Source organism: Brachybacterium squillarum M-6-3, assembly GCF_000225825.1.
Classification (GTDB): Bacteria; Actinomycetota; Actinomycetes; order Actinomycetales; family Dermabacteraceae; genus Brachybacterium; species Brachybacterium squillarum.
Genome location: NZ_AGBX01000002.1, coordinates 1 through 42,315 on the forward strand (window position 1 = coordinate 1; position 42,315 = coordinate 42,315).

Below are 42,315 nucleotides of genomic sequence, written 5' to 3' on the forward strand. Positions count from 1 at the left end.
CGAGCCCGAGCCCGAGCCCGCCTTGCCGACGCCCGCCCCGGCGGAACGAGCTGCCGTTGCGGCGACGCCGGCGCAGCCCTCCGCCGAGGCCGGTGCGAGCGAGCGGCCCCTGGCCGAGCGCCTCGCGGCGCTGCCCGTGGACGGCGAGTTCTACGAGGAGGACCTGGCCGCCCTCCGCGACCAGGACATCGAGGCGCTGGACGCCGCCCTGCGGCGCCTGCCCGTCGCCGGTGAGTACGCGCCCGACGAGATCGCCTACCTGGCCACGCTCCCCGCGGGCTCCCTGGCCGCGCTGGACCAGCGGCTGCGCGCCGCGCCGGTGGAGGAGGACTTCACCCCCGGTCAGGCCGTCATCATCGCCTCCCACCTGGACGTGGCGGGCGCAGAGCTGCCGCCCTCGATCCGCGGCCCCCTCACAGGCGACGAGTACACCTCGCTGGTGATCCACGCGGCCGTCGACGCCGGCAACGCATGAGAAGCACCCGTCAGCGGCCGTCGGATGGCTCGGCGGACGACGGTTCGTCCTCGTCGTCCGGTGCCGTGTAGGACATGAGGTCTCCGGGCTGGCAGTCCAGGACCCGACAGATGGCGTCGAGGGTGGAGAAGCGCACCGCCTTCGCGCGTCCGTTCTTGAGCACGGCGACGTTCGCGGGCGTGATGCCGATGGCGTCCGCGAAATCGCCGACGCTCATCCCGCGCTCAGCCAGCATGCGATCGATCGTCACGCGGATCGTCATCACACGACCTCGTCCAGCTCGGTGCGCAGGCGGATTGCGCTGCGCAGCAGGGAGCGCAGGACGAGCGTGACGCAGGCGATCGCGATGAGGGTCAGGCAGGTCATCGCCTGGAGGAGGGCCACGAAGGGACTTCCCGCCTGACCGTTGCTGATCACGACGAACGATGCGATGACCAGGGCTCCGGCACCGCCGAGGGCGGCGATGAGCACATCGACGCGGCGCAGGGACGGGCGTGTCAGCACCGCGCCGATGTAGACCCGCTGCACGAGCAGCGCGACCATGCCGAGGGCGGCGAGCCCGAGGACCGTGATGGCGATGGCGATGGTGAGCAGAGGGTCACGAAGGCCGGCGTACTCGGGAAGATCCCGGGCGACCTCTGCGGAGAGGCCTGGCAACAGGACGATCACCAGGAGGCCGACGAGCGCGAGCGCTGCCAGCAGGGTTTGCGTCGCGAGGACGAGGGCGAAGGGAGGGCGCGGAAGGTCGGGGATCATGCATCGAGTATCGATAGATATCTATCGACTGCCAATAGGTCATGCCTGCGTATCGAGGCTGTCCCCGATGTGTGGTGTCGCCGCCGGACTCGGCAGGGCCACCGGCAGCATCGCCAGCCAGATGCCCATCGCGGCGGCGACCAGCACCGGCCCGGTGTCGTTGACGGACCAGCCGATCCACACGCCCACCACGAGCGCCACCCGCACGGCGTAGGAGGCGGGGTGGGCGGCATCCAGCGCCGCCAGTCGGCGCAGGCCCAGGCGTCGCGGCATCAGGATCGCCACCGAGGCGAGGATCGCGAGGATCAGCACCACGCCCAGCCCGGGGTAGTCGATCCCCATCGACAGGTTCAGCGTGACCTTGTGGGTGATGACCCGCAGCAGCTCCCCGGAGAGCAGGTCGTCGATGAAGCGTCCCAGGTGGGTGCGGTCCTCGACGGGGCGCAGCCAGTCCAGGAACGACACCCCGAGCACCGCCAGGCCGCCGGCGACGGCCAGGGCGATCACGTGCCAGGGCCGCACCCGGATGCCGGAGACCAGCAGGGCCAGCAGTCCGAAGGCGGGCACCGTCGCCAGCATCGAGCCGAAGTCCGCACCCATCGAGGGGGTCACGCAGATCCCCGCCACCACGGCGCCGACCACGAGCGTCCAGATCACCCGGGCGCGCGGCGTGCGCACCACGGTGAACAGGCACAGCATCGTCATCAGCGCCGCGCCGAGCACCAGGCCGAACAGGTGGTTGGAGATGCCGTAGAAGCGGCCGCCGGAGATGGGCAGCGCCCCCATCGGGGAGGACAGCTGGAAGCGGGAGCCGGTCGCGGACTCCAGCAGCACCAGCCCCGTCACCAGCGCCGCCGAGACGCCGAGGGGCCCGTGCCGCCAGCGCCGCCACGGCCCCAGCAGCACGATCGCGCTCAGCACGGCGGCCCCCGCCCAGACCACGGCGGTCAGCGCCAGCACGGGATGCTCGGCGCGCCACCACGGCACTGCCGAGGCGTATAGCCCGGCGGGCGCGGCGAGCGGGGCGATGGTCGCGAGCGCCCGCGCCACCGAGGCCAGCCGCGGACGGCGCGCCAGGCGTGGCACCAGCAGCACCACCACGCCTGCCAGGCCCGGCAGCACCCAGCTGACCAGCGCCACGATCGTGCCCTCGTCCACCAGGGACGCGGCGAGGCTGCGGTCCAGGGCCAGCTGCTGCGGGTCCTCCTCGGCCACGCCCTGGAAGGGCTGCCCGGTGATCAGCCCCTCGGCCTCGGCGCCGTAGGAGGCGAGGATCGTCGGCAGGACGTCGGTGAGGGTCACGACCCCCGTCTGCTTGGTGGCGCCGCTGGTCAGGGCCGTCCCGGCGAATCCGGTGTCCATCACGACCTGCAGGCCGACGCTGCGGGAGGCGACGGCGCCGCTGCGCTCCATCTCGACCGGGTCCTCCGGGTCGGTGGCGGCGACGGAGGCGAGCAGGGTGCGAGGCAGCTCGGCGGCATGGCAGCCGCCGGCGGCGTCGAGGATCGTGCCGACGCGGGTGTCGAGGTCCTGCACGGCGGCGGCGCGGTCCGGGTCGTCGTGGGTGGGCAGGCCTCCGGCGTCGACGAGGACGATGTCGTCCCCGGTCAGGGCCTCCTCGAGGGCGGCGGTGTCCGGCGCGGTGGTGGCGTCGATCTCGGTGGTGGCGACGTCGAGCTGCTGCCACTGGTCGATCGCGGGGTTGGGGATGCCGGAGGAGGCGGGGGCCGTCTCGGCGAGGCCGCGGTAGCCGCTGCGCAGCGTCTCCATGCCCTGGCGCTTCGTGGACACCATCGTGGTGGAGGTGGTGTTCATGGCCGCCACGCCCGCGTGCTCGGCCAGGCACTGCAGCGCCGGGGTGTCCTCGGCGGAGATGTCCTCCCAGCTCAGGCCGGCGGTGGCGATGACCAGCCGCACCGGATCGGTGTGGGCGGTGTCCTCGGCGCGGGCCGGTGCGGCGGGGACCAGGAGGAGGGCGCCCAGGGTGCCGAGGGCCAGCAGCATGGCCGTGACGACGGCGGGGAGTCGGCGCAGGGAGGGCATGGATCGATCGTAAAGGCGGGGCCCGCTGGGCCGCGGCGGGGGCGGTGACCGCACGGTGAGGATCGTGCGGAGATCACGCCCGGGCGGCGGCTCGGGGGACGACGGGAGCGGCCGCATTGACCACCCGGGGCGGGGGCCATACGGTGCCCAGGACCCGCCCCGACCAGCCCGCCCCGGAGGCACCTTGACCCGCATCTACCGCCCCGTGCCCGCCCGGCGCCCCGAGAGGGCCGTGCGATGAGCGGGCTGCGCCTCGACGCCGCCGACCCGGCCCCGCCCTACGAGCAGATCCGCCGCGGCATCCGCCGCCAGATCAGCGAGGGCGTGCTGGAGGCGGGGGACCGGCTGCCCGCGATCCGGGCGCTCGCCGAGGAGCTGGGCCTCGCCCCCGGCACCGTCGCCCGCACTTACAAGGAGCTCGAGGAGGAGGGCTGGGTGACCACGCGCCGGGGCGCCGGCACCCGCGTCTCCCCGGAGGGCGTGCGTGCCGCGCGGACGGTGGAAGGCCCGCCGGGGTCGGCGACGCCGGTGGCGACCGAGCTGCGGGAGCTGCTCGCCGGACCGGTGCGGGAGGCCCGCTCGCAGGGGTACCGGGACGACGAGATCGCCGCCGCCCTGCGCCAGGTGCTGCGCGGCACTGATCCCGCGTGAGTCCGGGTGCCCTTGTGAGCCCGGGTGCCTTCGTGATCCTGTGCGCTGCGCGGAGGGCCTGGACATGACCGTCCCGGACCGCGGTGACGGGCCCTCACGGCCGGGTGCGGACGCTGGAACGGGACAGGTCGGTCTGTGGCTCCTCCCGCTCGGACCCGAGCACGACGCGGCGATCCTCGCTGGTCAGGATCCCGCACTGGCCCGAGAGATCAGCGGTGCACCGTGGACTCCCGCCACCCTCTCCGCCTTCCTCGGGCGCTGCGCCGGGTGGAGCACGGACGGCCCCCTGCGGGAGCTCGCCGCCCTGGACACCCGCACGGGTGTGCTGCTCGGCGGGGGAGGGATCGCCCGGCTCGGCCCGGGGATCGACCGCGGCGAGGCGACGCTCAGCTACTGGCTGCTGGCCGCCCATCGTGGCCGCGGGCTCGGGCACGTGGTGGCCGCAGCGCTCGTGGCCCTGGCCGCGCAGGACCCGCGAATCGACCGACTCGTGCTGCGCATCGCCCCGGACAACCCCGCCTCCCAGGCCGTGGCCCGCCAACTCGGAGCCGCGGCCACCGGCAGGGAGGAGCCCCACCCGGCAGGCGGTGGACGCCGCGCCCGCCGTTGGGAGCTGGCACTGCGGCGCTGACGCGGCCTCCGCCCCAGCCCCGACCTCAGCCGCAACCGGTCTCGGCGACTGAAGGTCCCGTTTTTCGTCGCAGCCCCGGTCGGCCTCGGCGCCCGGCGTCCCGACCCTTCGCGCCATCCGTACTCCTGCTCGGGGTGCCCTGTCCAGCAGACACACTCAGGCGACACGTCGCGTGCATAATGCAGGTCGCCTGCTCCTGGGCTGTTTCGGATGGACACGGCACGCGTTGCGCGGCCGGGGCGGCCCGGGAGGGTGCGGGCCGTGGCACGCTGAGCCCATGACCGCCGTGCCCGCTTTGTCCGATGCCCCCGCGATCCGCCTGATCCGCCCCACGACTGCGCTGATCCCCGCCTACCTCGACATCCTGGCCGAGATGCACGGCGGCCCGCTCGACGGCTCGGGCATCCACGGGGAGGCGACCGCGCCCCGGACCGAGGAGGAGGCCTGCGCCCTCATCGCGGAGCAGCGCGCCGCCGAGGAGCCCGGCACCGTGTTGCCCGAGGGCCTTGTGCCCTGCAGCTTCCGCTGGATCGTGCCCGCCGGGACAGGGCCGGAGGATGACCAGGTCACCGAGGGACGGCACGCGGACCCTGCCGCTGACGAACCCGGGGCCACGGTGACGGCCCCGCCGAACAGCCCCGTGCTGGGATTCCTCGCCATCCGGCACGTGCTGAACCGGTACCTCTTCGACCTCGGCGGGCACATCGGCTACTCGGTGCGTCCCTCCCAGCGCCGTCGCGGCGTCGCCCGCGCCGCGCTGCTGCAGGGCCTCGCCGAGAGCGCGGCCCTGGGCATCGACCCGGTGCTGGTGACCTGCGCGGAGGACAACGTGGGCTCCCGCGGCGTGCTCGAATCGGCCGGCGGGGCCTACGAGGAGGCCCGGGGCGGGGTCCGCCGCTACTGGTTCGGCGCCGGCCCCCGCCCCACCGGCCCCACCGCCTGAGCTGGACCGCGGCGGCCGGAGGGCCGCGCGCGCACTAGGCTCGGCTGTCATGCGGTACGGATTCCTCGGCCCCGAGACCACCTTCACCCACCAGGCGTTGCTGCAGGCGCTCGCGGAGGGTCCCGCCGGCGCGACCGACGCCGAGGTCGAGATCGTGCCCTTCGCCTCCGTGGCCACGGCCACCGCCGACCTCATCGCCGGGGACATCGACGCCCTGATGGCCCCCATCGAGAACTCGGTGGAGGGAGGCGTCTCCGGCACACTCGACGTGCTCGCCGCGACCGACGCGATCACCATCGTCGCCGAGCAGATCGTGCAGATCGGCTTCGTGCTGGCCGCGAAGGAGCCCACCGCGCTGGAGGACCTGACCGTGGTCTCCTCCCACCCGCACGCCCAGGCGCAGGTGCAGGGCTGGCTGCGCGCGCACGTCCCCGAGGCGGATGTCGCCGCCGCCTCCTCGACCGCGGCCGCCGCGCGGGACCTCGCCGCCATGGATGCGGACGAGGCGTACGGACGCGCCGCCGTCTGCTCGGCGCTCGCCGCCCGGCACTTCGGCCTGGAGGTGCTCGCCGAGGGCATCGAGGACGTGTCCGGCGCCCGCACCCGCTTCGTGCTGGTCGCCCGGGAGGGTCGCATCCCGGCCCGCACCGGCGCCGACAAGACCACCGTCGTGATCCACCTGCCGCACAACCGCTCCGGTGCGCTGCTGGAGGCCCTGGAGATGCTCCGTTCCAACGGGGTGAACATGTCGCGCATCGAGTCGCGGCCGATCGGGGACTTCCTGGGCCGGTACTCCTTCTCCATCGACATGGAGGGGCACCTGGAGGACCGTCGCGTCGCCGCGGCCCTGCGCTCCCTGCACCGCATGTGCCCGGTGGTGCACTACCTGGGCTCCTACCCGCGGGTCGACGGCACCCGTCCCGAGGTGCGGGAGGACTTCGAGGACGTCACCTACGACGAGGCGCACCGCTGGATCGAGGACCTCGGCGGGATGATCACACCGTCGTCGAGCGCGGGCTGACCGGCACCCGCAGCCGCAGCGCGCCCGCATCGACGCGGGCGATCATGTGGGTGGCCTCGATGTCCGTGTCGCCGTCGAGCTGCACGGGCTGCTCCTTGGTGGTGGCGACCTTCACCGAGGTGGTCTGGTAGCGCTCCATCGTGGAGAGCTGGGTGGCGAAGCGCGGCCGCTTCTGCGGCACCAGGCGCGGGTTCAGGATCTGCGTGACCACCTGGCTGAACCCGGCGGCGCCGCGCCAGCCGGCCACCATGATCTCGAGCTGGCCGTTGTCGACGGTCGCGTCCGGCATCAGCACCAGCCCGCCGGGCAGCTTGCCGACGTTGCCCAGCAGCACGGTGCGGGCGCGGTGGGCGTGCCGCACCCCGTCGCCCACGTCGACCACCACGTCCACCGAGCGGCCCAGGATGGTGCGGGCCCCGCCGAGCACGTAGGCCAGCCAGCCGATGCGCTTCTTCATCGTCGGGTCGGTGTGGCCGATCATCTCGGCGTCGGCCCCGAAACCGGCGATGACCAGGAAGATCTGCGGGGCGGCGGCCGAGGCGGAGGCGATGGTGTTGCCGGCCTGCAGCCAGCCGACGTCGACCATCCGGTCGCGGCCGGTGAGCGCCGCGGTCATCGCGGAGCCGGGGTCGTCCAGGGGGATGTCGACGTTGCGGGCCAGCAGGTTGCCGGTGCCCGAGGGGATGATGCCCATGCGGGTGTCGGTGCCCGCGAGGACCGAGGCGACCATGCGCACGGTGCCGTCGCCCCCGGCGGCCACCACCAGGTCGGCGCCCTCGGTGACGGCCTGGCGGGCCTGGCCCTGCCCGGCGTCCTCCACCGTGGTCTCGTAGAAGACCACCTCGGCCTCCTCGATCGCATCGACCACCTCGGTGATCTGCCTGCGGAACCGCTCGGCGTCGGCGAACTTCACGGGGTTCATCACCACCGCGACCTTGCCGAGGCGGGTGCCGTGCTCGCCGTCCTCCCGCGGGTTCTCCTCGTCCTCCGGCTCCTGCTCGGGTCGGCGCGACCCCTGGGTGAGGCTGCGCAGCGCCACCAGCTCGCTGCCGTGACGGCCGAGACGGACCAGCACGACCACCAGCAGGATCAGCACCAGCGCGCTGAGGACGACGGTGGCGATCGCGAGGGCCAGTCTCGGTTCCATGCGCGCCAGACTACCGAGGGGACCCGACGAACCGGATCCGCGTTGGGACGGGCGCCGTGGGGAATCGTCGTAGGTGGGGAGGAGCATCACGTCCCCGGCCCGGATATCGCCACGACAGCGACCGGGGCACCCCCGGTAGGCTGGGGCGATGATCGATCTGCGGCAACTGCGCGAGAACCCCGACCTGGTCCGTGACGCCCAGGAGGCCCGTCGCCGGGACACCTCCGTGGTGGATCAGGTCCTCGAGGCCGACCGCACCTGGCGCGAGTCCACCTCCGCCGCCGAGGCCGCCCGCGCCGAGCAGAAGACCCTCGGCAAGAGCGTCGCCCAGGCCCAGGGCGATGAGAAGCAGACCCTGCTGGCCGAGGCCAAGGAGCTCTCCGCCGCCGTGAAGCGCATGCAGGCCGAGGCCGAGGAGGCCCTGGCCCGCCGCGACGGCCTCCTGCGGGAGATCCCGAACATCGCCGAGGGCGCCCCCGCGGGTCTCGAGGAGGACTTCGAGGTGCGCGAGGTCGTGGGGGAGACCCCCTCCTTCGACCACCCGGTGAAGGACCACCTGGAGATCGCCGAGGGGCTGAAGGCGATCGACATGGCCCGCGGCGCGAAGGTCTCCGGCGCCCGCTTCTACTTCCTCACCGGCGTCGGCGCGCAGCTGGAGCTGGCGATCCTCAACGCCGCGATCGACCAGGCCACCGCGGCCGGCTTCACCCCGATGATCACCCCGACGCTGGTGCTGCCCGAGTCGATGGACGGCACCGGCTACCTCGGCGAGCACGCCAGCGAGGTCTACCACCTGGACAAGGGCGACGACCTCTACCTGGTCGGCACCAGCGAGGTGGCCCTGGCCAGCTACCACCGCGACGAGGTGCTCGACCTCTCCGATGGTCCGCTGCGCTACGCCGGCTGGAGCGCCTGCTACCGCCGCGAGGCCGGCAGCTACGGCAAGGACACCCGCGGCATCATCCGCGTCCACCAGTTCCACAAGGTCGAGATGTTCTCCTTCTGCAGCGTCGAGGACTCCTTCGCGGAGCACGAGCGGCTGCTGGGCTGGGAGCGGGAGATGATGGCCCGCATCGACGTGCCCTACCGCATCATCGACACCGCCGCCGGCGACCTCGGCACCAGCGCCGCCCGCAAGTTCGACTGCGAGGCGTGGATGCCCAGCCAGGAGACCTACCGCGAGCTCACCTCCACCTCGAACACCACCCAGTTCCAGGCCCGGCGGCTGAACATCCGCGAGCGCACCGAGGACGGCCTGCGCCCCGTCGCGACCCTCAACGGCACCCTCGGCACCACCCGCTTCATCGCCGCGATCCTCGAGAACCACCAGCAGCCCGACGGCTCCGTGGTCGTGCCCGAGGGCCTGCGCCCCTACCTCGGCGGCCGCGAGGTCTTCGAGGTCGTCGCCTGAGATGCCCTCCACCCCCGATCCCTCCGACCCGATCGACCCCGCCGGCCCGACCGACTCCGCCGGCGCGGCGCCCGCGCGCGGCGGCCGCTGGCGCCGCTGGCGCGAGGCCGCCCGCCATCGCCGGTTCACCCGGATGTCAGAGCGTCGCGGCAGACTGCGGTCCATGAGCACCACCCCGACCGCGCCCGCCCCCGTCATCGACCCCACCGCGGAGCGCCGCGCCGCCGTCGCCCGCCTCGCCGGACCGCTCGGCGCCCTGACCGGGCAGGAACTGCTGATCGGCCTGGACGTGGACGGCACCCTGGTGGACCACGACGGCACCATGTCCGCCCCGATGCGGGCCGCCCTGCAGCACGCCGCCGAGCAGCACACGGTCGTCATCGCGACGGGCCGCTCCATCGGCGCGACCCTGCCGATCGTGCGCGCCGCCGGCATCGAGCACGGCTACGCGGTGTGCTCCAACGGCGCCGTGACCCTGCAGATCGACGCGGACACCGAGCCCGGCCACCGGGTGATCGACACCCGCACCTTCCTGCCCGGGCACGCCCTGGCCACCCTGCGCGAGGTCGCCCCGGACGCCCACTACGCGGTGGAGACCGCGGGCGGCGAGTTCTACGCGACCACCGGCTTCCAGGACGCCAGCTTCGGTGTCGAGGCCATCGAGTCCGACCTCGAGGACCTGATGGCGCTCGAGGCGGTGCGCGTGGTGGTGCACGTCCCCGACCTCTCCCCGCAGGAGTTCTCGAAGATCGTCGCCGAGTCCGGCGTGCACGGCGTGGAGTACGCGATCGGCTGGACGGCCTGGCTGGACATGGCCGCCCCCGGCGTCTCCAAGGCCAGCGCCCTGGAGGTGGTGCGCGAGCGCCTCGGCATCGCCGCCGCGCACACGGTCACCGTGGGCGACGGCTTCAACGACGTGGAGATGCTGGGCTGGGCCGGCGTGGGCGTGGCGATGGGCCAGGCCCCGCAGGGCGTGAAGGACGTGGCCGACGAGGTCACGCTCTCCGTCTACGAGGACGGCACCGTCCTGGTGCTGGACGCGCTCGGCGCCTGACCTCCCCGGGCCCCGGTCCGATCCGCCCGACCCCTCCCGACCTGCGATGACGCATGTCGCGCAGGCCACGTCGGGAGGGGGTGGCGCCGCCCGGCGGCGGGAGTAGTGTTTCCGCTCGTGCTGCTCCGGATCCGGCGTCGAGGATCGGGTTCGCCGATCCGCGATCGACGCCCGAAGCCCGCTCGTACCCTGCTGGCCCTGCTCACCGGCGCCATCGTGCTGGGCACCGGCGCGCTGATGCTGCCGGCGGCCACCACCGGCCCCGGCGGCGCGGGGCTGATGGAGTCGCTGTTCACCGCGGTCTCGGCGCTGTGCGTGACCGGGCTGGTCGTGGTGGACACCCCCGTCTTCTGGTCGGGCTTCGGCCAGGTGGTGATCCTGCTGCTGATCCAGCTGGGCGGCTTCGGTGTGATGACCTTCGCCTCCGTCGTCGGCCTGACCGTGATCCGCCGCTTCTCCCTGACCACGAAGCTCACCGCCGCCGCCGAGGTGCGTTCCCTGGACCTCGAGGACGTCGGCTCGCTGGTGCGCGGCATCGTGAAGATCTCGCTGACCATCGAGGCGGTGGCCGCGGCGATCCTCACCCTGTGCTTCGCCCTGAACCACGGGGAGTCCTGGCCGCGGGCCGCCTGGCTCGGCGTGTTCCACGCCGTCTCCTCCTTCAACAACGCGGGCTTCGCGCTGTTCAGCGACAGCTTCATGTCGTACACCGACGACCCGGTGCTGCTGCTCACCGCGAGCGCCGCCACCATCCTGGGCGGCCTGGGCTTCCCGGTGCTGGTGCAGCTCGGCCGCCACCTCGGCACCCCGCGACTATGGACCATGAACACCCGCATCGTGGTGGCCGCGACCCCGGTGCTGCTGGTGCTCGGCACCGTGTACATCACGGCGCTGGAGTGGTCAAACCCGGCGACGCTCGGCGCGATGCCCCCGGCCGAGCGGATCCTCAACGGTTTCGTGCTGTCCGCGCAGACCCGCACCGCCGGCTTCAACAACGTCGACATCGGCGCGATGGACCCGGCGACCTGGCTGGGCATGGACATGCTGATGTTCATCGGCGGCGGCCCCGCCGGCACCGCGGGCGGGATCAAGGTGACCACCTTCGCGGTGCTCGCCTTCCTGATGCTCGCCGAGCTGCGCGGTGCCGGGGCCGTGACCGTCTTCGGCAAGCGCCTCTCGCGGGCCGTGCACCGCCAGGCGCTCACCGTGATCCTGCTGGCCGTGGGCCTGGTGGCCCTGTCCACCGTCACCCTGATGATCATGACCCCGATCGCCCTGGACGCCCTGCTGTTCGAGGTGGTCTCGGCGCTGGCCACGGTGGGCCTGTCCACCGGGATCACCGCGGAGCTGCCGGTGGCGGGGCAGCTGATCCTGGTGGTGCTGATGATCGTGGGCCGGCTCGGCCCGATCACGGTCGCCACCGCGCTGGCGCTGCAGTCGCGGCGCCCCCTCTACGACCTCCCCAAGGAAAGGCCGATCATTGGCTAAGCCATGGACGCAGAGCCCTCAGGGCCCGCAGAGCCCGCAGACCCGCACCCCCGGCCGGACCGGCCCGCGCGTCCGGCTGTTCGGCCGTGACGACCCCGCCCGCACCCCCTCCGCGCACTCGGTGGCGGTGATCGGCCTGGGCCGCTTCGGCCAGTCCCTCGCCCTGGAGCTGATGGCCGAGGACGTGCAGGTGCTCGGCATCGACGAGCGCGAGGAGGTGGTGCAGTCCCTGGACGGGCAGCTCACCCACGTGGTGCGCGCCGACGCCACCGACGAGGCGGTGCTGCGGCAGCTCTCGGTGCCGGACTGCGACCGGGTGGTGATCGCGATCGGCAGCGACATCGAGGCCAGCATCCTGGTGGCCTCCCTGCTGCTGCGCTTCGAGGTGGAGGGCATCTGGGCGAAGGCCGTCAGCGACGCCCACGGCCTCGTGCTGCAGCAGCTCGGGATCCCGCACGTGGTGTTCCCGGAGAAGGACATGGGCCGCAAGGTCGCCCACATGGTCTCCGGCAGCGTGCAGGACTACGTGGAGGTCGACAAGGGCTTCGCCGTGGTGCGCACCGCGGTGCCGCACCGCTTCGTGGGCCGGGCTCTGGGGGACAGCGGCATCCGCCGCGAGCACGGCGTCACCGTCAGCTCCGTGAAGCACGAGGGGCAGGAGTGGGAGCCCGCCACCGCGGACACGGTGCTCGCCGCGGGGGACACCCTGCTGGTCACGGGCCCCACCCGGCAGGCGGAGCGCTTCGGCCGGCTGGCCTGAGCGGCCCCGCGGCTCAGGCGCCGACCTCCAGCACGACGGTGCCCCAGTGCCCTCCCTCGCGCAGCATCCGGTGCGCCTGGGCGGCGTCGGCCAACGGCAGCCGGGCGTGGATCGGCACCCGCAGCTCCCCGCTCTCCAGCCAGGGCCACACCAGCTCCCGGGTACGGGCGAGGATTGCGCCCTTGGCCTCCGGGTCGCGGGAGCGCAGCGTCGTCCCGATCACCCGGGCCCGCTTGCCCATCAGCATCCCGACGGGCAGCTCGCCGCTGGCCCCGCCGAGGGTGCCGATGATCACCAGGCGGCCGTGCTCGCGCAGCATCCCCACGTTGTCTGCCAGTGCGGAGCCGCCGATCACGTCGAGGATGACGTCGGCCCCGCCCTCGGCGCGCACCGCCTCCGGCACGTCGGTGGTGTGCCGGTCCCAGGCGACGTCGGCGCCGAGGCCCCGCACTCGTTCCGCCGCCTCCGGGGAGCCGACGGTGGTCAGCACCCGGGCGCCGAGCAGGCGCGCGAGCTGCACCGCGGTGGTGCCGATGCCGCCGCTGCCGCCGTGGATCAGCACCTGCTCCCCGGCGCGCAGCCCCGCCTCGATGACCAGGTTCGAGACGACGGTGGCGGTGACCTCGAGGACGCCCGCGGCCTCCACCGGGTCCAGACCCGCGGGGATCGGCAGCTGCTGCTGCTCGGGCACGGCCACCACCTCGGCGTAGCCGCCACCGGCCAGCAGCGCCACCACCGGTTCGCCGGTGTCGCGGCGGCGCCCGGAGACCTCCAGGCCGGGCAGCTCGGAGGCGCCCGGCGGCGGGGGATAGTGCCCGGCGGTCTGCGCCACGTCGGCCCGGTTCACGCCCGCGGCCAGCACGTCCACCAGCACCTCGCCGCGGCCGGCAACCGGCTCGGGCAGCTCTGCGAGCTCCAGGGTGTTGTCCCGGGTGATTCTCATGGCACGCATGGCGCCACCGTATCGACCCGACCGGCGGGTAGGCTCCCGGGCGTGGGAACAGTGTCCAGAGGTGAAGGGGTCCCTCGCTCGTGCTGAGAGAGACGCAGCTGGATCCGGAGCGGTCCGCGACCTGGTCGACGGCACCCGCTGAGGACCGGTCGACCGCCCCGCGCACCGTGCGGGTGCCCTCCCCTGCTACCCCGATCGCGGCCCCGCTGCTCACCGTGGTGGTGCCCTGCTACAACTCCGAGGCCTACCTCTCCCGCGCCGTGGACCCGCTGCTGAGCACCGCCGAGCACGTCGAGGTGGTGCTCGTGGACGACGGCTCCACCGACGCCACCGCGGTGATGATCGACCGGTACGCCGCCGAGCACCCCGAGCGGGTGCGGGCCGTGCACCAGGCCAACGGCGGCCACGGCGCCGCCATGACCACCGGCATCGCCCACGCCCGCGGTGAGTACCTGAAGGTGCTGGACAGCGACGACTGGTTCGACCCCGAGGCCTTCGCCGCCTACCTGCACCGGCTGCGGGAGTGGGTGGACGCCGGCACCGCGCCGGACGCGCTGATCACGAACTACGTCTACGAGAACGTCTCCCGCGGCACCCGCAAGGTGGTGCGCTACGCCTCCTCGATGCCCGAGGGCGTGGTCTGCGGCTGGGGCCAGCTGCGCCGCCCTCGCGCCGGCAGCTACTTCCTCATGCACGCCCTGACGTACCGCACCGCGGTGCTGCGCGACAGCGGCGTCGAGTTCCCTCGGCACACCTTCTACGTCGACAACCTGATGGCCTCCATCCCGTTGCGCGCGGTGAGGACGCTGGCCTACCTCGACGTGGACCTGTACCGCTACTTCATCGGCCGCGACGACCAGTCGGTGGCGGAGGCCGTGATGATCTCCCGGCTGGACCAGCAGCTGCGGGTGAACCGCCTGCTGGTGGACGGCCTGCGCAGCGAGGAGCTGGAGGATGCCGCGCAGCTCGGCTACCTGCTGCACTACGCCTCGATCGTCACCAGCGTCTCCCTCACCCTGAGCCTGCTGGCCGGCACCGAGGAGGCCGAGCGCGGCGCCGCGGAGCTGCGCGCCCACCTGCGCGAGCGGGACCCCGCCGCCCACCGCGCCTTCCGCCGCTCCGCGACCGGGCGCCTGCTGTGCCTGCCCGGCCGCACCGGCGACGCCGTGGTGCGCGTCAGCTACCGCCTGGCGCGCCGCCGCTTCGGCTTCAACTGAGCCCGGGGCGCCGACGACGGCATCGACCGACGTCCTGCTCCGCTCCGGGGAACGCCGGGATACTGGGGGGATGGACGCTTCCCCCTCGCCCACCGCGCAGCCCGTCGCTCTGGACGAGGACACCGGGCTCCCCGCCGCCCCGCACGCCGCAGGCGCCCCCGCCGTGCAGGACGCCCTCGGCAGCGGCCCCGACGGCCTGAGCGCCGCCGAGGCCACGCGGCGCCTGGAGCGCCACGGCCCCAACGCCCTCCCGGCCGCCGAGCAGGAGTCGGCCCTGCGCCGCCTGCTGCGCCAGATCAACGACCCGATGATCTTCGTGCTGCTCGGCGCCGCGGTGCTCACCACCGCGATGGGCCACCTGGTCGACACGATCGTCATCCTCGCCGTCGTCGTCATCAACGCCACCATCGGCTATATCCAGGAGGGCCGCGCCGCCGACGCCCTCGAGGGCATCCGCTCGATGCTCTCCCTGGACGCGCAGGTGCGTCGCGACGGCGCCTGGGTGACCCGTCCCGCCGAGGAGCTGGTGCCCGGGGACCTGGTGCGGCTCTCCGCCGGTGACAAGGTCCCCGCCGACGTGCGCATCCTGCAGGCCTCGAACCTCACCTGCGAGGAGTCCGCGCTGACCGGCGAATCCGTGCCCGTCGGCAAGGACCCGGCCCCCGTCGCCGCCGACGCCCCGCTGGGCGACCGCACCGCGATGGCCTTCTCCGGCACCACCGTCGCCTCCGGCTCCGGGCAGGGCGTCGTGGTCGGCACCGGCACCGCTACCGAGATCGGCCACATCACCACCATGCTCGACGAGGTCGAGTCGCTGGAGACGCCGCTGGTGCGGCAGATGACGGCCTTCTCCAAGACCCTCTCGATCATCGTGGTGATCGCCGCGGTCGCCATGTTCGCCCTGGGCTGGTTCCTGTACGACTACACCCTCGGCGACCTCACCCTCTCCGCGATCGGCTTCGCCGTGGCGGCGATCCCCGAGGGCCTGCCCGCCGTCCTCACCATCACCCTCGCCCTCGGCGTGCAGCAGATGGCCCGGCGCAACTCCATCACCCGCCGCATGACCTCGGTGGAGACCCTCGGCTCGGTCACCGTGATCTGCTCGGACAAGACCGGCACCCTCACCCGCAATGAGATGACCGTGACCACCGTCGTCACCCCCGCCGGCCGCTACCGCGTCACCGGCACCGGCTACGCGCCCGAGGGCGAGATCCGCGACGAGACCGGCGTGGTGGAGCTGCTGGAGCACGAGGACCTGCGGATGCTCGCCGAGATCGCCGCCCGCACCAACGACTCCACCGTCACCCGGGAGGGGGAGGGCTGGCAGCTCACCGGCGAGCCCACCGACGGCGGCCTGCGTACCTTCGCGATGAAGGCGGGCGTGGCCGGCGACGACGAGGCGCGCCTCGCCGAGGTGCCCTTCGACTCCGCCTACAAGTACATGGCGACCCTCGATGAGGTGGAGGGCGTCGGCACCGTGATCGACCTCAAGGGCGCCCCCGACCGGCTGTTGGACCGCTGCAGCCACCAGGGCTCCACCCCCGATCAGCGCCGGCCGCTGGACCGCGCCCACTGGGAGGCGCAGATCGACGAGCTCAGCGCCCAGGGCCTGCGCGTGCTGGCCGCCGCCGTGCGCCCCGCCGAGGGCGCCACCACCGTCGGCACCGAGGACGTCGACGCCGGCGGCTTCACCTTCCTCGGGCTCTACGGCATCATCGACCCTCCCCGTGAGGAGGCCACCGCCGCCATCCGCGCCTGCCACGAGGCCGGGATCCGGGTCGTCATGATCACCGGCGACCACGCCGGCACCGCCGGGGCCATCGGCCGCGAGATGGGCATCGAGGACACCGGCGGCGCCGTCACCGGCGCCCAGCTCGAGGCCGCCGACGACGCGCAGCTCGCTGAGTACGCCAGGGACCACTCGGTGTTCGCCCGCACCAGCCCCGAGCACAAGCTGCGCCTGGTCCAGGCCCTGCAGGCCGACGGCCAGGTGGTCTCCATGACCGGCGACGGCGTCAACGACGCCCCCTCCCTGAAGCGTGCCGACGTGGGCGTGGCGATGGGCATCAAGGGCACCGAGGCCACCAAGGAGGCGGCCGACGTGGTGCTCGCCGACGACAACTTCGCGACCATCGCCGATGCCGTCGCGATGGGCCGCACCATCTACGACAACCTGCAGAAGGCCATCATCTTCATCCTGCCCACCAACGGCGCGCAGGGCCTGGTGGTGCTGGTCTCCGTGCTGCTGGGGATGACGCTGCCGCTGACGCCGGTGCAGGTGCTGTGGGTCAACACCATCACCGCGGTCACCCTCGCCCTCGCGCTGGCCTTCGAGCCCGCCGAGTCCGACATCATGCGCCGCGCCCCGCGGGCCCCGGGCTGCTCGATCCTGCCGCGTTCCGGCGTGATCCGCATCGTCTACGTCTCGCTGCTGCTGGGCGCCGTCACCATCGGGGTGTTCCTCTGGGGCCAGGCCGCCGGGGTGCCGGTGGAGGTCTCCCGCACGATGGCCGTGAACACGATCGTGGTGGGCCAGATCTTCTACCTGCTGGCCTCGCGCTTCTCCCGCACCACCAGCCTGCGTCCGGAGCTGCTGACGACCAACCCGATCTCCTGGATCTGCATCGGCGCGATGCTGCTGCTGCAGCTGGCCTTCGTCTACCTGCCGCCGCTGCAGGCCGCCTTCGACTCCACCGGCGTGGGGCTGCTCGGCTGGGCGATCCCGGTCGGCGCCGGCCTGCTGGTGTTCGCCGTGGTGGAGCTCGACAAGGCCCTGCGCCGGTAGGATCCACGGGTGCCTCCGGGCACCGGGAGGGTTGACAGAGCGGCCGAATGTGGTGGTCTTGAAAACCACTGTGCAGTGATCCTGTACCGCGGGTTCGAATCCCGCACCCTCCGCCTCGCGCCCCGACGGCTCCGCGCGCCTCGTCCGTCAGCCGTGCACCGGGTGACGGAGCGGTACCGCCGGGGCCCGTGCTCGGTACCTTGGGTTCATGGCCATGAACCTCCGGCTCCCCGACGATCTCGCCGAGGCCCTGCGCGCCGAGGCGGCGCGACGAGGTGAGTCACAGCAGGCCGTGGTCCGGCAGGCGCTCGCCGAGAAACTGGGCGTGGCCTCCGCGGAGACGCCGCTCCTCGCCGCCGTGCGCCGGGGCCTCGTCGGGCCGCCGAGCCCGTTCCGGGACCAGGCGCCCCCGCTGCGACACCCGGGCGAGCGGTCCACGCTCGACCTGCTGGACCGTGACGACCGGGTTTGAGGGATGCTCTACGTCGACTCGAGCGCCCTGCTCACGCGGGTCTTCTCCGAGGCGGAGTCGCCGGACGTCCGCGAGGTCCTGGTGGAGCACCATGCAGCCGGTGAGCTGATCGCCGCGTCGGAGCTGGCCTGGCTCGAGGTCGCGCGGGCGCTCCGCCGTGCCGAGGTCGAGGACGTCGACCGCTACGTCGATCTCGCCTGCTCGGGTGTCGCCCGGCATTCCCTAGACTCCGCGGTCCTCACCCGGGCCCGTCGCGTCGGTCCGGCGCAGATCCGGTCCTTGGACGCGATCCACCTGGCCGCCGCGGTCGCGCTGGGCGCCGAGGAGATCCTGACCTACGACGACCGCCTCGCCGGCGCCGCACAATCCCTGGGCATGCGACCGATCCCCTGATCCGCCCGGCGAGATCTGCGGTCGAATGGCTGTGAGCGCCCAAGGCCACCCGAACGCAGATCTCGATCCCATTGCGGCATCGAGATCTTCGAATCTGCGTCCATAGGGGTGCTTGGGCGCATTCGTGAAGAGGTCGGCGGTGGGGTGGTCGCTGTCGGCGCCCGGGTGCCGGGTCAGGCGGCGGTGGTGAGGGCCGGGAGCTCCTCGCGGCTGCTGGTGAGGGGGCGGGCCTCCACCGAGACCGGGGCCGCGCCGCTGACGGGAGCGGAGACCACCGCCACCTCGGTCTCGGCGGCCTGGCCGGTGAGCATGGAGCCGCCCAGGGCGATGGCGCCGATGGCGATCAGCACGGTGATCAGGGTGACCAGCAGCCAGGTGATCGGGCGGGAGAGCAGGGACGGGCGTCCGCGGTGTGACGGTGACATGCCGGAATCGTCGCGCCCGGGCCTGTGGCCGGGGACAGTCGAGCTTGTGCATCCGCTGTGCGCCGCCCGGGAGCCGCGCTCCGTACCCGCGCCGGCCGTCCCGAAGCGGTCGGCGCGGCAGTCGGGGCCGCCTCAGCGGTGGCCGAGCAGCTCCACCTGCGCCAGGGTCACCGGGGCGGCCGGTCCGGTGAGCACCAGTCGGTGGTGCCGCAGCGGCCGCGCCCCCTCCCGACCCTCCGGCCCGCCGATGCGGAACGGTCGGGTCTGGCGGCGCCAGGGGAAGATCTGACCCTCGCGGGCGTCCAGTACCTCCCAGGTGCCCTCCTCGCCGTCCTCCGAGCCCTCCAGGCGCCAGGCCACCGGGTCCCGACCCTCCTGCGCGCCCGAGGTCAGCGTGTAGAACAGCGGCAGCGCGGGCGCCTCCAGCGGCGGCAGCTCAACCACGGTGGCGGCGCGGCGCCCCGGCAGCGTGCGTTCGGTGGTCGCGTCATCGTCCAGCAGCGGGTCCTCGGCCACCCGCGGCAGCAGGTCCACCAGGGGCCGGGGCAGGCGCCGCTCGGGAGTGGGGGAGGGCGGCGGGTCGTCGGGGAAGCCCGGCTCCGGGCCCAGCAGGATCTGGATCTCGCCGCGCAGCTCCTCGTGGCGGATCGCGGTGGTCGAGGGGGTGCCCTCGCCGTGGGTCTCGCGCATCACCCCCTGGATGTAGGGGTGCTCGGGAGCCTGCTCCAGGGCGCGGATCGTGAAGGGCTCCCCACCGAGCGGCCGCACGTGCGCCACGTCCAGCAGCGGCGCCACCAGGTGGTAGACGCCGGTGCCGAGCTGCAGCGGGTACAGCCCGAGCATGGTGAGGATCCACCAGGCGCTCATCTCGCCGTTGTCCTCGTCGCCCGGGTAGCCCTGCCCGATCTGCTCACCGGTGAACAGCCGCCGCTGCACCGACCGCACGATCTCCTGGGCGCGGTGCGGCGCCCCGGCATGGTGGAAGAGGAACGGGATGTGATGGGCGGGCTGATTGGAGATGCCGAACTGGCCCATCCGCACCGCCCTCGCCTCGGCCATCTCGTGCAGCGGCTCCTCGTAGGCGCCGAGCCGGGTGCCGCTCTCCTCCGCGGCGAAGAACTCCTCCAGGTGCGCCAGCAGCCCGTCGGGGCCGCCGTGGAGGGCCGCCAGGCCCTCCCCGTCGTGCGGGGCGTGGAAGGCGAAGGTCCAGGCGCTGGCCTCGGTGACCTCCCCGCCCCAGTCCCGCGGGTCGTAGCCGGCGGCGGGCACGGCGAAGCGGCCGGAGCGGTCGCGGCCCCGGAAGGTCCCGGTCCGCTCGTCGAACAGCAGGGCGTAGTTCGCGCTGCGGGCGGCGAGGTAGGCGGCCTCCTCCTCGAGCTGCGCCCGCAGGGCCGCATCGGTGGCGGGGTCCGCGCCCAGCAGCCGCGCCTGGGCGGCCAGCGCGGCATCGTTGATGTGCGCCTCCAGCGACCAGGAGACGGACTCCGGCACCGAGGTGTCGACGTAGCCGGTGAAGATCGCGCGCTCGCCGCCGGTGCGACCCACCAGCGGGCTGTCCGGGGCGACGGTCGCGTTGCGCAGGCCCGCGCGGTAGGTGCCCAGCGGGTCGGGCAGGGCCACGCCCTTCACGGCGGCGTCGGCGAAGGCCACGTCGGAGCTGGTGCCGGTCATGCAGTCGGCGTAGCCGGGGGCGGACCAGCGGGGGATCCAGCCGCCCTCCCGGGAGTGCTGCACGAAGCCGTCGATCAGCCGTGCCGCGGGCCCCGGGTACAGCAGGGCGAAGGCCGGCCAGCAGGTGCGGTAGGTGTCCCAGAAGCCGTGGTCCACCATCAGCTCCCCGCGGATCACCGGGGCGTTCGTGCTGGTGTTCGTGGCGCGGCCGCGGGTCGGCAGGGTCGGGGAGACGTGCAGGTACCGCGGCACGTGCGTGGTGCCCGCGTTCTCCGTCATCGACGCGGGGTAGAGGTTCAGCCGGTAAAGGCTGCCGTAGAGGGTGCGGCGCTGCGGGGGCGTGGCGCCCTCCACCGCGATCACGCCCAGCCGCTCCGCCCAGGCGTCGTGCGCGGCCTTGCGCACCTGCACCGGGGTGCGGCCCGTCAGCTCCTGGTCCAGGGCGTGCCGGGCCTGCTCGGTACCGATGAAGCTGGTGGCCAGGCGCACGGTGACGGTGCGGACGTTGTCGCCGAAGGTGAGGCGCCCGGCCGAGTCCAGGTCGCCTCCGGCGGGGCCCACCCGGTCCGGCTGCGGGTCCACCGAGCCGGCCACGAACATCCGCGAGCGTCCCGCGGTGCGGCCCGGGTGCTCGGTGCCGTTGTCCACCCAGCCCGTGAAGTGCCCGTCGAAGACGGCGCCGGCCAGGTCGATCCGGGCCTGCTCGTCCAGGCCCTCCAGCAGCAGGTGACGGCCGCGGGCGCCGGCCGGGAAGGACACCTCGAGGATCGCGCCGTGGTCGGTGGGGGAGAGCCGCAGGCGGGTGCCGTCGGCCAGCCGCACCGCGTAGAGGTCGGGGCGGGCGGTCTCCGCGGCGTGGGTGAAGGGCACCGCGCGCCCCGCGGGCGTGGCGTCGGGGGTGGCGCCGGTGAGCGGCATCAGCTGGAAGCGGTTGCGGTCGCCCATCCAGGGGCTCGGCTGGTGGGTGACGGCGATGCCCTGCAGCAGCGGCCGGTTCCGGCGGTCGCCGTCCTGTTGGTAGCGGTAGGGCCAGCGGCCGGTGCGGGCGTCGGTGACCGGGGTGAAGCGCGCGAAGCCGTGGGGCAGGGCCGTGATGGGCAGCGTGTTCCCGCGGGAGTAGCGGGCCGAGGAGTTGGTGCCGCGGCGGGTGTCCACCCAGGCCACCGGGTCGTCCTCCGGCGGCAGGGTGGGGGCGGAGACCACGCGGGGCGGGTCGATCCAGCCGGTGGCGCGTTCGGCGGCGGGGCGCCCGTGGTCGCCCTCGGCGGGCGGGTCCGCGACCACGTGCACGCCGACGATGCGGTGGCCGAGCGCGGGGGAGAGGTCCACCTGCACGTCGTTCCACTGGTCCGCGACCAGCACCCGTTCCTCGCCCTGCTCGGCGGCGTCGGCCCCGAAGCCGTACTGGTCCAGCGCCCCGAGGTCGGACAGCCGCAGCCCGTCGTCGAACTCGAGGTCCACGGCCACCCAGGTGGCGCCCCAGCCCAGCTCCGGATCGAGCTCGGGGTACAGATGCACGTGCAGCAGGTCCCCCTCCTCGATCACGTGCAGGCGCGGATCCTCGTCGAGGACCTCGTAGGGGTACGGGGCCTCGCTGCGCTCGCCGGTGGGCGCGTCGTAGCGCACCGAGTGCTCGACGAGGAAGCCGGCCCCGTCCTTGCTGGTGGGGCCGCCGACGGGCCCGCCTCCGGGCGTGAGGATCATGGGTCCCAGCCTAGGGTCCGACGGTTCCTGATCAGGGGAGGCGGTCGGGTTCCGGCGGGCCGGGCGGCAGGCCGGATACGTCGTCTTGGCCCGGCTCGTCCCACGGCGGACCTCCGGCCCCCTCACGGGCCTTCGCGCCGCGTAGCATGTGCCTGTCGCCGGGGACGGTGCGCGCGGTGCGCGGCACGCCCGGGCGACGGTGCCGGGGACCCACCGGCCCACGAGACCAGGAGAGACACAGATGGCCCAGTACACAGGTGTTGCAGTCAGCCCCGGCCGTGTGGTCGGCACCATCCGCACGATGGCGCCGCCGGTCACCGAGCCCTCCGCCTCCGAGGCCGTGCCGGAGGGTGTCGAGCCCGCCGTCGAGGCCGACCGCATCGAGAAGGCCGCCGAGGCGGTGCAGGCGCAGCTCACCCACCGCGCCCAGCACGCCACCGGCGAGGGCAAGGCGATCCTCGAGGCCACCTCGCAGATGGCCGCGGACCCCTCCCTGGCCACCACCGCGAAGGGCCTCGTGCTCACCTCCGGCAAGTCCGCCGAGCGGGCCGTCTGGGAGGCCGGCGACAAGGTCGCCACCATGCTCGAGGGCCTCGGCGGCTACATGGCCGAGCGCGCCGCCGACGTGCGCGACGTCCGCGCCCGCATCGTCGCCGAACTGCGCGGGGAGCAGGCCCCCGGCATCCCCGACCTGGACGATCCCTTCATCCTCACCGCGATCGACCTGGCCCCCGCGGACACCGCCACCCTGGACCCGGCGAAGGTGCTGGCCCTGGTCACCTCCGACGGCGGCCCGCAGTCGCACACCGCGATCCTGGCCCGCCAGCTCGGCCTGCCCGCCATCGTCGCCGCCAAGGACATCCACGAGTTCGCCGACGGCACCGAGGTGTTCGTCGACGCCGGTTTCGGCACCGTCACCGACGAGGTCACCGAGGAGCACCACCGCTTCGCCGAGGCCTGGGCCGAGCTGCAGAAGAACCCCCTCACCTATGAGGGCGGGGGCGGCGTGCTCTCCGACGGCACCCGCGTGCAGCTGCTGGCCAACATCGGCAACGCGGCCGACGCCGCCAAGGCCGCCGCCGCGCACGCCGACGGGGTGGGCCTGTTCCGCACCGAGTTCCTCTTCCTGGACCGGGCCGACGAGCCCACCGTCGAGGAGCAGACCCAGGCCTACACCGAGGTGTTCGACCACTTCCCCGGCAAGAAGGTCGTGGTCCGCACCATCGACGCCGGCGCCGACAAGCCGCTGCCCTTCCTCACCGACGCGGAGGAGCCGAACCCCGCGCTGGGCGTGCGGGCCTACCGCACCTCCTGGGAGAAGCGCTCGGTGCTGACCAACCAGCTCGACGCGATCGCCGCGGCCGGCAAGGACACCGAGGCGAAGCCCTGGGTGATGGCGCCGATGATCTCCACCACCGAGGACACCGAGGACTTCGTGGAGATGTGCCGCGAGCGCGGCCTGGACCCGGCCGGGATCATGGTGGAGACCCCCTCCGCCGCGATCACCGCCGACCGTCAGCTCGCCGCCTGCGACTTCGCCTCGATCGGCACCAACGACCTCACCCAGTACACGATGGCCGCCGACCGCATGCTCGGCTCCCTCGCGCACCTCAACAACCCGTGGCAGCCGGCCGTGCTGGCACTGGTGCAGGCCACCTGCACCGGCGCGCGCACCGCGGGCGGCGACCCCGAGTCCTTCGGCGAGACGGCGAACAAGCCGGTGGGCGTGTGCGGCGAGGCCGCGGGCGATCCCGGCCTGGCCGTGGTGCTGGTGGGCCTGGGCGTGAACAGCCTGTCCATGACCCCGCGCTCCCTGCCGGCCGTGGCGAAGGTGCTCTCCACCGTCACCATCGAGCAGGCCAAGGAGCTCGCAGCCAAGGCCGTTGCCGCCCCCTCCGCCGACGCCGCCAAGAGTGCCGTGCGCGCCGGCCTGCCGGTGCTGGGCGAGCTGGGCCTCTGACCCGTGCCTGGCCGGGATCACCGGCCCGGACAGACAGGAGGGGCGGGGACCGCGTGGTCCCCGCCCCTCCTGGCGTGCCGGGCGCTGCCCGGCGGGTGGATCACTCGGCGTCGAGGTCCTTCTCGAGCAGCTCGGCCAGGGCGTTGACCGACTCCTCGGCGCCCTCGCCCTCGGCGCGGAGGGTGACCTCGTCGCCGTTGCCGGCGCCCAGGGTCATCAGCATCAGCATGCTGGAGGCCTGCACCGGCGAGCCGCCGACCTTCTCGATGGTGACCTGGGCGGGCTGCTCGGCGGCGGCCTTGGAGAAGATGGTCGCCGGTCGGGCGTGCAGCCCGGACTTGCTGGCGATGGAAACGGTGCGCTCGGCCATGAGTGTGCCTTTCGATCGGCGGCCACCGGATTCCCGGTGGCCGGGGTGCGCGGGCGATCCCGCGACGGATGGGTCGTGGAGGACGATATCGGACCTGCCGCGCCGGCGGCGGGGACGATCGGTCCCCGGCGCCGGCGGGCGTGATGTCAGAGCTGGGCCTGACGGGCGGCCACGCGCTCGCGCACGGCCGCGAACAGCGGGTGCTCGGGCGCCAGGCCGGTGATCTCGGCGGTGGCGGACTCGGCGTCCTGGCTGCGCAGGATCTCCTGCAGGCGGGTGACCTCCTCGTCCCCCTGGGGGGTGAAGGCCAGGGCCGCCGCCAGGGAGTCCAGCAGGGCGGTGGTGGGCATGCCGCGCTCGGCCAGCTCGGCGGCCGGGGAGATGATGCGGTCGTTCCGCGACAGCTTGCGCATCACGGAACGGCCCACCCGCTCCACCGGGTCCGGCAGTGCCCGGTTCGCGAAGCGGCCCTGCACCTTCTGGGCGTAGGCCCGCTGCGTGTCCTCGGCGAAGCCGTACTTGGCCACCAGGAGGGCGGAGGTCTCGGCGAGCACGGCCTGCACGGCCTCGGAGACCTCCGGGTCGGCCACCGCATCGGCGATGGTCGCGTGGCCCGCGGCGAAGCCGTGCCACGCCGCCGTGGCGTGCCCGGTGTTCACCGTGAACAGCTTGCGCTCGATGTACGGGCCGAGCTCCTCCACCCAGGTGATGCCGGGGACGTCCGGCTCGTCCCCGGCGAAGGGGCCGCGCTCGACGGCCCACTCGTGGAAGTCCTCGACGGTGACGTCGAGGCCCGCTTCCGGGTCCTGCACCGGCACGATCCGGTCCACCGCGGTGTTCGCGAAGAACGCCTTGGCGTCGAGGTCGTCCCCGGTGTAGTTCTTCCGGATCTCCTCCTCCAGCAGGTCCGTCGCGTTGATCGCGTTCTCGCAGGCCATCACCGCGACCCGCGGGGCGTCCGCGGGCCGGGCGGCGATGCCGGCGGCGATCGAGGGGGCGACGAAGCGCAGGATGTGCGCGCCCACCGCGGTGGTCACCACGTCGGCCGAGGCGATCTCGGCGGTGAGGGTCTCCGGGTCCTCCGCCGAGTTCACGGCGGTGAAGCCGTCCACGACGGTTTCCGAGGGGTGCTGCCCCACGGTGCGCACGGTGTACGAATCGGCGGACTGCAGGGCCTCGATGAGCCCGGCGGCCACGTCCGCGAACACCAGCTCGTAGCCTGCCTCGTGCAGCAGCAGGCCCACGAAGCCGCGGCCGATGTTGCCCGCTCCGAAGTGGACGGCCTTCATCAGGGGATCACTCCTTCTCGTCGCCGAAGATCTCGAGGATCTCGTCCGCGCTGGAGGCGTTCTCCAGGCGCGCCACCTGGGCCGGGTCCGAGAAGGTCATGGCGACCTTCTGCAGCAGCTCCAGGTGCTCGTTGCCCACGCCGGCGATGCCCACCACGAAGGTGACGGGGTTGCCGTTCCAGTCGATGCCGCCCGGGTAGCGGGTGAAGGTCATGCCCGAGCGGGCGATGGACTCCTTCGCCTCGTTGGTGCCGTGGGGGATGGCCAGGCCGTTGCCCATGAAGGTGGACACCGAGGCCTCGCGGTCGTGCATGGCCTCCACGTAGCCCTGGTCGACCGCGCCGGCGGCGACCAGCAGCGCGCCGGCCTCGTCGATCGCAGCGTCCGCGCTGGTGGCGGTGCCGGACAGGACGATGCTGTCGCGGGACAGGATCTCCGCGGTACCGGACTGGCCGCTGTCAGCGGTGTCGTCGGTGTCCGCCGGGGCTGCGGCACGACGGCCGTGGCCCGCGGCGGGCTCGGAGGACCCTGCCGCGGCGGCGCCCCCGGCGGCAGCGGCAGGCGCCGCCTCGGAGCCGCCGTTGTTGCGGCGCTCGACCATCTGCACGACCTCGTCGTAGCGCGGCGAGTTCATGAACTGGTCGACGCTGACGTGGACGGCGGAGCCGGTGCGCTGTCGGGCGCGGTCCGTGAGCTCCTTCTGGGTGACCACGACGTCCCACTCGTCGGTGAGGTTCGAGATGGCCTTGTTGGTGACCTCGATGTCGTCGAAGCCGGCGGCGCGGACCTTCTTGCGAAGCACGGTGGCGCCCATCGCGGAGGAGCCCATGCCGGCGTCACAGGCGAAGACGATCTTGGAGATCGGGCCGGTGTGGCCGGAGTCGTCGATGCCCTCGGCCGCGGCGGCGCCCGCGGCGCCACCCGTCAGGGCGCCGGAGACGGAGGACTTCTTGCCCTTCATCTGCTCCATCTTGGCGGTGGCGGCGGCGATGTCGCCGTCGTCCTGCTTGCCGATGCGCAGGAACAGCGCGGCGAGCAGGAAGCTGACGGCGGCGGCGCCGGTGACCGCGAGGGCGATGCCGAGGTAGGAGTCCCGCGCGGCCACGGCGAAGATCGCGAGGATGGAGCCGGGGGCGGCCGCGGAGACCAGGCCGGTGTCGAAGACCATGTTGATCGCCACGCCGGTCATGCCGCCGCCGATGGCCGCGAGGATGAGGATCGGCTTCATGAGCACGTACGGGAAGTAGATCTCGTGGATGCCGCCGAAGAAGTGGATGATCGCGGCGCCCGGGGCGGAGGCCTTCGCAGCCCCCCGACCGAAGAACGCGTAGGCGAGCAGGATGCCGAGGCCCGGGCCGGGGTTGGCCTCGAGCAGGAACAGGATCGACTTCCCCTCCGCGTCCGCCTGGGCGATGCCGAGCGGGGTGAGCACGCCGTGGTTGATGGCGTTGTTCAGGAAGAACACCTTGGCGGGCTCGATGAGGATCGAGACCAGGGGCAGGAGGTTCTGCTCCACCAGGAGGTCGACGCCGTTGGCCAGCAACGACATGAAACCGTTCACCAGCGGCGCGAGGCCGAAGAAGCCGGCGGCCAGGGCCACGAAGCCGAAGATGCCGGCCGAGAACATGTTCACGAGCATCTCGAAGCCCGCGGGGATGTGGTCCCGCCACAGGGCGTCGAGCTTCTTCATGCACCAGGCGGCGAGCGGTGCCATGATCATCGCGCCGATGAACATGTGGACCTGCGGCAGGCCCGAGAAGGTCGAGGAGTCGTTGCCCGCCTCGATCCACTCCTGAAGCGCAGGTGCGTTCTCCTGCGCGACCAGCCAGTCAGAGCCCGCGATGACGCCCATGGTGGCGACGACACCGACCACGGCGCCGCGCGCCTCGTAGACCATCCGGCCGCCGGTGTTCGCGATGAGCAACGGCAGCAGGTAGTGGATCATCGGGCCGACAGCGCTGGCGAGCTGTTCGTTCGGGGTCCACCCCTTCTCGATGAAGAAGGCGGTGAGGATGCCCCAGGCGATCAGGGCGGGAATGTTCGGCATCACCATGTTGGACAGGGAAGTGCCGACCTTCTGCAGCGCCACCCGCGGGTTGAACCCGCTCGGCGCGTCGGTCGTCGTGGTCATGTGGTGTCCTCGTTGACGGCGGGGATCAGGGGCCCCGGGACGTTGCACGGGCGCACCGGGCGGCGCGCTGCGAACGCACGGGGGCGCTCGGAGGGGAGAGCCCGGGAGGAGGAGATCCCCCGTGGGTGAGGACAGTGTAAATCCACAGGGAGGGCGCTATGTCCACCTCTGCACCGGTGGGACGCCCGCGTCGCTCAGAGTTCGCCCTGCGCCTTGGTGCCGGCGGGGATCGCGGTCATCCGGGTGACCTCCACGGGGGAGGCGAGCAGCCCGTCGATGTCGGCGTTGAGGATCTTCACGGCCTCGCCGCCGCCGTGCAGGTCGAGGTCCTCCACGCGGGTCCACTTCTCGATCATGGTGATGGTGCCGTCCTCGGCGTCGTGGATGGCGTAGAGCTCGCAGCCGGGCTCCTCGTGCACGGCAGCGATGCCGCGGTGCATGGCGGCGGCCAGCTCCTCCTTCTTCCCCTCGGCGGGACGGAACACGGCGGTGACGATGACGCTCATGGGGCCTCCTGGCTCGTCGGTCTCGGCGGTCCGTGGAACGTATCAGTCGCCCCCGACGCACCGGCACCCCCGTCCGCCGGTCATCGGGGCGGTCCCGCGAGCCGTGCACCGACAGTCCCTGGCTCCGTCCGGGTCGGGCCGTCAGGATGGGGGAGCGGTCGGGCCTCACGACCGCACCCCACCCCCAGAAGGAGCCCCCTCATGCGAGGAGCCGTCATCCACGCCGCCCACGACGTCCGCGTCGAGGACCGGGAGAAGCCCACCATCCTCGAGCCCACCGACGCCGTGGTCCGCACCGTCGCCGCCTGCGTCTGCGGCTCGGACCTCTGGCGCTACCGCGGCATCTCCGCCGTCGCCGAGCCCACCCCGATCGGCCACGAGTTCGTGGGTGTGGTCGAGGAGGTCGGGGACGCGGTCACCACCGTGCGTCCCGGCCAGTTCGTCGTCGGCGGCTTCAAGTACTCCGACAACACCTGCGCCGTGTGCCGGGTCGGTCAGCAGGCCAACTGCGAGCACGGCGGCGGCTACGACGGCTGTCAGGCCGAGTACATCCGCATCCCGCAGGCCGACGGCACCCTGCTCGCCACCCCCGAACAGCCCGCCGAGGACCTCATCCCCAGCCTGCTCGCCCTCTCCGACGTGATGGGCACCGGCTGGCACGCCGCCGTCTCCGCCGAGGTGCGTGAGGGCGGCACCGTGGTCGTCGTCGGCGACGGTGCCGTGGGGCTGTGCGGCGTGCTCGCCGCGAAGGTGATGGGCGCCGAGCGGGTCATCGCGATGAGCCGCCACGCCGACCGCCAGGAGATCGCCCGGGCCTTCGGCGCCACCGACATCATCGCCGAGCGCGGCGAGGAGGGCATCGCGGCCGTGCGCGCCCTGACCGACGGGATCGGTGCCTACTCGGTGCTGGAGTGCGTGGGCACCCAGGACTCCGTGGACCAGGCGCTGCAGTGCGCCCGCCCCGGCGGGATGGTCGGCTGGGTGGGCGTGCCCCACGCCGAGCTCGACCAGCGCCACATGTTCTGGCGCAACGTCGGCCTGCGCGGCGGCGTGGCCCCGGTGAGGGAGTACCTGCCGCGCCTGCTGGAGCTGGTGCTCGCCCGCGAGATCGAGCCCGGCAAGGTGTTCGACCTGGAGCTGCCGCTGGAGGAGGCCGCCGAGGGCTACGCCGCCATGGACGAGCGCCGCGCCATCAAGTCGCTGCTGCGTCCCTGAGGACGCTTCCGAGGGGCCCGCTCACGAGGAGCCGTGGCGGACCCCTCGCCATCCCAGCGCGCCGAGGGCGAGCAGCGGCACCCACACCGCGATCCGCTCCAGCAGGCCCATCACGCCGAGGCCGTCCAGCACCAGCAGCATCGCCACCGCGGCCAGGGTCGGCAGGGCCCCGAGCAGCCAGCACAGCCGGCGCCGGCCGCGCGAGGGCTGTCGGGACCACCAGCAGGCGAGGGCCAGGGCGGCCGCAGCCGGGCCCAGCAGGATCGCGGGCAGCGACACCAGGGAGTGCCAGGCCAGGTCCACGTCCAGCGGGATCAGCCCGCATGCCACCGTGCTCACCCCCATGACCACCAGCAGCGTCACCGCGGCGGCACGCGCCGGGCGGCCGGCAGGGCTGGGCATGCGTGCCAGGCCGAGCGCAGCGACCACCAGCGCGATCCCCGCCAGCACCCACGAGCCGTTCAGCACCACGTGCAGCGGCGAGCAGACCTCGACCGGCCCCGAGGGATAGCCGATCGCGGTGCAGCTGCGCGCCCCGAGGTCGCTGATCGTCTGCGCCACGGGATCGTAGGGCGCGCGGGAGGCCGCCATCGCGAGCAGCTCCGCGGGCAGGGCGAGAGCCTGGACGAGGAGCGCGATGGCGGCGACACGGGGCGCGGTGGCGGGGCCGGGGGACGAGGACATGCCCTCAGTCTTCCGCGCCCCGGGCGACGACGGCAGGCCACGGGCCGGATCTCCTCCGAAAGGACGAGATGTCGGACCCCCGCGGCACGCTGGGGGACATGACCGACAGCACCGACCGGAGCTACCGGTGGTCGCCTACCTGCTCGAGCACAACCACGCCTCGCGCCGGGTGGCGAAGAAGGTGGGGCTCGAGCTGCGGCTGCGCGGCCCCGACGCCGGCCATCCCGATCCCGCCACGATCCGGCTGGTCCTCGCCGATCGACCCTTGTCCCCGGGGCAGCAGGAGGCCGTGATGCACTGAGACAGGATGCCGAGGCCGGGAGGGGGCCGCGGAGACGTGCCCGGCCGTGTGCAGACGGTGAAGACACCGCGAGGGTTCGCGGGGGAGCCGCCCGCCAGGGGTGCACCCCGTCCCGCCGCGGGGCAGGCTGGTCATCCCGCTTCCCCGCTCCCGGGAGGAGACCCCGTGTCCCGTACCCCCGCCCCGCCCACCGGCCCGGCGCCCGCCCCGTCCGCCGGGACCCTGCTGGCGCTTCGCGTCATCGTCGTGATCTGCCTGCTCGGCGCCGCCGGCATCCAGGTGCTGATCCTGCAGGCCGCCGTGCGCGGCCTGGCCGGTCCCGGCCCGCTCATGCTGGGGGTGCTGCTGCTGGTCGTGCTCGGCATCGCCTGTCTCCAGGTGATCGGGCTGTGCGTGCTGCGTCTGCTGGCCCTGATCCGGCGCGGCGCCGTCTACTCCGCCGCCGCTCTGCGCCCCCGCGAGCTCGCCGTCGGCGCCGTGCTCGTCGGCGTCGCCCTGCTGCTGCGCATCGAGCGGGACCTGTGGGCGCAGACCCTCGACCGGCTGGCCGCCACCGCCGTTCCCAGCGGGTCCGAGGGCGCCCCTGGCACCATGACCGCGTGAACGCCTCCGAGATCCTCCAGGAGATCGCCGCGCGCAGCGTGCCCGGCCTCACTCCCGCCTCGGGCTGGTGGGCGGTGCTCGCCCTGGGCCTGGCCGCCGCCGCGGTGCTGCTCGGCCCCGTCTGGCGCCTGCTGCGGCTCGGCGTGACCATCGTCCACGAGCTCGGCCACGCGCTGGTCGGGGTGCTCGCCGGGCGCCGTTTCACCGGCTTCGTGGTGAGCCCCGACATGTCCGGGCACACCATCACCGTCGGCCCCCGCACCGGCCCCGGCCGGGTGCTCTCGGCCTTCGCGGGCTACCCGGCGCCGGCCGTGCTAGGCCTGGTGCTGGTGCTGGTGCTGGTGGCGCGGACGGGCTGGGCCGGCACCGCACTGGCCGTGATCGTCGCCGGACTGCTGGTCTCCCTCGTGTTCACCCGCTCCTTCTCCACGGTGCTGGCCGTGCTGGGCGCCGCGCTCGGCACCGGCGCCGTGTGGTGGTTCGGCGGCCCCGAGGTGGCCGCGATCGTCACCCTCGCGCTCGGGGTGTTCCTGCTGCTGGGCGCCTGGCGGCACCTGGCCGTGGTGGCCCACGACGGCGGCGCGAGCGACGACCCCGGCCAGCTCGCCCGGCTCACCCCACTGCCCGCCGGGCTGTGGATCGCCCTGATGGGCCTGGTGATTCTGGCCTGCACCGTCGGGGCGGCGCTGCTGATCCGCCCCGCGCTGCCGCTGCTCTGAGCCGCCGGCCCGAACCTTCGGCACGAGCCGCTGGACAGTGACGATGTCTGGGGCCGCTGATCTAGGGTGGTGGCCACCCGCCCCGTCTCCCCGAGGAGCCCCATGACCTCGCTCGCCATCCCGGCCCGCCGCCCCGTCCTCGCCGATGCGCTCGCCCCGCGCCTGTCCCGCGCGGTGCCCAGCCCGTGGCTGGCCGACGTGGCGCTCGTGCTCGCCGGCACCCTCGTCGTGGCGCTCTCCGCGCAGGTCACCATCCCCCTGCCGATCGTCCCCATCACCGGGCAGACCCTCGCCGTGATCGTCGTCGGCGCGGCCCTCGGCTCCCGCCGCGGCGCCGCCGCGCTGCTGACCTACCTCGCCGTGGGCCTCGCGGGCGCCCCCGTCTTCGCGGGCCTCACCGGCTCCGTCGCCGCCGTGATGACCCCCAGCTTCGGCTTCATCCTCGGCTTCATCCCCGCAGCCTTCGTCGCCGGCTGGTTCGCCGAGCGCGCCTGGGACCGCACGCCCTTGCTGGCCCTGGGCGGCTTCGTCGCCGCCAGTGTGGTGCCGTTCCTGATCGGCGTGCCCTACATGGCGTGGATCCTCAACGGCGTGATGGGCCTCGGATACGACCTGGCGGGCATCCTCGCCGTCGGCGTCGTCCCCTTCATCGCCGGCGGCCTGGTCAAGGCCGGCCTCGCGGCGCTGCTGATCCCCGCCGCCTGGCGCCTGGTGCGCCGCGTCGACGAGCGCTGAGCACACCGCCCGTCACCCGTCCCGCCCTGTTCGCCGAGCGCATCGTGACGTGGGCCAATCCGCGTTAGGCACCGGGCGGGGACGGTCCTACGCTGTCCGATGACGTTCGTGACCGCGCGGGGATCGACCCTGCCCGGTGACCGGCGAAGGAGAGCTGATGGGCACGATGGTGTCGTACAAGGCGGCCGACAAGGGGAAACCGCGCAAGCGGGTGCGCCCCTTCATCCTGGCCACCCTGCTGGGGGTCTTCGTGATCACCCTGTACGCCGCGATCTTCCACTACCTGATGCACCTCGAGGGGCGGCAGTTCTCCTGGGTGAGCGCCATCTACTGGGCGATCACCACGATGAGCACCCTCGGCTACGGCGACGTGACCTTCGAGTCCGACCTCGGCCGCCTGTTCTCGATGGTCGTGCTGCTCACCGGCGTGGTCTTCCTGCTGGTGCTGCTGCCGTACTTCGTCATCACGTACATGGTCACGCCGTGGCTGGACCGTCGCCAGCACGCCCGCACCCCCCGCAAGGTGCACCCGAACCTCAAGGACCACGTGATCCTGGTCGGCACCAACGCCGTCACCCAGGCGTTCATCGCCCGCGCCGAGCGCTCCCGCACCCCCGCGGTGCTGGTGGTGCCGGACCCGATCGAGGCGATGAAGCTGCACGACCTCGGCATCAAGGTGGTCGTCGGCCCCCTGGACTCGGCGCTGACCTACCGCAATGCGGGCGCGGACCGGGCGCGGCTGATCGCCTCCACCCTCACCGACACCGAGAACACCAACGTCGCCTTCACGGTCCGTCAGGTCTCCGGCGACGTCGACATCGCCGTGACCGCCGAGAAGTGGGCCAGCGTCGACGTGCTGGGGCTGGCCGGCGCCGACCACGTGCTGCAGCTCGGCAGCGAGCTGGGCACCGAGATGGCCGGCCGCGTGCTCGGCGCCACCGGGCACGTGCGCCGCATCGGACGCTTCGGCCGCACCGTCATCGCTGAGACCGCCGCCCGCGGCACGACCCTGGTGGGCCGCACCCTCGGCGAGGCGCAGGACGACATCTCCTCCTGCGTGCGGATCCTCGCGATCATGCGCAAGGGCCGCCTGCGCCCCCTCAAGCAGGACCAGAAGATCACCGACAACACCGTGCTGATCCTCGCGGGCGAGGACCCCGACCTGGAGGCCTTCGACACCCAGTTCCTGGTGGGCCACCAGAGCGAGGCGCCGGTGCTGATCCTCGGCGGCGGCCGCGTGGGCCGCGCCGCCTCCCGCGCGCTCACCGCGGAGGGTGTGCCCAACACGATCGTCGAGCAGATCCCGGGCCGGGTGGAGAACTCCACCGGCGCCGTCGACGGCACCGCCGAGTACCGCGTGGTCCACGGCGACGCCGCCGACGTGCGCGTGCTGCGCGAGGCCGGCCTCGAGACCGCCTCCACCGTGCTGGTCACCCCGCACGACGACGACCTGAACGTGTACCTCACCCTGTACTGCCGGCGCCTGCGCCCGGAGCTGCAGATCGTCTCCCGCGCCACCTACGAGCGCAACGTCGCCACCCTCTACCGCGCGGGCGCCGACAGCGTGCTGTCCTACGCCACCATCGGCGCCACCGACCTGTGGAACCACGCCGGCCTCAGCCATCGCGTGCTGATCGCCGAGGGCAACGAGCTGTTCCTGGTCCCTTGCCCGACCTCCCTGGTGCGCCGCACGGTGCGGAACTCCGAGGTGCACCGCCGCACCGGCTGCCACATCGTCGCCGTCACCGACGAGGACGGCACCCTCAGCTACGACACCGAGCGGATCCCCTCCTCCTCGGTGAAGCTGCTGCTGCTGGGCGACCGCCACGCCGAGCAGATCTTCCGCGAGACCTACCTGCGCCTGCCCCGGCGCTGAGCCGGCCCGACCCGACCGACCCGAGGAGCCCCCGTGCCCGATCCCGTGAAGCTCGCCGTCGGCGATGCCGCCCCTGCTTTCGACCTGCCCACGGCCGGCGGTGGCCAGGTGAGCCTGGAGGAGCTGCGCGGCGCCCCCGCCCTGATCTGGTTCTATCCGGCCGCGAACACCTCGCTGTGCACCAAGCCGGCCTGCGACCTGCGGGACAACCACCAGATGTTCCTCGACGCGGGGTACCGGGTGATCGGCATCTCCCCGGACCCGGTCGCGGAGCTGGACCGCTTCGCCGCCGAGCAGGACCTGCCCTACACCCTGGCCTGCGACGAGTCGCACCGGGTGATGGAGGCCTACGGCGCCTGGGGCACCAAGAACATGTACGGCAAGCTCGTCGAGGGCACCATCCGCTCCAGCTTCGCGATCGACGCCGAGGGCGTGCTGACCTTCGTGAAGTACCGCGTGGGCACCCCCAAGCACATCGCGCTGCTGCAGGAGAAGCTGGGTCTCTGAGTCACGGGGGAGAGGTGCGGCGACCCGGCGCCCGGAACGCCGAAGGCGCCCGCCGTACCGGTCCGATGTGACCTGATCCCCGATCCGTCCACCGCTTTGGCGCGGTCCCCGGCGCTCCCGTATGCTGGCTCGGCATGCCGTGCCCGTGGGCGCGACATCAGGAGACGTGGCAGAGCGGCCGAATGCGCTCCCCTGCTAAGGGAGTAGGCGGTGAAGAACCGCCTCGGAGGTTCAAATCCTCTCGTCTCCGCCCGATCCGAGCCGCGTCACCCACCCGGGTGGCGCGGCTCCGTCGTTCCGGACATGGCGTCGGCCGCCGATGTGACCTGGGCCCTTGGTCCCGTCACGATCCCGTCCCGGACTTTGGCCCGATGGGGTCGCCGGAGGGGAGCGCGCTAGGCTGGAGGGGTTGATCCCGCGTCGAGGCGGTCGTCCGCCGTATCGACGACCACGCCTTGACGGCCGTCGAGACCAGGAGACTCCGTGCCCCAGAACGACGCCATCCATGTGCCCACGCTGACCAGCGAGTTCCCAGTAGTTGGCGATGATCCGCACATCGATGCCCCGCTGCGCGCCACCGTGCGCCGGCTCTCCACCCTGTTGGGCCGCACCCTGGCCGATCAGCACGGCCCCGAGCTGCTGGAGCTCGTCGAGCAGGTCCGCAAGCAGACCAAGGAGGCGAAGTCGACCGAGACCACGGAGGACGACGCCGCCGTGCAGGCGCGACTGGCCGCGCTGCCGCTGGAGCAGGCCACCGCCCTGACCCGCGCCTTCTCCCAGTACTTCCTGCTGGCCAATGCCGCGGAGCAGGTCTACCGCGTCCGGGCCCTGGCCGAGCGCCCCGCGGGCGAGTCCTGGGTGCCGCGCGCCGTGGAGGGCGTGGCCGAGGAGGTCGGCGCCGAAGGCCTGCAGCAGGCCGTCGACTCCCTGGACGTGCGCCTGGTCTTCACCGCGCACCCCACCGAGGCCTCCCGTCGGGCGGTGCTGACCAAGCTGCGCCGCATCTCCGACCTGCTGGAGACGGACACCGAGGAGGGAACCGTCGCCCGGCGCCGCCAGGACCAGGACCTCTCCGAGGCCATCGAGGGCCTGTGGCTGACCGACGAGCTGCGCCGCCAGCGCCCCACCCCGCAGGACGAGGCCCGCAACGCCATCTACTACCTGCGCCAGCTCTACCTGCAGACCATCCCGGGCTTCCTCGACGACCTGCGCGAGGAGCTGCGCGGCCACGGCGCCGACCTGCAGGAGCGCCAGGTGCCGCTGCGCTTCGGCTCCTGGATCGGCGGCGACCGCGACGGCAACCCCTTCGTCACCGCCGAGGTCACCCGCGAGGTGCTGCAGCTGCAGTCCGAGACCGCGATCGACATCGCCATCCAGGTCGTCACCCAGCTCATCACCGAGCTGTCCATCTCCAGCGACCTCACCGGCGACGACGAGGAGCTGCGGGCCAGCATCGCTGAGGACCTCACCCACACCGGGGACATCTCCGAGGACCAGCAGGACCTGTTCGAGCAGGAGCCCTACCGCCTCAAGCTCGGCACCATGCGCGCCAAGCTGCGCGCCACCAAGCGCCGCCTCGCGACCGGCGACGCCCACGAGCACGGCAAGGACTACCGCGACGGCGAGGAGCTGCAGGACGACTTCGAGATCCTCCGCGCCGCGCTGCGCCGCCACGGTGGCAACCGCGTGGCCGACGGAGCCGTCGCGATCGCCCAGCAGGTGCTGGCCGGCTCCGGCCTGAACCTCGCCACCCTCGACGTGCGCGAGCACGCGGAGAAGCACCACGAGCTGCTGGCCCGCATGTTCGACCGCCTCGGCGAGCTGGACCGCCCCTACGCGGAGCTCACCCGCGAGGAGCGCACCCGGGTGATCGCCTCCGAGCTGGCCAACCGTCGCCCGCTCGCCGGCAGCGCCCTGGTCGAGGACGAGACCCTGCTGGACGACGCCACCCGCACCACGTACACCGTGTTCCGCGAGATCCGCGACGCCCACCGCCGCTACGGCACCGCCTCCATCGAGACCTACATCGTCTCCATGACCAAGGGCGCCGACGACCTGCTGGCCGTGGCCCTGCTGGCCCGGGAGGCCGGGCTGGTGCGCATCGCCGGCGGCGCCGAGACCGAGAACCGGGCGGATATCGGCTTCGCCCCGCTGCTGGAGGAGGTCAGCGAGCTGCGCAGCGCCGGGGAGATCCTCGATCAGCTGCTCTCGGACCCCTCCTACCGCGAGATCGTGCGCCTGCGCGGCGACCGGCAGGAGGTCATGCTCGGCTACTCGGACTCCAACAAGGACTCCGGCGTGATGACCAGCCAGTGGGAGATCCACCAGGCGCAGCGTCGTCTGCGCGATGTGGCCGCCCGCCACGGCGTCACCCTGCGCCTGTTCCACGGCCGCGGCGGCTCCGTCGGCCGCGGCGGCGGTCCCACCTACGACGCGATCATGGCCCAGCCGTACGGCGTGCTCGAGGGCGAGATCAAGTTCACCGAGCAGGGCGAGGTCATCTCCGACAAGTACATGCTGCCCACCCTGGCGCGGGAGAACCTCGACCTGTCCCTGGCCGCGGTCATCGAGGGGTCGGCCCTGCACACCACGCCGCGCACCACGGGCGAGCAGCTGGACCGCTTCGGCGAGGCCATGCAGACCGTCTCCGACGCGGCCTTCGCCCGCTACCGCACCCTCGCGGACGACCCGGACCTGCCGGAGTACTTCGTGACCTCAACCCCGGTGGAGCTGCTGGGCGACCTGAACATCGGCTCGCGCCCCTCCAAGCGCACCACCTCCGACAAGGGCCTGGACGGCCTGCGGGCGATCCCGTGGGTGTTCGGCTGGACCCAGTCCCGCCAGATCGTGCCGGGCTGGTTCGGTGCGGGCTCCGGCCTGAAGGCGGCGCGCGAGGCGGGCCTCGAGCCCGACCTGCACGACATGATGCGCCACTGGCACTTCTTCCGCACCGTCATCAGCAACGTCGAGATGACGCTGGCGAAGACGGACATGCAGATCGCCTCCCACTACGTGCACTCCCTGGTGCCCGAGCGGCTGTGGCCCCTGTTCGAGCGCATCAAGGCCGAGTACGAGCTGACCGTGGCCGAGATCGAGCGCCTCACCGGGGTGCTGAACCTGCTGGACAACCAGCCGGTGCTCAAGCGCACCCTGGCTGTGCGCGACCGCTACCTCGACCCGATCTCCTACATGCAGGTGGCGCTGCTCCAGCGGGTCCGCGCCACCCAGGCGGCGGGGGAGGAGACCCCGCCGGAGCTGCAGCGGGCCCTGCTGACCACCATCAACGGTGTCGCCGCGGGCCTGAAGAACACCGGCTGAGCGGCCGCGCGAGCCACGACGGCCCCGGGGAGGCGCGACGCCGCCCCGGGGCCGTCGTCATGCTCGAGGAGGCGCGTGCGGCCGGGGTGCGAGCTTTTCCTCGCCCTGCTTCCACCCGTGGAAGTGGGGCGAGGAGAACCGTGGTCCGGGCCGGGCGAGAGGTCGGGCTCTCCGGCTGGGCGGTGGGGACGGGCGGTCAGGCGGTGTCGCCGAGGACCAGCTCCATGACCTCCATGCGCAGCCCGGCCACGCGGAGATCGGCCGCGTCCCCGGGGAAGGGGATGGTGGAGCCGGTGGCCGCGAAGCCCTGCCGCCGGTACCAGGCGTGCAGCTCGGGCCGGGACTGCAGCACGTGGATCTCCAGCGCCCGCAGGCCCTGGGCCGTGCGCAGGTCGATCTGGGCGCCGAGCAGGCGTCGCCCCAGCCCCGCGGACTGGGCTCGCGGCGCGACGGCGAACAGGCCGAACTCGGCGCGGTAGCCCTGGGCGGCGGTGTAGCAGCAGCCGTCGATGCCGCCGTCGGCGCCCTCGGCGACCAGCAGCTCCACGGCATCGTCGGCCAGCAGCGCCTCGACCTCGCGGGCCGTCGTGCGGGTGCCGCCCACCAGGTGCGCCTCGGTCGTCCAGCCGCCCTCGCCGCGGTAGGCCGCCTCGACCACGGCGATGACGCCCTCGGTGTCGGCGGGGGTGGCGGGGCGGAGGACGATCTCGCTCATGGCAGGATCTCGCTTCCCTCGAGCTGGCGGAGCAGGCCGTGGCCGTCGGGGGCGCGCACCTCCAGTGGGCCCGAGCCGGCGCCTCGGCGGCGCCGCAGGGGGCGCAGGGTGCCGTGGGCCAGGAGCTGCTCGGGCTCGGTGAGCTGGCGGATCGCGATCGCGGCGACCTGGTCCGGGTGCTCCTCGGTGAAGGCCTCGTAGATGGCGGGGTCGTGCTGGCCGTCGTCGCCCACCAGGATCCACCGGACCTGCGGGAACATCTCCGAGAGGCGTGCGAGCGAGCGCTCCTTGTGCGCGCGTCCGGAGCGGAAGAAGCCGGTGTTGGTGGCGCCCCAGTCGGTCAGCAGCATGGGCCCGTCGGGGTAGCCGTTGCGGTACAGGAAGCGCCGCAGCACCGGGAACACGTTCCACGCGCCGGTGGAGAGGTACAGGACGGGCATGTCCGGGTGGGCGCGACGCAGCCGCTGGTAGAGCATCGCCATGCCGGGCACGACGCGCCGGTTGGACTGGTGGGTGACGAAGGCGTTCCAGAAGGCCAGCAGCGGTCGCGGCAGCCAGGTGACCAGGACCGTGTCGTCCACGTCGCTGATCAGGCCGAGGCGGGTGTCCGGGCCGATGACCATCACGTCGGCGGTGACCAGGTCGTGCCCGTCGGTCCACAGCTCGGCCTCGTGGTGGCCGGGGGAGAGGTCGACGTCGAGCTCGGCATCGACGATGCCGGAGCGGTCCGCCTGCACGACGTGCTCGGCGTCACCGAGGCGCACGTGGACGCGGGAGAACGGGGCGACCTGCCCGGCGAAGTTCCGCCAGCCGCGCGCGGCCATCCGCCGCATGTCGTGCACCGGCTGGTCGTGGTGGTCGGCCGACGTGCCCGGGGAGGCGTACCGGATCTTCGCGAGGATACGCACCCGCTCGGTGGTGCCGTAGCCGGTGAAGGGCTGGATGCGCAGGTCCCAGCCGGCGCGGTGGAGCAACCCGCCGACGACGGTGTTCTTCACGTCCTCCAGGCGGGCGGCCCAGTGGGGACGGTCGGAGCGGGCCTCGGGATCGCGGCGGGCACGGAGCGCGCCGGAGAGGTCGCGGAACACGAGTGAGTGAGGAGCTCGGCGGCTCAGAGCCCGCGGGAGAGCTTCAGCCAGGCGCCGTCCGGGTCGTCGTCGACGATCTGCCAGCGGTCGCCGGTGTCCTCGAAGCCGAGGGACTCGTACAGCGACTTCGCGATGGTGTTGCGCGGGCCGACGTACAGGGTGACGGCCTCGGCACCGTCCTCGCGCGCCCAGTCGATGACGGCCTGGGCGAGGGCCTGCGCGAGACCGGTATGGCGGGACTTCGGGGTGACCCACATGGCCTGCAGCTCGCGCTCGGAGTCGGGGGAGTCGCCCTCGTGGCGGACGGCCACCACGCCGACCGGCTGGCCGGCGTCGACGGCGAGGAACCAGGCGGCGTCCTGCACGCGCTGCTGCCAGATGGAGTCCTCGTAGGTGGACTCCTTCTCCCAGCTCTGCCCGAAGGCGGCGGGATCGGTGCTGAGGGAGCGCAGTCGGATCTCCCGGACCAGCGGCCAGTCGTCGTCGTGGGCGCGGATGATGTCGGCCATCGCAGTCCTCCTGAACCGTCAGTGCGAAGTAGGGGCGATCGGCGCCCTGCGGGACGTCCTCGCCGACTCCGTGCCGGGGCCGATGAGCTCACGTCCCCCACAGTGTACGGGGCGCAGTGGATTCGCGCCGCATCCGCCCCCACCTCTTGTCACAATGGGGCAATGGCCCGATACCGCATCCTCACCGTGTGCACCGGCAACGTGTGCCGCTCCCCGGCGGCCGCCGTGATGCTGCGCGAGGGCGTCCGCTTCGCCGGTCTCGCCGACCGCATCGAGATCGGCTCCGCCGGCACCAGCTGGGAGGCGGAGGGCCATCCGATGGACGACCGCACAGAGCTGGCCCTGGAGCGCGCCGGCTACCAGCGGCCCTTCACGCACACGGCTTCGACGATCCACGTCACCGAGCTGCTGCGCTGGGACCTGGTGCTGCCGATGACCACCGAGCACGCGCAGACGCTGCGACGAATGGTGGATCAGGCGCCCGAGGGGGCGGACCTGCCGGAGATCGTGCTATGGCGTCAGTTCGATCCGGGCGCCAGGGTGGACGCCACGGAGGCGGAGCTGGGGGTGAAGGACCCCTGGTACCAGGGGCAGAAGGCCTTCGATCGCACGATCCTGGCGATGCAGAGGGCGGTGCCCTCGATCCTGCTGCACACGCGGCTGCGGATGCGGGAGACGGAGGAGCGGAAGGGCTGAGCTCCTCTTCGGCGGCTCGCGGGCTCAGGCCCCCGGGCCGCGGTTGCGCCAGGTGGCGCCGATGAAGCCGGCGGCGGTGAGGAAGCCGATGCCGAGGGCCGCCACCAGCACCTGACGCAGCAGACCGAAGCCGGAGCCGGAGTCATCGGTGATGGCGTTCAGCAGTTGCACGACGGGGCCGCCGTCGTTCGAGCTCCCGGAGCCCGAACCAGCGCTCGGCGCGGGCGTGGAGGTCTCCTCCTCGGTGGGCGACTCCTCGGCGGTGGCGTATCCGGAGGTGGAGGTCACGGGCCGGGAGTCGGAGACGGGGCTGGCCGCCTCGGATTCCTCCGCCTCGGTAGTCTGCTCCTGCTCCTGCTCCTGCTCCTGCTCCTGCTCCTGCTCCTGCGGTGCGGGCTCGGCGTCCTGCGCCGGCTCGGAGGTCTGCTGCTGCGTGCTGCGCGGCTGCGAGCTGGGCTCGGAGAGGGCCGGTTCCTCGACGGGCGTGGAGCTGTCCGACCCGGAGGAGCTGCCGCCGGAGGAATCACCGGAGGAGTCATCGGTTGAGCTCGACCCGCCGCCAGAGGTCTCCTCGCCGCCACTGGAGTCTGAGGTGTCCTCCCGGGAGTCACTCGACCCGTCGGAGGTTGCATCGTCCCCGTCCGCGTCGTCGCTATTACCTGCCCCATTGCTTCCACCGGGTGAACCCGTGAAATCCCCGTCGCCAGCGCCGGATTCGGCCTCATCGTCGGAATCGCACTCCGTCGGCTCGGCTTCATCAGGTGCGACGGAATCTGCCGTGGCCCCGGCCTGATTGCCCTCCTGAGGTGAAGCCGCAGATGGAGAACTACTGGTGGTGGGAGTGGGCGTGGGCGAATGCGTCTCTGGGCTTTCGCATCCGGGCTCTGTCGAGGGGTCTGTCGAGGGGTCTGTCGAGGGGTCTGTCGAGGGGTCTGTCGAGGGGTCTGTCGAGGGCTCCGCGGTCGAGGGCTCCGCGGTCGAGGGCTCCGCGGTCGAGGGCTCCGCGGTCGAGGGCTCCGCGGTCGAGGGCTCCGCGGTCGAGGGCTCCGCGGTCGAGGGCTCCGCGGTCGAGGGCTCCGCGGTCGAGGGCTCCG

39 protein-coding genes, 2 tRNA genes and 1 pseudogene are annotated in these 42,315 nt (G+C 73.0%); 25 read left to right on the plus strand and 17 right to left on the minus strand.

Features of this window, described 5'->3' with window-relative positions:
* Window positions 1–475: pseudogene (locus OM98_RS15845) on the plus strand (glycosyltransferase); the annotation flags it as partial.
* A gap of 10 nt (window positions 476–485) precedes the next feature.
* Here the strand turns inward: OM98_RS15845 and OM98_RS05985 are convergent.
* Genes OM98_RS05985 through OM98_RS05995 form a run of 3 tightly spaced genes read right to left on the minus strand, consistent with a single transcriptional unit; the run spans window position 486 to window position 3,274 of the window.
* Window positions 486–737 carry a helix-turn-helix domain-containing protein gene (locus OM98_RS05985; protein ID WP_010533693.1) on the minus strand — a complete coding sequence of 84 codons (252 nt, stop codon included), beginning with the start codon at window positions 735–737 and terminating at the stop codon, window positions 486–488.
* A complete protein-coding gene (locus tag OM98_RS05990; protein WP_010533694.1) occupies window positions 737–1,231 on the minus strand; it encodes a DUF2975 domain-containing protein in 495 nt (164 codons plus the stop codon). Before OM98_RS05990 ends, OM98_RS05985 begins: the two co-directional genes overlap by 1 nt.
* 39 nt (window positions 1,232–1,270) lie before the next feature.
* On the minus strand, window positions 1,271–3,274 hold the full coding sequence (locus OM98_RS05995) for a hypothetical protein (protein ID WP_010533695.1): 2,004 nt from the start codon (window positions 3,272–3,274) through the stop codon (window positions 1,271–1,273).
* A 237-nt stretch (window positions 3,275–3,511) separates the two neighbouring features.
* Here OM98_RS05995 and OM98_RS06000 point away from each other — a divergent pair, with 237 nt between their 5' ends.
* From OM98_RS06000 to pheA, 4 genes are all read left to right on the plus strand, one after another.
* On the plus strand, window positions 3,512–3,925 hold the full coding sequence (locus OM98_RS06000; protein WP_010533696.1) for a GntR family transcriptional regulator: 414 nt from the start codon (window positions 3,512–3,514) through the stop codon (window positions 3,923–3,925).
* 64 nt (window positions 3,926–3,989) lie between these two features.
* A complete protein-coding gene (locus OM98_RS06005) occupies window positions 3,990–4,556 on the plus strand; it encodes a GNAT family N-acetyltransferase (protein WP_010533697.1) in 567 nt (188 codons plus the stop codon).
* Between the two features lie 277 nt (window positions 4,557–4,833).
* Complete coding sequence (locus OM98_RS06010) at window positions 4,834–5,499, plus strand: GNAT family N-acetyltransferase (protein WP_010533698.1); 666 nt, start codon at window positions 4,834–4,836, stop codon at window positions 5,497–5,499.
* Between the two features lie 49 nt (window positions 5,500–5,548).
* On the plus strand, window positions 5,549–6,520 hold the full coding sequence (pheA, locus tag OM98_RS06015) for a prephenate dehydratase (protein WP_010533699.1): 972 nt from the start codon (window positions 5,549–5,551) through the stop codon (window positions 6,518–6,520).
* Here the strand turns inward: pheA and OM98_RS06020 are convergent.
* On the minus strand, window positions 6,495–7,667 hold the full coding sequence (locus tag OM98_RS06020; RefSeq protein ID WP_010533700.1) for a diacylglycerol/lipid kinase family protein: 1,173 nt from the start codon (window positions 7,665–7,667) through the stop codon (window positions 6,495–6,497). The genes pheA and OM98_RS06020 overlap by 26 nt on opposite strands.
* Before the next feature lie 148 nt (window positions 7,668–7,815).
* On the opposite strand from OM98_RS06020, the gene serS reads away from it, so the two are divergent.
* The 4 genes from serS (at window position 7,816) to OM98_RS06040 (ending at window position 12,380) form a co-directional block, all read left to right on the plus strand.
* Window positions 7,816–9,078, plus strand: coding sequence for a serine--tRNA ligase (gene serS, locus OM98_RS06025; RefSeq protein WP_010533701.1), 1,263 nt, complete (start codon window positions 7,816–7,818; stop codon window positions 9,076–9,078).
* Between the two features lie 163 nt (window positions 9,079–9,241).
* Window positions 9,242–10,132: an HAD family hydrolase gene (locus OM98_RS06030; protein ID WP_033195052.1), complete on the plus strand. Its 891-nt coding sequence runs from the start codon at window positions 9,242–9,244 to the stop codon at window positions 10,130–10,132.
* A gap of 117 nt (window positions 10,133–10,249) precedes the next feature.
* On the plus strand, window positions 10,250–11,620 hold the full coding sequence (locus OM98_RS06035; protein ID WP_010533703.1) for a TrkH family potassium uptake protein: 1,371 nt from the start codon (window positions 10,250–10,252) through the stop codon (window positions 11,618–11,620).
* Window positions 11,613–12,380: an NAD-binding protein gene (locus OM98_RS06040; protein WP_010533704.1), complete on the plus strand. Its 768-nt coding sequence runs from the start codon at window positions 11,613–11,615 to the stop codon at window positions 12,378–12,380. The genes OM98_RS06035 and OM98_RS06040 overlap by 8 nt, the downstream gene beginning before the upstream one ends.
* 13 nt (window positions 12,381–12,393) lie before the next feature.
* On the opposite strand, the gene OM98_RS06045 is transcribed toward OM98_RS06040, so the two are convergent.
* Window positions 12,394–13,332, minus strand: a complete 939-nt coding sequence (locus OM98_RS06045; RefSeq protein ID WP_010533705.1) for an NAD(P)H-quinone oxidoreductase — start codon at window positions 13,330–13,332, stop codon at window positions 12,394–12,396.
* Between the two features lie 173 nt (window positions 13,333–13,505).
* Between OM98_RS06045 and OM98_RS06050 the strand changes: the two genes are divergently transcribed.
* The 5 genes from OM98_RS06050 (at window position 13,506) to OM98_RS06070 (ending at window position 18,199) form a co-directional block, all read left to right on the plus strand.
* Window positions 13,506–14,549, plus strand: coding sequence for a glycosyltransferase family 2 protein (locus OM98_RS06050; protein WP_029362728.1), 1,044 nt, complete (start codon window positions 13,506–13,508; stop codon window positions 14,547–14,549).
* Window positions 14,550–14,619: 70 nt separating this feature from the next.
* On the plus strand, window positions 14,620–17,334 hold the full coding sequence (locus tag OM98_RS06055) for a cation-transporting P-type ATPase (protein WP_010533707.1): 2,715 nt from the start codon (window positions 14,620–14,622) through the stop codon (window positions 17,332–17,334).
* A 25-nt stretch (window positions 17,335–17,359) separates the two neighbouring features.
* A tRNA-Ser gene (locus OM98_RS06060) sits at window positions 17,360–17,447 on the plus strand.
* Between the two features lie 95 nt (window positions 17,448–17,542).
* On the plus strand, window positions 17,543–17,806 hold the full coding sequence (locus OM98_RS06065; protein ID WP_083837724.1) for a ribbon-helix-helix protein, CopG family: 264 nt from the start codon (window positions 17,543–17,545) through the stop codon (window positions 17,804–17,806).
* A gap of 3 nt (window positions 17,807–17,809) precedes the next feature.
* Window positions 17,810–18,199 carry a type II toxin-antitoxin system VapC family toxin gene (locus OM98_RS06070; protein WP_010533709.1) on the plus strand — a complete coding sequence of 130 codons (390 nt, stop codon included), beginning with the start codon at window positions 17,810–17,812 and terminating at the stop codon, window positions 18,197–18,199.
* A gap of 173 nt (window positions 18,200–18,372) precedes the next feature.
* On the opposite strand, the gene OM98_RS06075 is transcribed toward OM98_RS06070, so the two are convergent.
* Window positions 18,373–18,624, minus strand: a complete 252-nt coding sequence (locus OM98_RS06075; protein ID WP_010533710.1) for a hypothetical protein — start codon at window positions 18,622–18,624, stop codon at window positions 18,373–18,375.
* Between the two features lie 132 nt (window positions 18,625–18,756).
* Window positions 18,757–21,999, minus strand: a complete 3,243-nt coding sequence (locus OM98_RS06080; RefSeq protein WP_010533711.1) for a GH92 family glycosyl hydrolase — start codon at window positions 21,997–21,999, stop codon at window positions 18,757–18,759.
* 241 nt (window positions 22,000–22,240) lie between these two features.
* Between OM98_RS06080 and ptsP the strand changes: the two genes are divergently transcribed.
* Window positions 22,241–23,959, plus strand: coding sequence for a phosphoenolpyruvate--protein phosphotransferase (ptsP, locus tag OM98_RS06085; RefSeq protein WP_029362729.1), 1,719 nt, complete (start codon window positions 22,241–22,243; stop codon window positions 23,957–23,959).
* Window positions 23,960–24,059: 100 nt separating this feature from the next.
* On the opposite strand, the gene OM98_RS06090 is transcribed toward ptsP, so the two are convergent.
* The 4 genes from OM98_RS06090 to OM98_RS06105 form a co-directional block, all read right to left on the minus strand.
* On the minus strand, window positions 24,060–24,329 hold the full coding sequence (locus OM98_RS06090) for an HPr family phosphocarrier protein (protein WP_010533713.1): 270 nt from the start codon (window positions 24,327–24,329) through the stop codon (window positions 24,060–24,062).
* A gap of 146 nt (window positions 24,330–24,475) precedes the next feature.
* Window positions 24,476–25,618, minus strand: a complete 1,143-nt coding sequence (locus OM98_RS06095; RefSeq protein WP_010533714.1) for a mannitol-1-phosphate 5-dehydrogenase — start codon at window positions 25,616–25,618, stop codon at window positions 24,476–24,478.
* Between the two features lie 7 nt (window positions 25,619–25,625).
* Entirely contained in the window at window positions 25,626–27,749 is a 2,124-nt protein-coding gene (locus OM98_RS06100) for a PTS sugar transporter subunit IIA (RefSeq protein ID WP_010533715.1), read from the minus strand.
* Between the two features lie 194 nt (window positions 27,750–27,943).
* The gene (locus tag OM98_RS06105; protein ID WP_010533716.1) at window positions 27,944–28,255 is read right to left on the minus strand and encodes a putative quinol monooxygenase; all 312 of its coding nucleotides are present in this window, start codon (window positions 28,253–28,255) and stop codon (window positions 27,944–27,946) included.
* A 201-nt stretch (window positions 28,256–28,456) separates the two neighbouring features.
* Here OM98_RS06105 and OM98_RS06110 point away from each other — a divergent pair, with 201 nt between their 5' ends.
* Window positions 28,457–29,470, plus strand: a complete 1,014-nt coding sequence (locus OM98_RS06110; RefSeq protein WP_010533717.1) for a zinc-dependent alcohol dehydrogenase family protein — start codon at window positions 28,457–28,459, stop codon at window positions 29,468–29,470.
* 21 nt (window positions 29,471–29,491) lie between these two features.
* Here the strand turns inward: OM98_RS06110 and OM98_RS06115 are convergent, their stop codons facing one another.
* Window positions 29,492–30,154 carry a DUF998 domain-containing protein gene (locus OM98_RS06115; RefSeq protein ID WP_010533718.1) on the minus strand — a complete coding sequence of 221 codons (663 nt, stop codon included), beginning with the start codon at window positions 30,152–30,154 and terminating at the stop codon, window positions 29,492–29,494.
* 127 nt (window positions 30,155–30,281) lie between these two features.
* Here OM98_RS06115 and OM98_RS15170 point away from each other — a divergent pair, with 127 nt between their 5' ends.
* From OM98_RS15170 to ppc, 8 genes are all read left to right on the plus strand, one after another.
* Window positions 30,282–30,455, plus strand: coding sequence for a hypothetical protein (locus OM98_RS15170; RefSeq protein WP_010533719.1), 174 nt, complete (start codon window positions 30,282–30,284; stop codon window positions 30,453–30,455).
* A gap of 165 nt (window positions 30,456–30,620) precedes the next feature.
* Window positions 30,621–31,058 carry a hypothetical protein gene (locus OM98_RS14815; protein ID WP_010533720.1) on the plus strand — a complete coding sequence of 146 codons (438 nt, stop codon included), beginning with the start codon at window positions 30,621–30,623 and terminating at the stop codon, window positions 31,056–31,058.
* Complete coding sequence (locus OM98_RS06130) at window positions 31,055–31,777, plus strand: M50 family metallopeptidase (RefSeq protein ID WP_010533721.1); 723 nt, start codon at window positions 31,055–31,057, stop codon at window positions 31,775–31,777. The genes OM98_RS14815 and OM98_RS06130 overlap by 4 nt, the downstream gene beginning before the upstream one ends.
* 102 nt (window positions 31,778–31,879) lie before the next feature.
* On the plus strand, window positions 31,880–32,512 hold the full coding sequence (locus OM98_RS06135) for a biotin transporter BioY (protein WP_010533722.1): 633 nt from the start codon (window positions 31,880–31,882) through the stop codon (window positions 32,510–32,512).
* A 157-nt stretch (window positions 32,513–32,669) separates the two neighbouring features.
* A complete protein-coding gene (locus tag OM98_RS06140; RefSeq protein ID WP_010533723.1) occupies window positions 32,670–34,388 on the plus strand; it encodes a potassium channel family protein in 1,719 nt (572 codons plus the stop codon).
* Window positions 34,389–34,421: 33 nt separating this feature from the next.
* The gene (locus OM98_RS06145; protein ID WP_010533724.1) at window positions 34,422–34,895 is read left to right on the plus strand and encodes a peroxiredoxin; all 474 of its coding nucleotides are present in this window, start codon (window positions 34,422–34,424) and stop codon (window positions 34,893–34,895) included.
* Window positions 34,896–35,055: 160 nt separating this feature from the next.
* A tRNA-Ser gene (locus OM98_RS06150) sits at window positions 35,056–35,145 on the plus strand.
* A gap of 233 nt (window positions 35,146–35,378) precedes the next feature.
* Complete coding sequence (gene ppc / locus OM98_RS06155; RefSeq protein ID WP_010533725.1) at window positions 35,379–38,213, plus strand: phosphoenolpyruvate carboxylase; 2,835 nt, start codon at window positions 35,379–35,381, stop codon at window positions 38,211–38,213.
* Window positions 38,214–38,409: 196 nt separating this feature from the next.
* On the opposite strand, the gene OM98_RS06160 is transcribed toward ppc, so the two are convergent.
* The 3 genes from OM98_RS06160 to OM98_RS06170 are packed head-to-tail and all read right to left on the minus strand — an operon-like array spanning window position 38,410 to window position 40,525.
* The gene (locus OM98_RS06160; protein WP_010533726.1) at window positions 38,410–38,928 is read right to left on the minus strand and encodes a GNAT family N-acetyltransferase; all 519 of its coding nucleotides are present in this window, start codon (window positions 38,926–38,928) and stop codon (window positions 38,410–38,412) included.
* Entirely contained in the window at window positions 38,925–40,016 is a 1,092-nt protein-coding gene (locus OM98_RS06165) for an App1 family protein phosphatidate phosphatase (RefSeq protein ID WP_010533727.1), read from the minus strand. Before OM98_RS06165 ends, OM98_RS06160 begins: the two co-directional genes overlap by 4 nt.
* A gap of 23 nt (window positions 40,017–40,039) precedes the next feature.
* Window positions 40,040–40,525 (minus strand): GNAT family N-acetyltransferase, encoded by a 486-nt coding sequence (locus tag OM98_RS06170; RefSeq protein ID WP_010533728.1) that lies wholly within the window; start codon window positions 40,523–40,525, stop codon window positions 40,040–40,042.
* Window positions 40,526–40,687: 162 nt separating this feature from the next.
* Here OM98_RS06170 and OM98_RS06175 point away from each other — a divergent pair, with 162 nt between their 5' ends.
* Entirely contained in the window at window positions 40,688–41,221 is a 534-nt protein-coding gene (locus OM98_RS06175) for an arsenate reductase/protein-tyrosine-phosphatase family protein (RefSeq protein ID WP_010533729.1), read from the plus strand.
* Window positions 41,222–41,245: 24 nt separating this feature from the next.
* Here the strand turns inward: OM98_RS06175 and OM98_RS15850 are convergent, their stop codons facing one another.
* Together OM98_RS15850 and OM98_RS15990 are read right to left on the minus strand one after the other, a co-directional pair.
* Entirely contained in the window at window positions 41,246–41,509 is a 264-nt protein-coding gene (locus OM98_RS15850; protein WP_010533730.1) for a hypothetical protein, read from the minus strand.
* A gap of 538 nt (window positions 41,510–42,047) precedes the next feature.
* The coding region (locus OM98_RS15990; protein ID WP_217491411.1) for a hypothetical protein at window positions 42,048–42,315 on the minus strand (268 nt) is incomplete at its 5' end.

Bases quoted from the DNA above. Each gene is read 5' to 3' on its own strand.
- OM98_RS06090 (WP_010533713.1), bottom strand. From the start codon at position 24,329: ATGGCCGAGCGCACCGTTTCCATCGCCAGCAAGTCCGGGCTGCACGCC.
- OM98_RS06135 (WP_010533722.1), top strand. From the start codon at position 31,880: ATGACCTCGCTCGCCATCCCGGCCCGCCGCCCCGTCCTCGCCGATGCG.
- OM98_RS05985 (WP_010533693.1), bottom strand. From the start codon at position 737: ATGACGATCCGCGTGACGATCGATCGCATGCTGGCTGAGCGCGGGATG.
- OM98_RS06105 (WP_010533716.1), bottom strand. From the start codon at position 28,255: ATGAGCGTCATCGTCACCGCCGTGTTCCGTCCCGCCGAGGGGAAGAAG.
- OM98_RS06115 (WP_010533718.1), bottom strand. From the start codon at position 30,154: ATGTCCTCGTCCCCCGGCCCCGCCACCGCGCCCCGTGTCGCCGCCATC.
- OM98_RS06065 (WP_083837724.1), top strand. From the start codon at position 17,543: ATGGCCATGAACCTCCGGCTCCCCGACGATCTCGCCGAGGCCCTGCGC.
- OM98_RS06055 (WP_010533707.1), top strand. From the start codon at position 14,620: ATGGACGCTTCCCCCTCGCCCACCGCGCAGCCCGTCGCTCTGGACGAG.
- OM98_RS06170 (WP_010533728.1), bottom strand. From the start codon at position 40,525: ATGGCCGACATCATCCGCGCCCACGACGACGACTGGCCGCTGGTCCGG.
- ptsP (WP_029362729.1), top strand. From the start codon at position 22,241: ATGGCCCAGTACACAGGTGTTGCAGTCAGCCCCGGCCGTGTGGTCGGC.
- OM98_RS06000 (WP_010533696.1), top strand. From the start codon at position 3,512: ATGAGCGGGCTGCGCCTCGACGCCGCCGACCCGGCCCCGCCCTACGAG.
- OM98_RS06070 (WP_010533709.1), top strand. From the start codon at position 17,810: ATGCTCTACGTCGACTCGAGCGCCCTGCTCACGCGGGTCTTCTCCGAG.
- OM98_RS06045 (WP_010533705.1), bottom strand. From the start codon at position 13,332: ATGCGTGCCATGAGAATCACCCGGGACAACACCCTGGAGCTCGCAGAG.
- OM98_RS06140 (WP_010533723.1), top strand. From the start codon at position 32,670: ATGGGCACGATGGTGTCGTACAAGGCGGCCGACAAGGGGAAACCGCGC.
- OM98_RS06160 (WP_010533726.1), bottom strand. From the start codon at position 38,928: ATGAGCGAGATCGTCCTCCGCCCCGCCACCCCCGCCGACACCGAGGGC.
- OM98_RS06030 (WP_033195052.1), top strand. From the start codon at position 9,242: ATGAGCACCACCCCGACCGCGCCCGCCCCCGTCATCGACCCCACCGCG.
- serS (WP_010533701.1), top strand. From the start codon at position 7,816: ATGATCGATCTGCGGCAACTGCGCGAGAACCCCGACCTGGTCCGTGAC.
- OM98_RS06075 (WP_010533710.1), bottom strand. From the start codon at position 18,624: ATGTCACCGTCACACCGCGGACGCCCGTCCCTGCTCTCCCGCCCGATC.
- pheA (WP_010533699.1), top strand. From the start codon at position 5,549: ATGCGGTACGGATTCCTCGGCCCCGAGACCACCTTCACCCACCAGGCG.
- OM98_RS06175 (WP_010533729.1), top strand. From the start codon at position 40,688: ATGGCCCGATACCGCATCCTCACCGTGTGCACCGGCAACGTGTGCCGC.
- OM98_RS06110 (WP_010533717.1), top strand. From the start codon at position 28,457: ATGCGAGGAGCCGTCATCCACGCCGCCCACGACGTCCGCGTCGAGGAC.
- OM98_RS06095 (WP_010533714.1), bottom strand. From the start codon at position 25,618: ATGAAGGCCGTCCACTTCGGAGCGGGCAACATCGGCCGCGGCTTCGTG.
- OM98_RS06080 (WP_010533711.1), bottom strand. From the start codon at position 21,999: ATGATCCTCACGCCCGGAGGCGGGCCCGTCGGCGGCCCCACCAGCAAG.
- OM98_RS05990 (WP_010533694.1), bottom strand. From the start codon at position 1,231: ATGATCCCCGACCTTCCGCGCCCTCCCTTCGCCCTCGTCCTCGCGACG.
- OM98_RS06020 (WP_010533700.1), bottom strand. From the start codon at position 7,667: ATGGAACCGAGACTGGCCCTCGCGATCGCCACCGTCGTCCTCAGCGCG.
- OM98_RS06005 (WP_010533697.1), top strand. From the start codon at position 3,990: ATGACCGTCCCGGACCGCGGTGACGGGCCCTCACGGCCGGGTGCGGAC.
- OM98_RS06010 (WP_010533698.1), top strand. From the start codon at position 4,834: ATGACCGCCGTGCCCGCTTTGTCCGATGCCCCCGCGATCCGCCTGATC.
- OM98_RS05995 (WP_010533695.1), bottom strand. From the start codon at position 3,274: ATGCCCTCCCTGCGCCGACTCCCCGCCGTCGTCACGGCCATGCTGCTG.
- OM98_RS06100 (WP_010533715.1), bottom strand. From the start codon at position 27,749: ATGACCACGACGACCGACGCGCCGAGCGGGTTCAACCCGCGGGTGGCG.